The following is a 57,671-nucleotide window of genomic DNA, read 5'->3' on the forward strand; positions in this document are numbered from 1 at the left end:
CTATATTCTAGCAAACTTATTCTGCTTTGTCAACCACTTTTTTTAAGTTGTTAACTACGCGCTACTAGAAACTGCTCTCTCGAGACAACTTATTTAGTTTACTACATCATCTCTTACTTTGTCAACTCTTTTTTCATACTTTTTCTACATTTTTCTGAAAATGTAGATCGGGCGCAAGAAAAAAAGAGGTGAAACCTCTTTTTACTTCTTAGTAACTACTACAAATCTATTAGGATCGTTACCTTCAGAATAACTTTCAACACCCTCTATAGTTGCAATTGTTTTATGAACAGTTTTTCGCTCACTGTTACTCATAGGATCCATATGGTAAGGTTCATTTGTCTCTAAAACACGTCTAGCTATTTTTTTAGAAAAATCAATTAAAGTTTCTGTACGATGCTCAACGTAGTCATGGACATTAATGGATACTGAAAAACTCTTAGAAAAGCGGTCATGAAGATAATTTTGTGCTAACAACTGCAACGATTTTAATACTTTCCCATGATAACCAATGATGCGCCCAGCTTCTGGCGTTTCTATTTGGAGACTTATTTGTCGCTTACTTGTCGTAGTTTCTATTGTTGCATCTAAATCCATCTCATAGATGATATTTTCAACGTATTTAGTCACCTGAGCAGCTGCTACTTCAATATTAGGAAGTAGGTCAATTTTTTCAATAGCTTCACTTGTAGTTACAACGTTTTTATCATCAATTTTTGGAAGTTCTGGTTGTGATACGTCTTCTTTTTCAAGCGTTTCATCAACCTCCTCTATATATTCTTCCACCACATCTACGCTAGACGGTACATTCTTAATATTTTTTAACACTACCGATTCATTAATATCAGTTACTTCGTCGGTGATACCTTCTATTTCAACTTTTGCTGGCTTTTTACCAAAGCCCAAAAAACCTTTTTTCTCACGTGATACAACTTTTATATGTGCCCTCAATCGTGAAATGTTTAACTCTTGTAGTCCTTTTTCAATAGCTTCTTCTACAGTCGCTCCTGTAAATAATACCATGTTTTTCCTACTTTCTTTTCTTACTTGCTTTTCTCTTAGCACGTTTAACTCTTTGTTCTTTTTCGTGTGCCACTCTTACTGCTTCTTCTCGAACCTTTATAATCTTGTATGGGTTGTTCAATAATAGAATTTGAAATACTTGAAAAGCATTAGACACCGTCCAGTATAAAACAACACCACTAGCAAAGTTAAAACTTGTTACCAATATGATAAACGGCATAACATAAGTCATAAGAGTTAAAGCAATATTTTTTTCAACAGCTGCTTTGTTAGTTAACCAAGTTGATAAAAAGGTAAATAAGGCCGCCAGTACAGGTAAAATATAATATGGGTCCGGCTGTGATAATTCTAGGCTCAAAAATGTTCCTACTTTTAAGAAAGAAACCCTAGTCAAAGCTTGGAAAAGAGCCCATAGGACAGGTAACTGAATTAGAAGAGGTAATACACTTGCATATGGGTTAACTCCCTCAGCTTTATACATAGATTGCATTTCATCATTTAGCTTTAAACGGCTATCAGGATCTTTCCCTGGATATTTTTTTTGTAATTCCTTGAGCCTTGGCTGAATTTCCTGCATCTTTTGGCTGGATTTCATTTGCATATTATAAAGCGGCATCATAATCGCTCTGATTATTAGGGTGAATAAGATTATTCCCAAACCAATTGAATGGTTAAAGGAGAGCCATTGTATTGATTTAGCAAATGCATAAACTATTTGCTCCCATAATGTGGCTGAATGACTAGATACTTCTCCTCGTCCGCAAGCAACCAATAAAGAACCTGTCAGCAATATTAAGCTAAATGTTTTAAGTTTTTTCTTCAATTTTATACCTTTCTAGATGAGTCCTGCTATTTTTAAAACGTGTATAAGATTTTTTTCTAATGCTTGATAGTCTAATTCCTCTACACCTTTACGCGCAATCACGACAAAATCATAATCTTGCAGCGCTGTTTTCTGAGAGAGTAAAACATGCCTAATTTTTCTTTTAATAGCGTTACGAACAACAGCATTTCCTAATTTCTTACTAACAGAGATTCCCACACGAAAGTGTTTTTGTTCTTTTTCTAAATAGTAGATAACAAATTTTCGATTAGCAACATTTTTACCTCTGCTGAAAATCATTTGAAAATCCTTATCACTTTTTACCCGATAGGTTTTTTTCAAAATAGTGCTCCATTTATCTAAATTGGTTTTATTATACCATAAATAACCTAAAAGACTCAATTCTTTTCTAATGTTACTATCATCGACAACAGACTAAACAAGACAAAGTGTATTAGAGTATGATATAATGTTAGCGCTATATGCCTTATTATTAGAAAGAAGGAATAAGATGACAAAACAAAAAATTGCCGTTCTTGGACCTGGTTCATGGGGGACTGCTCTTGCACAAGTATTAAATGACAATGGACATGAGGTACGCTTATGGGGGAACGTGGTTGAACAAATAGAAGAGATTAATACTAGCCATACTAATCAACGTTACTTCAAAGATATTACCTTAGATTCCAAAATAAAAGCCTACACTAATCTTGAGGAAGCGATTAATAATGTTGACAGCATTCTATTCGTCGTCCCAACTAAAGTTACAAGACTTGTTGCTAAACAAGTGGCTAATCTTTTAAAGCATAAAGTTGTTATTATGCATGCTTCTAAGGGACTAGAACCTGGCACTCATGAACGACTTTCTACAATTTTAGAAGAAGAAATCTCTGAACAATATCGTAGTGATATCGTTGTTGTTTCAGGTCCCAGTCACGCTGAAGAAGCCATCGTTCGTGATATTACTTTGATTACTGCTGCTTCAAAAGATATTGAAGCAGCTAAGTATGTCCAAAAATTGTTTAGTAATCACTATTTTAGACTTTATACTAACACTGATGTCGTAGGAGTGGAAACAGCTGGTGCTCTAAAAAATATTATTGCTGTTGGTGCTGGAGCACTACACGGTCTTGGTTATGGTGATAATGCTAAAGCAGCTATTATTACGCGTGGTTTAGCTGAGATAACACGCCTTGGTGTACAATTAGGAGCCGACCCTCTCACTTTCAGTGGTTTATCCGGAGTTGGAGATTTAATTGTGACTGGTACATCTGTTCATTCTCGCAACTGGAGAGCGGGAGATGCTTTAGGACGTGGTGAGAAACTTGAAGATATTGAAAAAAATATGGGGATGGTTATTGAAGGTATCTCAACAACTAAGGTTGCTTACGAAATCGCCCAAAACTTAAATGTTTACATGCCCATTACAGAAGCTATTTATAAATCAATATATGAAGGGGCTAATATCAAAGATAGCATTTTAGATATGATGTCCAATGAATTTCGTTCAGAGAATGAATGGCACTAATATCGTTTATATTAATACTATTTAAAGGAGCTATATATGAAAGTCAGAAAAGCAGTTATCCCTGCCGCTGGTTTAGGAACACGTTTTTTACCTGCTACTAAAGCTTTAGCTAAAGAAATGCTTCCAATCGTTGATAAACCAACTATTCAATTTATTGTTGAAGAAGCACTAAAATCTGGAATTGAAGATATTTTAGTTGTAACTGGTAAATCAAAACGTTCTATAGAAGACCACTTTGATTCAAATTTTGAATTAGAATATAACCTAAAAGAGAAAGGGAAAAACGAACTTCTCAAACTTGTTGATGAAACAACTGGCATTCGACTCCATTTTATTCGACAAAGTCATCCTCGTGGGCTTGGAGATGCTGTGCTACAAGCAAAAGCCTTCGTTGGTAATGAACCTTTTGTTGTTATGCTAGGTGATGATCTAATGGATATTACCAATAATAAAGTTATTCCTCTCACCAAACAATTAATTAATGACTTTGAAGCTACTCATGCATCAACAATTGCTGTTATGGAAGTTCCACATGAAGATGTTTCTGCTTATGGTGTTATCGCTCCACAAGGAGAAGGAGTTAATGGTCTATATAGCGTTAACACTTTCGTTGAAAAACCTTCTCCCGAAGAGGCTCCAAGTAATTTGGCAATCATTGGTCGCTACTTGTTAACTCCAGAAATTTTTAATATTTTAGAAACTCAAAAACCTGGTGCAGGAAATGAGATTCAACTAACCGATGCTATCGATACTTTAAATAAAACGCAACGTGTTTTTGCTAGAAAATTTACAGGGGACCGTTATGACGTTGGTGACAAGTTTGGTTTTATGAAAACATCTATTGATTATGCTCTTCAACACCCACAAGTTAAAGATGACTTGAAGAAATATATCATTGATTTAGGAAAATCTCTAGAAAAAACATCTAAGAAGTAAAATATGAGTCAAGTACAATAAAAAAGTTTCCTAAATAGGAAACTTTTTTATTGTACTTGACGAAGAACTTATTGTTCCTCCACACTTCTATCATTTCATAGGAACTTGTATTTTCCCTGAAACAATATCCTCTTTAGCTTTTTTGACAGCAACAGATCCCTCACTAGACAATTGATGCTCTTTAATATCTACACCACTATCCTTTAGACCAAAAACTGTTACTTTCCCTCCTGGATATTGTTTTTTCTCTGTTAATTCTGCTACAGATTGGAGAGATTTCCCCACCTCTTTTATAGTAGATGCCAGAACAAAGTTTGCTTTCTTACCATCTTTTGAAACATAATTGCCTTCTTGACTTTGATCTCTGTCAACACCAATTACCCAGACTTTGTTAGATTCCTTGCGGGTCTCATTTTCAGTTTTAGCCTCACTAAAAATTCCTGCTCCTGTACCACCAGCAGCCTGGTAAATAACATCAACACCTGTTGCATACTGTGTGGCAGCAATCGTTTTACCTTTAGCTGCATCTGTAAATGAGCCTGCATAAGATACCGCAACTTTAATAGCCGGATCAATTGATTTTACTCCAGCCTTAAATCCTGCTTCAAATCGCTTAACAACGACGCCTTCCATCCCTCCGATAAAACCAACTGTTTTTGTCTTAGTTGTCTTAGCTGCAGCAATTCCAGCTAAGTAAGCAGCTTCATTGTCTGCAAAAGTAACACTAGCTACATTTTCTTTACCTTTAATGATATCATCTACAATAACGTATTTAACATCTTTATTATTTTCTGATACTTTTTCAATAGTATCATGAAGACCAAATCCAATACCAAAAATTAAATTATAGCCACTAGAGGCTGCCGTATCAAGGTTATTAGCATGATCTGATTCATTAGATGACTGGAAATAATCAAAGCCATTACCTTTTGTCAACCCCTTCTTTTTTCCCCACTTTTGTAGCCCTTCCCAAGCTGATTGATTAAACGATTTATCGTCTACTCCACCTTGATTAGTTACCATCGCAACTTTGATATCTGATTTATTTGCAGACTTATCTGAACGATTACCACATGCTGTTAATGTTAGTACAGATAAAGATAGTAGAGTTAAGCCAATAATTTTTCTGTTCACCGAGAATGAACCTCCTAATAAGTTATAGTCACATAAAAACAGATTTCTATCATAACATAAAAAAATCATTTAGCAAACTTTATTCTATTTTTCCCAGAGAAAGTTTGGTTTTAGAGACTATAGCCGTAGAATTATACCAACGATAGACCTATTAAGCTGATCGATACAATAATAAATATCATTAAAGCTAAAATACTTTGCCAAGTTTTAAATAATAAAGAACCGTTTTGTTTTGTCAAAAAAATAGCCACCAATACTCCACCAACTAAACCACCAACATGGCCTGCTAAACTCACTCCGGGTGTGAAGATATTAAAAAATAAATTTAACAAGATCATCACTTGATATGATTTTCCAACTTGTTTTAAATAAGGATTTTTTCCAAAATAACCTGCGATTGCTATAGCAGAAAAAACACCAAATAAAGACGTTGAGGCTCCTGCTGCCACCACGTGTGGAGTAAAAAATAGCGTAAAAATATTACCCATTAAGCCAGATAAAATATAGAGAATTAGAAATCTCAAACTTCCCCAAATACTTTCCCCCATTTGTCCTACGAAATATAGAGCTAAACCATTTAATAAAAAATGTTCCCAACCAATATGAACAAAGATAGGACTTATTAGTCTCCATAGATTTGTTGGATATGCTTTTAGATAATCACCTTGTATTCCACCAAATTGAAAAATAACTTGGCTAGACTCTGCTTGACTTCCATAAGTTAGTTGCATCAATAAAAAAACAAGGGTTGTCAGACCGACCAAGAGTACTGTCGTCGGATACTCTTTAGCGAACTTCTTCATAGACATAATACCTCCTTAACCGCTACATCATGCTTCTCTTCTACAAAATCCTGTCTCTGACACCTATAAATAGTACTAATAGTATCACCTTCAAAATCACTCAAATAGCGATCAAAATAACCTGCACCATAACCTATACGAAAACCTTTATTGTTAAAGATAAGTCCGGGCACATGAATTAAGTCTATACTAGCTTTTTCAACAGCTCTATCATTAACAGGTTCTAATAAGCCAAACAGTGTTGCCCTCAAGTTATCTTTTTGATAGTCCACAAAAATCATTTTACCTTTTGGATAAGTTTTGGGAACAAGGACACGTTTGCCATCACATAAAGCTTGTTTAATAAGAAGTTGTGTATTGTATTCGTAGTCAAAAGATAGGTAAGTAGCAATTACACAACTATTTTGATAAGCTTTAGTTTTTATAAAAGCCTCTAAAAGTTTAGAGTCAACTTCTGATTTGTAAGCTTGAGGTTGAGATTTTAAGGTTATCAAAACTTCTTTTCTTAATAATTTCTTTTCCATATATCTATGATACCATTAATATTGACCATTTATACAAAAATAGTATAGGGGAAAATAAAATGATAAAGTATGAATTTTTAAGGTTTATTTAAGGTTTCTACTGTATACTAGCATCATCCTAAAATAAGCGGTTTATCCTAGCCGTTAGGAAAATATTATCCTAAATTATTTTCCTTTTTCATAAATCTCCTGAGAAAAGTTAATAACTTTTCTCAACCCTTTTTCCAACCCACTATCGCTACCAGTGCTAGTGGGTTTTTAGTTATCCTACAACAAAACTAAAAAGTTCCTCTCTTTGAGGAACTTTTTAGTTAGATATTTTTAAAGACGTGCATTCAATTCAGCGCTAAGCTCTTCGAATCCAGGTTTACCTAGAAGAGCAAACATATTACGTTTATATGCTTCTACCCCCGGTTGATCAAATGGATTTACTGAGTTAAGATAACCTGAAAGGCCAATTGCTAACTCAAAGAAGTAAATAGTGTAACCAAGAGTGTAAGCGTCTTGTGTAGGAAGCGTTACAAACATATTTGGAACCCCACCATCTGTATGAGCAAGAAGCACACCATCTGTTGCTTTTTTATTAACAAAATCTACATCTTTTCCTTGAAGATAACCAAGACCATCTAAATCTTCGGTTAATTCAGGAATAGTCACATTTTTACGAGGTTTCTCAACGCGAACAACTGTCTCAAAGAGGTTACGGTAACCTTCTTGAATAAATTGACCAAGTGAGTGAAGATCAGTTGAGAAGTTTGCTGATGTAGGATAGATACCTTTTTGATCTTTACCTTCTGATTCACCTGCTAATTGTTTCCACCATTCACCAAAGTATTGTAATGATGGTTCGTAGTTAGCTAAAATCTCTGTGATATAACCTTTGCGATAAAGAACATTACGAACTGCAGCGTACTGATAAGCAATGTTTTCAGAGATTTTATCTGAAGATAAATCTTTACGAGCAGCATTTGCGCCTTCCATAAGAGCAGTAATATCTGCTCCTGAAGCAGCAATTGGAAGAAGACCTACAGCTGTCAGTACTGAGAAACGACCACCAACATTATCAGGAACTACAAATGTTTCCCAATTGTTAGCATCTGCTTCAACTTTTACGGCACCTTTAACTTTATCAGTTGTAGCGTAGATACGTTTATTAGCTTCTTCTTGACCGTACTTTTTAACTAGAAGTTCTTTAAATACACGGAAAGCAATCGCTGGTTCAGTTGTTGTACCTGATTTTGAAATGACATTTACTGAGAATTCTTTATCTTGGACGTATTCAACTAAATCGGCAAGGTAAGTAGATGAAATAGAATTTCCAGCATAAAGAATCTGAGGCGCTTTACGTTCTTCTGCGGTTTGCAAATTAGCAAAATGATTATTCAAAAAGTCAATTGCTGCTTTTGCACCAAGGTACGAACCACCAATACCAATAACCACGAGTACTTCGCTATCTGATTTAATCTTTTCAGCGGCTTTTTGAATGCGAGAAAATTCTTCTTTGTCATAGTTTTCTGGGAGGTCCATCCATCCGAGAAAATCTGATCCAGGACCAGTCCCTTGACGAAGGAAAGCATCTGCTGCACTTACTTGTGGTTGTAGGTAGTCTAACTCGTGTTCGCCTACAAATTGACCCAAGACTTTTGAATAGTCAAATGTAATATGTGTCATTTTATTTCTCCTAACAATTATGTTTCACTATCATCTTACTCTTTTGTGAGTTTTTTTTCAAGGTTTTTTAACTGTATTTTCATATTTTTTGAAACGCTACCAATTTTTATGAAACTTTCATAATTATTTCCAAAAACACTTTGACTTTTGAAAATAAAAAGAGCACACATTTAGCATCGCTTAGGGCTGCTGGATTCCTCCCCTGACCCACTTCACGAGTAAATGTTGCTCCAAAGATATTATAACAAAACTAATATTTTATTGCAAGCTATCAAATCTTAGTTTTTTCACTTAGTTTAGCTTCTTTCTTGCGTTGTCGTCCTTTTCGAAAGAAATCCTGCATTATTTTAGCGCATTGATCTTCTAAAATGCCGGTTTCAACTTCAACTCTATGATTAAGTCGGCTATCACTTAAAATATCATAGAGACTTCCCGCTGCTCCAAATTTCGTATTCTTAGCGCCATATATAACGTGGGGAATTCTAGCTAAGCCAATAGCTCCACTACACATTACACAAGGTTCTACAGTAACAAATAAAGTAGTATCTAATAAGCGCCAATTCCCTACCTTCTCATTTGCATTGTTAATAGCCATGATTTCAGCATGTAAAATAGCTTTATTAAACTCTTCACGAGCATTATGTCCTCTTCCAATAATATGACCATCTTTTACAATGACACAACCTATAGGAATTTCTTCTTTCTCTAAGGAGGATTTTGCCTCCTTTAGAGCTTCTGTCATAAACCATTCTTTTTCTTCTTGGGTAAATTTCTGCATTATAGTTTTCCTAAGTCCCAAGATTTATGTGGCTGAGCTAAATCAACAGAGATGCCACCTGCATACTTTTCAGACTGTAGTCGAAGTTCTTCCAAATGATTTTCGGGGTTTATTCCTTCTCCCGGAAACTGCGGAACATGTGTTAAAACTAATTTCTTAACTTTAGCGTTATAAGCAATCTCACCTGCTTCTTTACTAGTCAAATGTGCAATATGATTTTCATTTCCCTCGTAAAGATAAACGTCTGCTAAAAATAAATCTGCGCCTTTTGTAAAAGGTACAAGGTCAGCAAAATACCCAGAATCTCCTGTAAAGACTAATACTTGACCAGTTTCTCTTTCTGTAATCCTCATGGCATAGCAGACGACTGGGTGGACTGTTTTGATAAACGTAATATTGAAGGGACCAACTTGCTCAACTCCATTGGTATGATAAGCAATTCCTTGAGCAACGTTAGGTAATGTCAATTTAGAAAACTCATAATCATCCTCATTATGTCCATAAACTGGCAATACTTTGGGTTCCCATTTATCTTTAGGGTATAGCAAACGATAATGATACAACACACCCAAATCTGCTACATGATCTGGATGATAATGACTGATGATAACTGCATCCAAATCCAACGGGCTTATTTCTTTTTCTAACTCATTGATTGAACGACTTCCCGCATCTATTAATAAGTGAAAATTATTTTCTCCAGTTAATAGAAAACTTGTGGTTCCTCCATCTTTATAAGGATAACCACCCCAACAACCTAACGTTGTTAATTTCATGATAATCCCCTCCTTACTGATTTAATGCTATTATACCAAATTTTGTTAAGAATAACTGTTTTAGATTTTATGCACAAAAAAGACTAGTAAATCTAAATTTTTAGATCTACTAGTCCATCTAAAATATAGCAATCTTGATTATTTTTCAGTCAAGAAAAAACTATCTTTATATTTAACAGCAACAACAGCAGCTATAATGGCTTTTATTGTATCTCCTGGGAGAAATACTAAGTTTTGAAGAAGTGATTTATCTAATGGGATGTTCGTATAAGATGCCAGCCAAACTGCTCCTGCTACATCTACAAAAAGGACCCCTGCTAGCCATACAATAAGGAAAATAGCTATAAAATTCTTTTTATTTACTAATTTTACACCATATGAGATAAGCAAAGGAACAAACAACCAAGCAATAACATAACCAGCTGTTGGTCCTGTCAATACAGGTATAGTCGAACGTAAACCTGAGAATACAGGAATAACTAAACCGACAAGAAAGAAGAGCAAAATAGATAAACTCCCTTTTCTTCCGCCCAAAATAACACCAGCCATCATAACCCCTAGGTTTTGTAAGACGATAGGGACCGGAATGAAACCAAGTGGTAGAGCAGGAATGAAACCAAGTACCACCAATAAAGTAGCCATCATAGCCATCTGGATTAGGCTTTTTGTGTGAAACATTAAAAATTACTCCTTCGAAAAATAAATAGAATCATGGCGTTGACAATTTGGATTAAAAAGCATACGACAATAAGGACAAAAACCAGTTTTATACTCTTTTAATGTCAACATCTGACGACAAGAACCGCATAAGACAGGAAACATTTCATCAGATTTTGTTGCTGCAAAACAATGCTCCTCGAGTGCATCATGACATTTATAACAAGCATAATATTTTTGACAAACAGCACATTTTAAAGCGACAATATCCAATTTAGTATGATAGTGGTAACAGCGGCTGCTACTATCAAGACCAATACCAAAGTACTCTTGCATCATGATTCCTCCTATAACATATTATACAAAAGTTTTTCCATTGTCAACTTTTTTTAAAACGAGGTTAACAAACAGATCAAAAAAAGCCCTGTTTTACCAGGAACTTTTTTAAAAATTACGGTTATTCGTGCCATAACCATAGCGCTCCATAAAATCTTGACGGAACTCTAGAAGATTATCATCCATAATAGCTTGTCTGACATCTTTCATAAGATTGACAAGGAAATAAAGATTATGGTAACTAGTCAAACGAATACCAAAAGTTTCATCTGCTTTCAATAAGTGACGGATATAAGCGCGTGTATAATTTTTACAAGTATAGCAATCACAATTTGGATCAAGAGGCGTAAAATCTTCTGCAAATTTAGCATTCTTAACAACTAAACGACCTTGACTTGTCATACATGTCCCATTTCGAGCAATACGAGTAGGTAAGACGCAGTCAAACATATCTACTCCTCGGATAACGGCGTCTATTAAACTATCTGGTGCACCAACTCCCATCAAATAACGAGGCTTATCATTCGGAAGCATTGGAACAGTAAAATCAAGAACTGCATTCATCTCATCATGTGTTTCTCCGACCGCAAGCCCTCCAATTGAATAACCTGGAAAATCCATCGATACTAAATCTCGTGCTGATTGACGACGTAAATCCTCAAACCCTGCCCCTTGAACAATACCAAATAGTCCTTGATCATGAGGACGGCGGTGGGCATTTAATCCACGTTCTGCCCAACGGCTTGTTCGCTCAATTGATTTTTTTACATAATCATAAGGCTGGTAAAATTGTGGACACTCATCAAAACTCATCATAATATCAGAACCAAGGTTATTTTGAATTGAAATAGCTTTTTCTGGTGATAAAAACATTTTCGCACCATTTAAATGGTTTTTAAAGGTTACTCCTTCTTCAGTGATGTTTCGACTATCAGCCAAAGAATAAACCTGAAAGCCTCCACTGTCTGTTAGAATAGCCTGATCCCAGTTCATGAATTTATGTAAACCTCCAGCTTTAGCAATCAATTCATCACCTGGACGTAACCATAAATGGTAGGTATTTGATAGAATAATTCCTGAACCCATTTCTTTTAGTTCTTCAGGAGATTGTGTCTTAACAGTTGCTTGTGTCCCAACAGGCATAAACATTGGTGTCGGAAATGTACCATGTGGTGTGATTATTTCACCAAGTCTGGCTCCTGTGTGTTTTTCCTGTTTAATTAATCGATATTTTATTGGATGATCAGTCATCGTTTTCTCCTTGCTTCCATGAAAAACAGTCATGGGCTTTAGTGCTAATCAATATCTAAATGTAATACTTTGTATTAATTTCTTTTTTAGCCATTAAGATTTTATCAAAAAAATGTACTCTTGTCATGCTCATCTTAAGGAATGTGTTATAATGAAATGAATTGTACTTTTATGTATGGAGGAGATATGACGAATTCAGAAATTAAAAATGAGGCAAAAACTATATTAAGCAATCTTCAAGGTAAGAATCAACTTTTTTTACTCCCGATTCTTCTTAGTATTATTACGTTATATATATCATTTTATTATCAATATAATAATATGACACTACTTGATTTTTTTGTACCTCTTCCAGTTTATTTCTTTTACACACTTTTTATTATTTCAGTCAGTTTTGTAATGTTAGATGTCGTCAAAAATCAGAAACTAAACGTTAGATTCTCGGACAATACTTATGTATTTTCAAGCCATATTTTCTGGAAATTACTCTCAGTACTTGTTCTAAAAGGACTAATTTTATCTTTCTTTTATCTACTAAGTACTTTTGGTCTACTAATCATCATTTCAAGTTTTAGGCTACTTTTGAGTGGTAACCTTATCCTTGCCCCTGTTTTAATAGTTGTTAGTAGCCTAATTACTACTAAGGCAGTTATAAAACTCGTTCAACAATATTACTCCTATAGTATCTCAACTTTAGTATTTTACACTCAATTAGAAAGTGGAAACTATGAGGGACCATCTAAAGTACTAGTTGCTAGTCGAGAACTAATGAATGGTAATAAACTTAGACTCTTCCTTTTAGACTTAAGTTTTATTGGTTGGCATTTCCTTACAATCTTCAGTTTCGGATTAGTCTATATCTATCTCCTTCCTTACCAAACTACTGCGCGCTTAATCTTTTATAGAAACATTACAAAAAATAGCTAGGAATAATTCCTAGCTATTTTTGTAATTTAAGTACTAAAGAGAACTTACTGCCTTTTTGATACTGACTTTCGACCAAAATATCACCATTCAGTTGATGTGCAAGTTGTCGCGCAATATAAAGACCTAGGCCATGTCCTCCTGTCTTCATATTTCGTGAAGATTCTACACGATAAAAACGATTAAAAATAGAAGCAAGATCTTCATCTTTTATCCCATAGCCTTGGTCAATAATATCGATAACGATATCTTGACGATTTGAATAGGCCTTGATAGTCAAGGGACTTCCAGGATCAGAATATTTGACTGCATTGCTAATCAAATTCAATAAAATTCGTGATAATTTATCATATTGACTAGATAATTTCGAAACATCTGGCGCAACATCAATCATTACTTGCCGATTTTCTTTTTCAAACACCAATTGAAATTCAGATAAAATATCAATCAGTAGTTTATCCAGATAAATTGTTTCTTCTTTATGAGGTTCAGCCGTGTCTGACATAGTCTCTAATGTAATAAAACTTAATTCTTCAACTAGATGGTTAAGACGGTTTGTTTGACGAGAAATGGTATTGAGATAATAGTTAACTTCTTCTTCAGATATAATACCATCTAAAATACCTTCTACTGTTGATTGTATAGAGGTAATTGGAGTCTTGATATCATGTGAAAGTTGTGCAATCATCATTGTTTTTTCGCGTTCACTCTCGTTTAGAGATTTAAACGTTGACTCTAACTCTGAAGACATTTGGTTAAAGGCTGTCTCTAAATCCTTGAATTCTTGTGGTGAACAAATTTGTGCTTTTGTATCAAAACGTCTTTGAGAAATATCCTTCATTTTTTGTTTTAACTTTTTCAAAGATGTAAATACACTTGATAATAAGAACAAATTAACTATACCACCTACGATACAGGCAATAATTGTAACTGAAAGGATGTAGTAAACACCTCGAGTCTCAATCAGCATATGATTAAGCCCAAAGAAAACACCTGCTACAGTTATTAACATAGAAATAAGGTAACCAATAACAATATAATATTTTAATTTCATTTTATTCCTCTAATTTATACCCTAATCCCCAAACTGTTTTGATAGTTGGGGTATTGTCTGTACTAAATTTAGCAAGGTCATTGCGTAAGGCATGGATATGAACATTCAAAGTATTAGTGTCATCTAAAAATTCTTCGCCCCAGACACGTTCATAAAGCTCTGTTTTTGAAAAAACACGATTCAAATGATTTGCTAATATCCAAAGCAAGTCAAATGATTTATTGGTTAAGGAAATTGTATTGCAGTCTACCATTACCAAACGTTGTTTTTGGTCGATAACCAAATCACCAATCGTCAATACTTCAGATTGTTGATGATTCCCATAGATACGTCTTAGAATATTTTTAACACGTAAAACTAATTCCCTAGGACTGAAAGGCTTGGAAATAAAGTCATCTGCACCCATACTCAAAGAGTAAATTTTATCTGGTTCAGATACTTTAGCGGTTATAAAGAGAAAAGGTTGGTTGGGTTCTCGAACTAGAACTTCACTAATAAAATCATAGCCATCCATTTTAGGCATCATAATATCACTAATAATTAGGTCAAAACGATTCTCATCTACCTCTTTGAGTGCTTCTATGCCATCCGCAGCTACTGACACTTCATATCCTGCTTGCTCTAGATAACGTCTATTAATATCAATAATTTCAAATTCATCGTCAACTAATAATAATTTTTGTGTCATTCTACTCTCCTAATGAGTCAAAATAGTGCTATACCTCTAGTATAACACTATTTTACCACGATAACCCTCAATAATTTTAAACAAATTTGGTGTTCTGAATTAAATACTATCCCTATCTTTGTTTAGATTTTTTAAGGCCTAGCGCAGTTAGACCTGTCGCAAAGGCTAGACTAAGCATACCTAGCACACCTACATTTTGTTGCTTTGTTTCACCTGTATTAGGTAAATTTTTAGACATCATAGACATTTTTTTACCAGCTTTATCATTTGATTTGGCTTGTGATGACATTTGCATATTAGCTGACATCTTGTTGTTAGACATCATCATACCGGTATTTATTTTAGATGAAGTCATTTCTTTCTTCATAGGCATTGTCATCTTATCTTTTTTCATCATCATTGATGTGCTATTCATATCTTTTTTAGCGACATTAATATGAATCATCACTGTCTTTTGTCCTAAAATAGTATTCATATCAACTTTGCCATCTTTCGTACCATAAATAGTGATAGTTGCTTGATAAGTATGGCTTCCATTTGCCTTAATTTGATCTAAGAGAGCTTGGCCTTTTTTACCGGCTGTATTGCCATTAAGAGAGACTTGGTAGAAGTATTTACCCTTAGTTAAATCTTTTAACGGTAATAATGGACTATTTTTATCAACACCATTGTCTGACCATTTTGCTCCCTCTGAAGCTTTAAGGATTAAACGCGTTAACATGCCGTCTCCACCAAACGCTTCATATGGAATCGTTTGATTTACACCTGCTAGAAATGGGCCATTCCCTTTTGCTGCATTAACATAATGAGCCGGAACGTCTACTGTCTGTTTAAAAGCAGTATCAGTTGATTTCTTTACCTCATCTACACTAGTCGTTTTGGTCATCGCTACAGGTGTCGGCGTTGCCATCATTTTTCTAACAGAGGTAGCCACCATCATAGGTTTGTCACTCGTTTTTTCAACTTTTGCCATATTTTGCATTTTAGGCATTTCTGAACTTGTCTCCATCGTAGTAACTTTTGATAATGCCTTATCAGTACTACTTTCTACATTTGTAGAAGTGTTAGCTGTTGGGGCTGTAATGGTTGTTTTAGGTTGGGACATCTCATCTGCTGAAACAATATGAGATTGCCCTAAAGCAACAATGCTTCCACTAGCAATCATTACAGATGCAGCTCCAACTTTCAATCGGCGAATTGACCATTTATTGTATTGTGATATTTTCATAAGGGATTCCTCTTTCTTTTTGTTAATGAGAGTATACCAACAAAAAATAAATCATTTTTTAAGCAATTATAAATTATTTCTTAATTATTACTTAGTAAAACTTAAACTTTTTCTCTTAGTCTAGAAACAAAAAAAGATTGAACAATTACGTTTCAATCTTTTTTATATTTATCCTTACGCTTCCTCTGACACTCCGGACAGATACCATAAGCTACTAACTGAACTCTAGTCACTTCAAAACCTGTTTGTTGGTGTGCTTCTCTAGAAATATCCAATAAGTCAACATCGACAAAATCAACGATTTTCCCACAATCTTCACAGGCAATGTTTAGGTGCTGATGCCCCATAAAATCATAATAAGTTGTACTATAATTGCAAAGTTTTAGCTCTGTCACAAACCCCTCATCCACAAGGACCTTAAGGTTATTGTAAACTGTTGCCAAGCTCATGTTAGGATATTCTGGTAATAAATCATTGTAAATCTTTTCTGCACTCGGATGCTCACGACTATTAACCATATAGGAAATAATAGCTTTTCGAGTCTCAGTAATTCGAATACGTTTTTCACGGAGATGCTCTAGGACGTTTTCATAAGCATCGAGAGGTCTATGACCATGTGAATGACTGTCCATAGGACTCCTTTCCAGCACGAACTTTAATTTAGCATGGTTATTATAGCATAATTTATATTATTTGCCTATTAAACACGGTAATTAGTTAGTTTCTGAGTGTAATTTTTGGTATTCAACTTTCAGACATTTATTCATGACAATCTGTTTGTGTCCTGCTTGCTTTAGAATTGTCTCTGCTTCTTGACTTTCAAGTCCAAGCTGAGCCCAGAAAATATCAGCGTCTACTTCTAAAAATTCTCTTGCAATATCAGGTAAATACTCGCTACGTCGAAAAATATTAACAATATCAATATGTTCAGTGACATCCTTAAGTGAGGCATATGTCATTTGCCCAAGTATTTTCTGTCCTGCATTTTTAGGATTAACTGGAATAATTTGATAACCTGCTTCTTGCATTATTTTTGATACTTGATAAGCTGCAGTTTCTTGACGGTCTGACAATCCTACAACTGCGATGGTCTTTGCTTTTGTTAAATAATTTTTTAACATAAAATCACTTGGATTTTGAAAATGATAAACCATATTAATGACTCCTTTACGTATGTTGTCCACTACTTCGCTTCATACCAAGTCTCACCTGCGTTCTCATCTGCAATCAAAGGTACCGATAAACTAATTGCTGACTCCATTGTTTTTGTAACCAACTCCTTGATTGCTCCTATCTCCTCGTTAGGGACTTCAAGTACAATTTCATCATGAACTTGCAACAGCATTTTTGATTTATAACCACCTTTATAAAGTACCCTATCTAAATTTATCATTGCAATTTTAAGAATATCAGCTGCACTTCCTTGGATTGGTGAATTGATTGCTGTGCGCTCTGCAAATTGGCGAATGTTAAAATTACGAGAATTAATATCTGGTAGTGAACGACGACGATGGAAAAGTGTTTCAACGTAACCCTTATCTTTTGCTTCACGAACAACTGTTTCCATATAGTTTTTTATTCCAGGATAACGCTCAAAATAGGTGTCAATATATTGCTTCGCTAGTTTACGAGGTATTCCTAAATTATGCGATAGACCAAAATCTGAAATACCATAAACAATTCCAAAGTTAACAGCCTTAGCATTTCGACGATCATTGGGAGTGACATTCTCAGGTTTTTCGATACCAAAAACACGCATAGCTGTTGAAGTATGAATATCTGCTCCCTCTTTAAAGGCAGCGATCAAATGTTCGTCTTTTGAAATATGTGCTAACACGCGCAATTCTATTTGAGAATAATCTGAACTCAATAAAACAGCATTGTCTTCTGATGGAACAAAAGCCTTTCGGATAAGCCGTCCTTGCTCTAGTCTAACTGGTATATTTTGAAGGTTTGGGTCAGAACTTGAAAGACGACCTGTCTGAGTCAAATCTTGAACATAACGTGTATGAATTTTACCATCTTCTAAAATATAATCTTGTAAACCAATAATATAGGTTGATTGCAATTTAGTGATTTGACGGTACTCTAAAATTTTAGTTACAAGAGGAGAAATCGGAGCTAAGCGCTCTAATACATCTACTGCAGTTGAATAACCTGTTTTTGTTTTTTTAGTCATTTCTACAGGAAGACCTAACGTTTCAAACAACAACTTTCCTAACTGTTTTGGAGAATTAATATTAAACTCTTGCCCAGCCAATTCATAGATCTCTTGTGTTAAGGTTTCGATGACTTTTTGATTTTCAATAGCCATTTCATTCAAGGTATTTTTCTTAACCTTAATACCTCGAATTTCCATTTTAGCTAAAACATTCGCTAAAGGTTGCTCCATTTCAAACAGCAATTCTTCTTGCTCATTAGCTTTAAGCTGTTGCATAATATTAGCCTCAGAATCCACTAAAACTTTTACTTTTTTAGCTAGATGCTCAAGAAATCGTGTTTTTTCTGGTATAGCGCGTTTAGCACCTTTCCCATAAACAGCATCATCAGTATCCAGTGGCAGATTTGTATATAACCTAGCAATTGTTGATACTAGATTATCCTCAGTAGTAGACAAAAGGTACTTGGCCAATCTAGTATCAAAGGCTGGCTCTGGTAAATCAATATTAAAACGATTTAAAAGGACCTTACTTCTTTTAAAATCATAAGTTTTGATAGGTTTTGATAAAGCTTTTTTAAATAAAGCTTCTTGCAATAACGATACATCACTAGTAGCGTAGATTGTATCGCTATTTCCCCAAGCTATCCCAATTAAATCTTCTACGTGGTAGTTATCACCTAACATCTCAAAGTAATAAAAATCATTATCGGAGAACATTTCTGGTTTTAATTGCTCCACTTCAGTAAAGTCAACCTCAAAATCTTCCTGACTTGTCTCCTCACCCAGAGCTGCTTTAAACTGTTTAAAATCCATCTCATCATAAAATTGAGACAAGGCTTTTATATCTTGCGGTCCACTATAAAGGATATCTTCTAAGCCGATTGTTATAGGTGATGCTATGTTGATTGTAGCTAGGGTCTTTGATAAGAAAGCTTGCTCCTTATCATTGATAAGGTTTTCTTTCATCTTAGACTGTTTCATAGCCTCAATATTTTCATAGATCCCTTCTAAGGAACCATATTCTGATAGCAACTTCAAGCCAGTTTTTTCACCGATTTTAGTAACCCCAGGAATATTATCTGATTTATCTCCCATCAAAGCTTTTAAATCAATAAATTGACTCGGCGTAATTCCCATTTTTTCCATAAGGTAAGCTGGCGTGAATTCTTCAAACTCAGCAACTCCCTTTTTAGAGATTTCTACTACCGTGTTAGTGTCTGTTAATTGAATTAAATCTTTATCCCCAGAAACCACCGTTATATCAAAATGCTCTTTACTAGCTTCGGCTTGTTTTGCAAGAGTACCAATGATATCATCGGCTTCATAATGTTCCAATTCATAATGTTTGATGCCTAAGACATCTAATTGTTGACGAATATAAGGAAATTGTTCACGAAATTCATCCGGAGTTTTAGCACGCCCACCTTTATAATCTGCATACATTTCCGTACGGAAAGTAGTTTTTCCAGCATCAAAAGCCACTAAAATATGACTAGGCTGGACACGACCTAAAATATGATTCAACATCAAATGGAAACCATATATGGCATTAGTATGAAGTCCAGAATTGTTTTTAAAGCGGTCAATTTGATTATAAAGAGCAAAAAAAGCACGAAAGGCTACAGATGAGCCATCAATTAAAAGTAATTTATTCTTGTTTGTCATAGGTCTATTATAGCATAAGCTATCTGTAAACTTCTGAATTTTGTTAGTTTATTAAACAAAAGAACCCTAAACAAACAGTGTTTAAAGTTCCTTTTATTATTCTATATCTATTTTAACGTAAAGCATAGTCATAAATAGCTTTAGCAACCCCGGCTTGGTTATTATCCACCGTTATATATTTACATCTAGATTTAATCTCATCTGATGCATTCCCCATAGCAACGCTATTGGGAACTAAATCTAATAATTCAATATCGTTAGGAGCATCACCAATAGCCATAACTTGATTAATATCCAGTCCTAATTTTGCTATCAAGGATTTTAAGCCTCTTGCTTTTGTTACTCCTTGAGGCATAATCTCATAAATATAGTCTTGGCTTCGAACTCCACTAAATTTCGAGATTAAGGCTTCTTCAACAGCTTCTTGAAAAGCAGTTACATCTGCATCTAATCCCATGTACATTGCTTGAAAGACAATTTCTTCTTGATTGCGAAGAGCATCTAAACTTATTGACTTTGCTTTTGTAAAAACTAAATCAGCATCATAAGCAACAATTTCAGGAACTTCCTCACCAACAGCGTAAAATGTATTTTCAGCTGTTAACGTTAAACAAACGTTGGGAAATTCTTTAACAACCTCCTCAAGAAAGATGAGTTCATCATGTGTTAAAGTTGCAGAATCAATCAATTGCCAATCTTTCGTGCTATAAGTGCTACAACCATTATTCATGATAATATACTCCTCTTTTGTTAAACCTAGTTCATTAAAATAAGGAAGTATACCTGACATCGGTCGCCCAGTACACAGTACAATTTTAATACCTGCTTGAGTTGCTTCTTTAATAGCTTGGATATTTTCCTTTGGAATTTTCTTTTCATCATTTAAAAGCGTTCCATCCATATCAATAGCAATTAATTTTATCATCTCTTTCTCCTCTATCATTTCTTACGTGGTCTGACAACTGGCAAGTGCCATTGTTTCTTATACCCCAACATCCTTAGGCTAGTTACAACTAACACTAACAAATAATAGTCAGTTGTTGTTTTAGCAATTTTAAAATATAAAATGATCCCCACTAATATTGACCAACCTGCATATATTTCACTTCTTAGTACCCCAGGTTTTCGGCCAGCCAGAACATCTCTGACAATACCACCACCTGCACCAGTTAGTACTGCTGCGACAATGACAGCACTAAGAGGTTGATGAGATTGAGTCGCATATAGTGCTCCTTGAACACTAAACGCTGCTAACCCAATAGCATCTGATACAACTTCGGCATCCCGTCCCTTACCACTCAACAAGTTAGGGAAAATCATAATAAACAAAATAGCTGCTGCTGCTGCATAAAAAGCAATTCCTTGACTCCAAAGTGTTTCAATAGGCAAGCCAATTAGTACATTTCTAATAGCTCCACCACCAAATGCCGTTACAAAACCTAAGATAAAAAGCCCTAGAACATCAAATTCTTCCTCAATCGCCACAATAGCTCCCGAACTTGCAAAAGCTACGGTTCCAACCAAACTTAAAATGTTCCAAATATCGATTGACATCTGCACTTCTCACAACTAATTCTATTCTAGTTTATCATTTTTAGAATAAAAAAGAAGTGAGAAACTGCTCAAATTAAGAAATTAAAAGCTGTAACCACTTCTTTAGTTATTAATTTATGTCCTCTTCTAGTGAATACTTTGTGTCTTTTAAAGAACGTTTTAAAAGACATTTGAATGTTTTTCCACTTACGACAACTTGATTTTTAGTCAAATCAACATTAACCTCGTCAACACCCATCACACTTGATAACTTATCAGAAACTGTTTTGGCACAACCATCACATTTCATGCCACTAACTCGATAGGTATGTTTCATATTCTTCTCCCTTCATAAAAATTCAGTCTTATTATCTTTATTATTTTAAGACTTTTAAGCGAAGTGCGTTTAAAACTACTGAAACTGAACTAAACGCCATAGCTAAGCCTGCCAACATAGGATTGAGTAAGGGACCACCAAAAAGATGTAAAACACCCATTGCCACTGGAATCGCTAAAACGTTATAAAAGAAAGCCCAAAATAAATTTTCCTTAATAATTTGAATCGTTTGTTTACTGATAGTCATTGCTTTTAAGAGATCTGTTAACTCAGGTTTCATCAACACGATATCTGCTGATTCAATAGCAATATCTGTTCCAGAACTCATAGAGATACCTACATCACTGCTAGCTAGCGCAGGAGCATCATTGATGCCATCACCAACCATCGCAATCTGTCCGCCTTTTTCTTTAAGTTCTAAAATAACGTTTGCTTTCTGATCAGGTAAAACTTCTGAAACAACTGTCGTGATACCCAATTTTTGTGCTATGGCATCTGCACTAGCCTTATTATCACCAGTAAGTAAAACTAAATTAAATCCTAATCTTTGTAACTGCTTAACTGTTTCTTGGCTATCTGTCTTTAGCTGGTCCGTTAAAGTTATTAAACCGCTCAACACTCCATTTTCGGAAACGTAAACCACAGTTTGTGCTTCTTCTTGAGCTATTTCTATATCAGCCTTTGCTAAATCTAAATTAACATCGTTCTTAGTCATTAAGTTAGCATTACCTACAAGCATAGTTTTACCATTAATAATTGCACTCAAACCGTAACCCAAAATATTTTTAAAAGCCATGACTTCCCTTAAGGGAAGTTCTTTCTCTTTTGCTTTGTTAACAATTGTTTGGCTAAGTGGATGATTTGAAAGTTTTTCTACTGATGCTACTTGACCTAAAAACTCCTCTTTATCTACCCCATATGTTTTGATAGCAACTACTTCTGGTTTCCCTTTGGTCAAGGTTCCTGTTTTATCAAAAACTATTGTATCAATGTGGTGAGCCTTTTCCAACACTTCACCACCTTTAAATAAAATACCATTCTCAGCTGCTTTACCACTAGCCACCATAATAGCTGTAGGAGTTGCTAACCCTAAAGCACATGGACAAGCAATCACTAAGACTGCAATCATAATCTTCAGAGAGAAGGCAAAACTTTGCCCCAGAATTAAGTACCAACTCAAACCTGATAAAATTGCAATGACAATAACAAAAGGGACAAAGACTCCTGATACTTTGTCTGCTAAGTTAGCAATTGGAGCCTTACTTGCCTGTGCAACTTCTACTAAGTTAATAATTTGTGATAGAAGGGAACCGCCAGCTTCTTTTTCAACGAAAATCGTTAAGCTACCTTGCCCATTAATGCTGGCACCGTAAACCTTACTACCAACCTTTTTTTCAACTGGAATACTTTCACCTGTTAACATGGATTCATCAATACTTGATTCTCCTGCTACAACATGGCCATCAAGAGGAATTTTTTCTCCAGGTTTGACAAGAATTGTTTCACCTATTTTAACTTTATCCAAAGGAACCATATAGTCTTCACCATCTTTGATAACTCTTGCTTCTTTTGCTGATAAAGTTAATAATTTTTCAATTGAGGCCGAAGTACGCCCTTTGGATAATATTTCAAAATATTTTCCTAGAGTAATAAGTGTTAAAATAACTGCAACAGATTCGAAATAAAGCTGGTGAGCGTAGTGTATGTCACCCTGTAATATTTCGTACAATCCATATAAGCTATAAATGAAAGCCGCTGTTGTGGCTATAGCAACTAATGAATCCATATTGGGATGCCTTTTAAAAAGTGCTTTAAAACCATTTTGGTAAAAGATACGCCCAAAATACATCACCGGTAGTGTTAACAATAATTGTATCACACCATAGTTTAGAGGTCCCTTATCTGGCATCAAAAATGATGGTAACCATAAGTTAATCATTGGCCCCATGGAAATATAGAGAAGAGGTATAGTTGCAACTGCTGACATCCAAAAGCGATGCCACATCTTTTCAATTGCTAATTGGTGCCGTTCAGATTGGCTTTTAGAAGTTTCCTCTTTGAAAAGCGATGCTTCGTATCCAGTCTCAGAAACACACTCTTCAATCACGTTTGGCGATAAGGTTGTATCATCAAACGTAACTGTCATTTTCTCTGTTGCTAAATTTACTACTGCACTATCCACATGGTCTAACTTGTTGACAGCTTTTTCTATCGTTAAAGCACAAGATGCACAAGTCATCCCATCAATCAAAAATGTTTCTTTTCTATTAGCCATATTTTCTCCTTTCTAATGGCATTGACACTGACCAGGAATGCAATTACAAGCTACACGTTCAAGTGTTTTGCCTTTCTTAGCTTCTAGTGATGCTTGCAAATTTAATCGATCCTTCTCTGTCATTGGTATACTTTCCAATAAGTGTCTAACAATAGCAACATGTTTGGTCTGGCAAACTTTCTGCAATACACTATCTACCTCTGACATCATAGCTAAATCTTCATCAATTAAAGGAGAATAGCTAAATCCTTTTCCCATTTTTTCTCTGCTCACGTAGCCTTTATCTAAGAGCCTTCTTAATAAGGTTTTGACAGTTGAAGGAGTCCAATCATACTTCTCTAGTAAAACTGCTAGTATCTCATTACTGGTTGTATTCTGCTGTGCCCAAACCACTCTCATAATTTCCCATTCTGCGTTTGAAATAGTCATTTTCTCACCTCTTTCGATTTACGTTTGTAAACCAATTTTAGCAAATAAATCTACATTTGTAAACCGAAAAACATTTCTCATCTTTCTTTATTCTATTGACAAAGATGTTGGTTTTATTATAATAATATTACACAAAAATAACATTATATTAAGGAGAATACCTTGAAACCGTCCTTCAAAAAACTATTGCTACTATTTAGTATTATCACCATTTTATCCATCGCCTGTACACCACATGCAAAAGCAAGTGGGCGTTCATGGAAAAGTTGGTTTATCGAACAATACTTTTGGCTAAAGCGCGATAAAAGTTATTATAAAGTTCAAGATGAAAGCTCATTTCAAAAGTACTTAAATGCTAGCCGTGAACAATCTGATAAGGGTTATTACTTAGACCCAAACTCTGTTAATGGAGGGCTTGTTCAAGAGAGACTTTTTGATATGCAAGTCTATTCTTGGAATGACAACGGTAAAGCTAATCAAAAGACCATTTTCTATTTAGCTGGTGGCTCTTACTTAAATAATCCAACGCCTTACCATATCAGCATGCTTAAGACGCTCTCAACTAGTCTTGATGCAAAAATTATTTTACCAATTTATCCAAAAACTCCTCGTTATACCTATGATTATGCTATCCCTAGATTGGTTAACCCTTATAGACACTTTCATGAAAAAAACGCTAATCTCACTTTGATGGGTGATTCAGCTGGCGGAGGATTAGCACTAGGATTAGCGCATGCATTGTCTCACCAATCAGGGCAAGAGGCTATTCCTCAACCTAAAAATATTATCCTCTTATCTCCATGGCTAGATGTGACAATGAAACATCCAGAAATTCCCAAATACGAAGATACCGATCCTATCCTATCTGCTTGGGGTCTCGCACGTGTAGGTGAAATTTGGGCAAATGGTTCTAATAATACTAACCATACATATGTTAGTCCTAAAAATGCCCCTGCTACTAAACTCGCTCCTATTACGTTATTTACTGGAACACGAGAAATATTCTTCCCAGATATTCGCGATTATGCTGCACAACTCCAAGCAGCTAATCACCCCGTTAACTATATTGCACAAGAGGGAATGAATCATGTTTATCCAATTTACCCTATTGAAGAAGCTAAAACAGCACAGTATCAAATGATTGATATCATCAATAAAACTCCTTAATACTAGCTATCTCAACTTTAAAGCTATAAAAAATAAACCATGATTTTGACATGGTTTATTTTTTATTATTCTTAATCTTGATTCTAATCTTTTTTATCTAGATTGCGCAACATTTCATCAATCTTATTTCCGTATTCAATAGATTCATCTTTAACAAATTGTAAATCTGGTATTTTATACATAGTAAGGTTTTTGCCAAGTTCACGCTTAATAGTACCAGTTGCTTTTTCTAAACCAATTTGTGCTTTTTGATTATCAGAAGCAAGTGTCGAATGAATAGTATAAAATACTTTAGCCATTGAAAGGTCACCCAACATCTGAACATCAGTAATTGTGACATCTTGTACACGTGGATCATTAACTCGGAAACGCAAAATCTCATTGACTTCACGTTTAATTTCCATTCCAACGCGATCAATACGATGATTAGCCATAATTAATCCTTTCTTCATTGTGCTCATAACTTGAAAGCTAGGACGAGCCTAGCCATAATTTTGTATTTCCCTACCAACTAAAGATACAAGTTGGGTTTCTCATAGGGGTTATTTACGTTTAATTTCTTCCATAATGTATGCTTCAATAGTGTCATCTTCTTTGAGATCGTTATAATTCTCAATCATTAGACCACCTTCTTGAGCATTGCCGACTTCTTTAACATCATCTTTATAGTGTTTAAGACTTGCTAATTTACCATCAAAAATGACAACACCATCACGGATAACACGAACACTTGAATCACGAGTAACTTTACCATTGATAACCATAAATCCACCAATAGTTCCCACTTTTGAAACTTTAAAGGTCTCACGAATAATGGCTTCACCAAGGATTTTTTCTTGGTATTCAGGATCAAGTTTACCTTTCATCGCTTCTTCAACTTCTTCGATAACTTTATAGATAATGCTATGTTGACGAATTTCGACATCATCAGCATCGGCTTGTTGACGAGCTTGTGGAGTAGGGCGTACGTTAAATCCTATAATAACAGCATTTGATGCTTCAGCAAGAGTTACATCAGACTCATTAATAGCACCAACTGCTGAGTGAACAACATTAACTTTTACTCCTTCAACATCAATCTTAAGGAGAGAAGCTACAAGTGCTTCTACAGAACCTTGCACATCAGCTTTGATAATAACATTAACTGACTTAACTTCACCAGCTTTAAGGGTATCAAATAAGTTCTCGAGGCTAACACGTTGCGTGTTTTGGCGTTGTTTTAAGAGAGCACGTTTTGCACGTTCTTCACCTGCAGCACGCGCAGCTTTCTCATCTGCATAAACAGCAAAATGATCACCAGCCATTGGAGCTTCGTTCAAACCAGTAATAGAAACTGGTGTAGATGGACCCGCAACTTTGACACGACGCCCAAGATCATTAGTCATCGCACGAACACGTCCAAATGTATTACCAACAACGATTGGATCTTGTACATTTAAAGTACCTTGTTGGACAAGAAGCGTTGCAACGGCTCCCTTACCTTTATCAAGACGGGCTTCAATAACAGTACCAATAGCACGAACATCTGCATCTGCTTTTAATTCTTCCATTTCAGCAACTAAAAGAACTGTCTCAAGTAATTCTTGAATATTTTTACCAAACTTAGCTGAAATTTCAACAAATTCAGACTCACCACCCCATGCAGTAGAGATGACACCATGCTCAGCTAATTCACTGATAACGCGTTCTGGATTTGCACCAGGTTTATCAATTTTGTTGATAGCAACAATAATTGGGACACCCGCAGCTTTAGAGTGATTAATTGCCTCAACTGTCTGCGGCATAACACCATCATCAGCGGCAACGATAAGGATAGTAATATCAGTTACTGATGCACCACGCGCACGCATAGAAGTAAAGGCCGCATGCCCTGGTGTATCCAAGAAAGTAATTTTCTTGCCAGCTTCTTCAATCTGATAAGCACCAATATGTTGAGTAATTCCACCAGCTTCGCCAGTAGCGACACGTGAATTACGTAGAGTATCAAGAAGAGTTGTTTTACCATGATCAACGTGTCCCATGATAGTAACAACAGGCGGACGTTCCGTTAAGTTATCAGGATTAAGGTAATCCTCATCTGCAAAGAAGCGTTCAATATCAGCTTCATCAACTTCAACCTTAGCATGTGCTTCAATCCCGTAGTCAACCATCAATAGCTCAATAGTGTCTCCATCTAATGATTGATTCTGCGTTGCCATAACTCCCATCATAAAGAGTTTTTTAACAATTTCTGCTGGTTCGCGTTTAATACGTTTTGCAATTTCCGCAACGGTCATGCCCTCAGTATATTCAAATTCTTTTGGTAATTCATGGAATTTACGCTCTGTTACTGGTTTTGGAGCTCCATTAGTCTTACCTTTTTTATTTTTCTTATTATGATTCCAGTTACTATTTCTTTGATTTCTCACTTGGTTTTGATTATTCCAGTTTTTCTTATTTTTTGTTTGCTTTTGACCATCTTCATTTTCATTTGAAAATTGACGAGACTTATCAGAACGAGTTTGTTTTTTACGACGACTATCTGCTGTCTGTGATGGCGTAGCGGCTACTTTATTGACAATTTCTTTTACCTTAGCAACAGGTTTAGAAGCAAGTTTTTCCTTAGCTTTTTGAGCTTCTTCTTGCGCTTTTAACGCTGCTGCTTTAGCTAGTTCTTGCTCCTTAGCTGCTTGACGTTTGGCTTCTTGCTCTTCACGGAAACGCTGCTCACTATGACGTGAGTATTCAGCATTTTGCTCAGCTTTCAAAGCTGCTGCTCGAGCTTTAAAGTCAATGCGATTGCCTGCAGGTTGCTGAGGACGCGTTTGGGGTTTCTGTTTATGATCAGCATAACGCCCATCATTTTTATTACGGTTATTTTGCTGACCTTGTCGGTTATCATTACGATTACCATTTGAACGCTTTTGACCTTGATGGCGTCTGTCGTCAGAGCGTGTATCATTATGGCGATTATTCTTACGGTGATCCCCATTATGTTGACGCTTCTCCGCTTCAGCTTTAGCACGAGCCTCGCGCTCCGCCTTAAAGTTACGACTTTGTGGTTTCGGTTTAGCTACAGGTTGAGTTGAAGGTTTATCATCGGACAAGCCTTGTTTGGTTTCAACAGTTTTAGATTCTGTTTTCACACCTTGATTAGTTTGAACAGAATTTGTTGGAGCTTTAGTTTTAGAAGAGCTAAAACTCTCAACAATACGTGTAGCATCATTTTCTTCAACGCTAGAAGCATGACTTTTTACAGGTAAGCCAAGCGATTGAGCTTGCTCAACCACTTCCTTACTCGTTTTTCCAATTTCCTTAGCGATTTCGTGTAATCTTTTCTTTGACAATTGATGTCCTCCTATTCTGTTATGCCATAAGAGTCCTCATTTTCTTTGAAAATCCAGCGTCTGCGACAGCAACCACTTTTCTTGGTTTGCCTAACGCATCACTTAATTCCAGTGTTGAAAACACTGTGGAGACTTCTGTTTTGTAGTAATTACTTTTATCAGTTACTTTTTTCGTCAAATTTGGGCCAGCATCATTTGCTAGAAAGATTAGCGATACTTGTTGATTTTGAATTGCTTTAATAACCAATTCTTCACCTGTAATAAGGCGCCCCGCACGCTGTGCTAACCCAATGAGATTTAATACTTTTTCTGAATTATTCAAGGCCTAACTCTCTTCTTTTGACCTTATGGTCGACATATGCCAATAGTTCATCATAGAATTCATCAGAAACTTCCATTGAAAAACTGCGATCAAACACTCGTTTCTTTTTCGCTAGGATAGCTTCATCATTGTCCAATTTTATGTAGGCACCTCGACCATTTTGCTTTCCGGTAGGATCTATAAAAACCTGTCCTTCTTTATTTTTAACAATTCGTAAAAGATCTCGCTTATCGATCACTTCACCAGAAACAACTGATTTTCTTAAAGGTATTTTTTTTGTTTTAGCCATAAAACACCTCTCTCATTTATATTATTCTGCCTTATCTGAAATAACTTCAGATTCTTGAGCTACTTCCTCAGTTTGAAGTTCTTGCGCTTCCATTTTTTCGTATTCACTTGCAGATTTAATATCAATACGATAGCCAGTCAAATGAGCTGCTAAACGCACATTTTGTCCTCGGCGACCAATAGCTAGCGATAACTTGCTATCTGGAACAACTACAGTAGCACGTTTTGTATCTTCATCATCAAAAAGTACCATATCAACTTCGGCTGGTGCAATAGCATTGTAAATGAATTCCGCTGGATCTTCAACCCATTGAATAACATCAATGTTTTCTTCAACCGGGATCTCCAATCCTGTTTTAGCATCAACGCGTTTAGGATGGAAATTACTGATAACTTTTTTAATGTTACTTCCACCGCGTCCAACAATTGTTCCAATCGCATCAACATTTGAATTATGACTGCGTACAGCAACTTTAGTACGATCTCCAGCCTCACGAGAGACGCTCATAATCTCAACAGTTCCATCAAATACTTCTGGAATTTCTCGCTCCATAATGCGTTTGATAAACTCTGGATGACTACGGCTAACAAAAACGTTGACTCCTTTAGGATTATTCTCCACTTTATAGACATAAACGTCAATCATATCATGAGATTTAAAGCTCTCTCCAGGAATCTGATCTTGATGCGATAATTGCGCCTCAAGTGAACCGAGATTGACATAGATAAAACGTTGGTCAAATCGTTCAACAGTACCAGTCATAATTTCACCTTCGTGTTGTTTGTATTCATTGAAGGTTACTTCACGCATTTGACGACGCATTTTTTCCATAATAGTTTGTTTTGCTGACTGAGCTGCCACGCGTCCAAATTCTGTAACAGATTCCTCAAAGCGAATCTTATCACCAAGTTCATACGCTGAGCTAATAGCAAGTGCGTCTTTTAGGCTAATTTCCAAACGGCTATCAAAAACTTCATCAACAACTTCACGAACAGTATAGACGGTAAAGTCTGCTTTCTTCTCGTTAAATTCAATAACGCATGATTCTGATTGACCATAACGACGCTTATAGGCAGATTTTAGTGACTCAGTAACTGCATCAATAATATCTTCTTTATTAATGTGTTTTTCTTCTTCCAAAATACGGAAGGCTTCTAGCATTTCTTTGCTCATAGTGTCCATTCTTGCTTCGCAAGAATCATCCTTTCTTAAAGTTTAACCGCAAGACGGGCTTTTGCAACCGTCTGATAGGGAATATCTACAGTTTTATGACGTGTTTTGTCCATATAATCAATTGTCAAGGTTTCACCATCAAATGATAATAAGTCACCTTCAAATATTTTAACTTTATCAATGGATTTATACAGACTTACATTGATATAAGACCCAACAGCATTTGATAATGCTTCTGCTGTTTTAAGTGGCCTTTCCAACCCAGGACTTGAGACTTCAAGCATATACTGTTCTGGAAATGGATCTGGTTGAATTGTGTCAAGTAAGGGACTTACAACGTCTGTCAATTGTGCTGTATCTTCAACCGTAATGCCTCCGGGTTTATCAATTAAAATACTGAGCACATAGTCGCCACCCATTTTTTCGTATTCTACATCTACTAATTCAAACGGTGCTTGAATAGCAGGAGTTACGACTTGAGTAACAATATCAACAATGGTTTGATTTGCGATAACAGCTACCTCTTCTTTCTAACTTGCTTTAGAACTTATAATGACTATAAATTCTATGAATCACACACATAAGAGGCGAAGTAAAACTCCGCCCCTCTCTGTATTATTTAATACTATTATAGCACAAAATACGATTATTGCAATCATTTACTTTAAATTAGCATCACCGTACACTAATCTTATATCAAAAAATTAAAATTTTGTCCTCAGTTCTTTGTAAGAGCTTAGAAAACTTTATGCTAATACTTCAAGCTCAAAGAAAAACGATGATAAAATAAAAGAAATTTTTCGAAACTTGGACTTTTGACGAGTGAAAAAGGTGAACACTTAATAAACACTGATACATTAACAAGATTAAAGGAGAGGAGGGGATTCGAACCCCCGAGCCCCATTAAGGACTACACGCTTTCCAAGCGTGCGCACTCAGCCACTATGCGACCTCTCCATAAAGGAGTAGCAAATAACTACCCACTTACTATTTACTTATTCTAAAATCGTGCTTCTACACGATAGATAACCTGTCCTTTATTTGAAAATTTGCGTTCGTACTCAGTCATGATATTTTGCTGGTAATCACTTGCATGTAAATCTAACCAAACTTGTTTTAAAGTCATACCGTATTGAGAAAAGCTAGCAAGACTATATTCAAATAAACCTCTATTATCTGTTTTAAAATGAATTTCCCCCTGCTCAGGAAGTATGTCTTTATAGGTATCCAAGAAAGTCTTATAGGTCAATCGACGTTTCTCATGCTTTTTCTTAGGCCATGGATCACTAAAGTTAAGATACATCAAATCAACTTCGCCAGTATCAAAGTAGTTTGATAGACTAGAACCATCAACTAATAGTAATTTGATATTCTTAGCACCGCTATCTAGAACTTTATCCAGAGCATAGGAAAGCACTGACAATTGAATATCAATTCCAATATAATTGATATCTGGATTTTGCTCTGCCATACCAGTGATAAAAGCCCCTTTTCCGGAACCAACTTCTATGTGAATAGGGTTATTATTTCCAAAAATCTCATGCCAACGCCCTTTGGCTTCTTCTGGATTTGAAATAACATAGTGAGGATTATTTTCTAAGTGTTCCTCTGCACCCTTACGTTTTCTAACTCGCATTATGCTTTTTAATTAACTCTCTAAACTTTCGTAATTCATAAATTTCTTGATTGACATGCTCCATATCTCGTTTATCAAAACATTTGATTATCTGTGATAAATATGAAAATTGCCCATACCAAATAATTTTGCTCCAGACTTTCTCATTATCTTTATAACCGTAGTAAGACAGCCAATCTTTCCAATGTTTTTGTGGAATATAATGACTTAAAATATATGCAACGTCATACATGCGATCTGTTAAACGAACAGAATCCCAATCAACTAAATAAATTAAACCACTTGTTGTAATAACCCAGTTGCTATGTTTGATATCTCCGTGAACGATTGTTGCAACCTCTGTTCGAAACTCAGGTAAACTACGCTTTAACTCAGTCACAATAGATTGCAAATAAGTGTTTTCTCGGATTTGAATAGGAGTTTGTTTTTCCCAATCCATCAACAAATCATAAGGGTTTTCAATTTTATACCCTAACTGTAACAGTTGATTTACTAAGGGACGAGACTTGTGCAGGCGCAATAAAATATGAATAATCTGTTTACTACCCATATCTTCTTTAGTCAATGTTCGACCATCTAACCATTCTTGAGCACTCATCATATCGCCATTACTTGTACGGCGTGCCCACAGTAGTTGTGGCGCAATCTGTTCCTTAGCTAAGGCTGGCAAAATAGGTGTCGTATTATATTTGACAAAGACACGTTCACCATTTGGATAAGTACCAATATAGGCTTTGCCACTTTTTCCTCTTAAGGGAGTAAGCGTCAATTCTTGATTTGATATTGTCACCAGCAGTCCCTCCTTTTCATTTAGTCGTTTCCTCTTATTTTACTTGTTTTATAGGCTTTAGTCAATCATCTTCTTTATTTTGTAAGGGATGTAATATTCCGTCACAATTAACATCAAAACTATCAATAATATAACAGGTTCCAATTCTCTTATAAGTATGATATCAATTACTGTCACAGCATATGATAATACTCTGAGAAAACCTTTTAGCTGACTTGCTTTAGCATTTAATCTAACTGGATAGAGCTGATTCATGTATTGATAATCAAAATGGTGACCTAAAGCTAATAATTGGAACAATAATAAGTAGTTAAATACAAATGCCAGAGCAAGGGCGAGGTAGGTTTCGTTAACAAAGATGACTGATAAGATATTTAAAGTTACCAACCTTATTGTTAAACCAAGATAATCTGAGCTTCTTAGAAATGCCCTCACAAATAAGTTAGTCCATAAACGCGATGGCGTTTTAGAAATAAGTTTTAAAATAACATCTAAAAATGAACGACGTTTTACACTTGTCGAAATTCCCTTAACATTTGTAAACAAAGAGAAAAATTTTAATATACTCTGTTTTCTTTCCTGCTCATGATTTATAGCTGCATCCCAGTTCAAATTTTGATTGTTATAAAAGACCTTTACCTTGTAAGTTATCACCAACCATTTGATTATTCCTAGACCAAAAATTAACAATGTAATCATAAAAACTGACAAGCCTAACTTTATCAAAATTGGTGATATTAATACTAAAAATAAGGTTTGAATAACCAACCAAAAGATATAAGTCCGTTTTTTAGCAGAATTTATAATTTCCTTTATTGCTTCTTCTTTTATAAGTAAAAATTGTTTATCAGCCGGTTCTAAATAGCTGGCTATTCCCCCCATCGCTAGTAACATTAAGATAATGATTGACACAATCACGATAATTGGCCAATGTGTTTTTGGAAAGTCTTTTAGTAATTGGCTATACTGATATAACAAAAAACCTGACAAAAACATTAATACTAATACAAAATGATCATTAAAGACGTATCTCAAATATTTACTATTTTGAGTTAAAAAGAGACTTCGACGTTTATTAAATAACTTTTTCATATCACACCTCTTTTGTCAGAGCTATGTAGATGTCATTTAAATTAGCATTACTGTCTCCAAAAATAGCCCGTAATTCCTCTAGGGTTCCAACTGCCCGTATTTCTCCTTTATGTAAAATAACAAAACGATCACACATTTTTTCGGCAGAATCTAATACGTGTGTTGACATCAAAATAGATTTCCCTTTAGCTTTTTCTTCTGCTAGAAGATTAATCAAATCTGAAATAGCTAGTGGATCCAAACCTAAAAATGGTTCATCAACAATAAATAAACTTGGAGATACAACAAAAGCACAAATAATCATAACCTTTTGTTTCATTCCCTTTGAAAAATGCATTGGAAACCAGTCTAATTTATCTGTTAGACGAAACATCTCTAATAGTTTTTGCGCACGTGCCATAACTTCATCGGTGGCAATATCATACGCCATAGCTACCGTTTCTAAATGTTCCCTGAGAGTTAGTTCCTCATAGAGACTTGGTGTCTCAGGAATAAAGCCTATTTTCTTTCTATAAAGTTCTTGGTTGGCTTCAAGACTAATGCCATCAATGGTAATATCTCCTTGATAGGGTCTCAAAATACCAATAATCTCGTTAATAGTGGTTGATTTTCCTGCACCATTAAGCCCAATTAATCCAACTAACTCTCCATCATTTACTTCAAAAGAAATATTTTTTAAAACTGGGATATTAACATACCCCCCTGTAACATTTTCAATTTTTAACATTGTCATTCTCTCTATCTTTGATATACTTTATTAACTATTATAACAAAATAAGAAAGGGAAGGTCTATTCTTATGGATAATTGTATCTTAGAATTCCCTTATAGTTTTGAAAATAACTTTAAACCTATTTTGTCCGCTTTTACATCTAATTGAAATGCCAAGCTACCCCATGCTCCCATTATGTTTACAAAAAGCACCTCCATCACTCATCGGACAAAAAAAGACACCTCAAAAAGGTGTCTTTTTAGTATCAATATAATAAATGCAAAGTAATCAGAATATTAGGCTATAAAATTACCAAAGTCAATTATCAGAATAAATAACTGTATTTTTTAGTATATTCGTTGAGTTTACCTTCTAATTTTTTTAGAGCAGTTCTCTTAGAAATCCCCTCATCATATTTGACACCATCCAAGTCCCAAATTAGTTCTTTATGTAATTTTTCTGCTAAACTAGATTTCCCTTGCGGAAACTTAGCATTAATAAGAGCCGAAATTCTTTGGTATTCTTGCTCTAGTTCTGAATACTCACTGTTTTTATTTTCAACTTCTTTTCTTAATGTGTCTAATACATAAGAATCTTGTCTTGATTTAACCTTTCTGAGTAAGGCAAGTTTTTCTTTAAAAGGTATATTTAGGTTTTTTATACGCTCCTGAAGTTCTATCTGGTTATTATAGTTATATTCCTCAGTTAAATCCATATTATTTGATCTATGTGGCTGATAGTTATTATATGTATCCGCAGTAACGCTATTATATCCTAAAAAGAGAGCAGTAAGAGCTGCAGTAGATAATATGATTTTATTTAATTTCAAAATAGTTTTCCTTCTATGATAAATCTCAATTATCATTTTTATTTTATTTATATTATTTATTATACATTTAATTAGATAAAAATGTCAATCATTATATTTAAATTTATTTTAGATACTTCCAAAATTCTAGAAATGTACTTACTCAATAATAAACATCATTAAAAATTGCAATACCCTTTAGGTCATGCTAAGATAAGTATGATGGTAAATATAGATATCACAATCAATACAGGCTACTTTTATCCACCTGTACGACTTATGACCTATCAAACGATAAAAATTTACCATTCCTTAATAGCTACCCAATAAATTTTTCAACATGAAAGGAATTAGTTATGGATAATTGTATTTTTTGTAAAATCATCAGTGGAGAAATCTCTTCATCAAAAGTTTATGAAGATGATGAAGTATTAGCTTTTCTCGACATTACACAAACTACGACTGGGCACACCCTTCTTATTCCTAAAAAACATGTTCGAAATGTGTTAGAGATGGATGAAAAAACTGCACAGATAACCTTTGAACGCTTGCCTAAAGTGGCGCGTGCTGTCCAAGCTGCTACAAAAGCCAAAGGAATGAATATTATTAACAACAATGAGGAAATTGCTGGACAAACTGTTTTTCATGCACACGTCCACCTTGTTCCCCGCTTTGATGAATCAGACGGTATCAAAATTCACTACACTACTCATGAACCCGACTTTGAGGCACTTGCAAAATTAGCCAAAGAAATTAGAAAAGAGATTCAATTATGAAAATAGGTCGTTTAATTGCACTAGGTTTAGTTAGTTTAGGAGCGCTTGAACTTTACAAAAATAGAAAAACTATCAAGGATTCCTATCAAAATACAAAAAATGAGACAGATTCAGCTAAATTAAAATTAGAACGTATCAAAAATGATCTTGCTATTATTAGTCAGGAAAAAGAAAAAATCAGATTAATTTCTCAAGAACTCAATCATAAATTCCAAGTGTTTAATAAAGATATTCAACCTCGTTTAGAAGAAATTAATCAACGCATGGCTAAATATCAAGAGAAAGACGAATAAGCCGACGGTATAAAAATATCTACTCTAAATATAAAAAGAGCAAATAATGCTCTTTTTTATATTTTATGGATTAGTTTGACTTGGTACTGGTTGCGTTCCTGTGTTTGGATTAGGCGTTGCAGCCCCGTTATAATTATTAACACTTCCACTTGAATCAGCCTGACCTGTGTTAGTGTTACTGCTATAGTTACTAGCAGGAGTGCTACTATTATAGTAACTTTGATGAGTTGTTTGATTAGTCTCAGAACTATAAGTAGTATTACCACTGTAACTTGGTGGTGCTTCTGAATAAGGTGTTGTATTATAATTATTCTCTTGTGTTGATGAATAAGTAGAAGAATCATTACTAGCAGTAGTACCATAGTAATCTTCATATAGAATCGCGCTTGTCTTCAGAGTTTTACTACGCTTTTTATCCAGCTCTTTCTTAATTCTATTTTGAACTGCAAGTAGATGTTTCTTAGTTAAAATTTGATAAGAGCCACCATCTGATAGAGTAGCGTCTTCACCCTTCAACTGATAAGATTTAATATGTTCCAATGAATCTTTATAAGCTAACAAATTAGGAATCGTTTTTGATGATATCTCAATATTAGTTTGCATGTTATTACTTACTGCGGAAAGAATTTTTTTGTATGAACTAATACTATTTAACGCCAATATTTTTTTAAGGACTTTTTGAATTACTTCACGTTGTCTTTTTTGACGCCCATAATCTCCCTCTGGATCATCATAGCGCATACGAGAATAAACAAGTGCTTGTTCTCCATTTATTTTATGTGTCCCTGGTTCAACAACAGCCTTGTACTCTGGTTCATTGGCAGCAATTGATATTGGAAAGTCAAATTTATTAGTTACTGTTATACCACCAACAGCATTGACCAAATCAACTAATCCTTGCATATTAATTTGCATAAAGTAATCAACATTAATATCTAATAAGTCTTGAACAGTCATCAATGCCATTTCCGCACCACCAGAAGCATAGGCTGCATTTAGCTTTGCTTCTACGCCAGTCTGTCCATTATTTTTGGGACCACTCAATTTAATCAATACGTCACGTTCTAAGCTTGTCATCGTTGTTTTATTAGTTTTAGGATTTATAGTGACTAAGATCATAGAATCGCTATTTCCTGACCACTTAGATTTTCGATGCTCTGAACCTGTGTCCACACCCATTAATAGTATTGAAAACGGCTTTGTTTCTTCAATAGCATGACTTTTTGATTTAGCTAGCTTAAAATCTTTAAAAGTCTTAGACAATTCATTAGTCGAAAAATTATAAGCTGAGGCAACATAGACTCCCAATGCAATTACTGTTGTTAAAATAATTGCAGAAAACATTAAGGTTATTTTTTTCCAAATTTTCATGTATATTCCTAATCTATCAACTTACTCATTCTGTAAATGTCTAGAAATTCTCCATTTTCTCTTTTAATACCTCTTGTTTGAAGCCCATCTATTTCAAAACTGAATTTTTGGTAGAGGTGAATAGCACGTTCATTACGTCCTTGGACTGATAGTTCTAAGCGGCGTGTAATATCGTTATCTGACGCCCATTCTATTGCTTCTTCCATGAGAATATGACCAATACCATACCCCCAATAATCCTTCTGAACAGCAATAAAAAGATCCCCAATGTGTTCAATTTCAATATCAGACTGACTAATGATTGTTATCAAGCCGATCACTTTATTTTTTAATTTAGCAATCAAACAAATGCAATTTTTCGTTATTAAGGTATTTTCAATAAACGTTTCCATTTCTGGCAAAGATAGTTGATTGCTCACCGTATGCAAAATAAAATCTGTTTCCTCAGTAACAGTATTTAAAAATTCAAGAAGCGCAGATGCTTCCTCTCTCGAAGCTTCTATAAAATCAACAGCAAATTGTTTAGACATCTTGAATCGCCTCAATAATTTCTCTTGCGCGATGCCCATAAGCTTCTAACTGAACTTGACGTCCTTGATTGCTCCTCGTAATAACAATTTCTAAGTAGTTATTGATAAGGTTATCACTAAGCAACTCTCCCCATTCAATAACTGTTACTCCTTGACCAAACAAGAAGTCATCTAAGTCAATAGAATCAGGATCATCTCCAATACGATAAACATCCAAATGGTAAAGTGGTACACGCCCTTCATATTCTCTAACAATAGTGTAAGTTGGGCTCTTAATCATTTGTTTTATGTCTAATCCCTTTGCAATACCTTTTGTAAGAGTTGTTTTGCCTGCACCTAAATTACCAGTCAATAATACGATATCTCCTGACTTTAAAACAGTACCCAGTTTTTGCCCTAGGGCAATAAGCTCTTCTTCATTTTGAGTATAAAACATAGAGATATTATACCAGAAATATCTCTGTCTTCCAACAGTTTGCTGATTCTGACAGCCCCATAGCATATATTTCTTCACTTTTCTTAAGAAAAAAGGAAACCAGGCTACAAATCTGATTTCCTTTTATCTTATTTATCAAACTATAATATTACAAAATAGCCAAGCTGATAAAGTTTAGAATAAATAATATATCTAAAATCCACAGTACCACATGAATATCTTTTGCTTGTCCTTTGATGACTTTAGCTAGTGTATAGGTCAAGAAACCAGCTGCAATACCATAAGTAATGCTATAAGTAAACCCCATAAAAAGAGAAGTAAAGAAAGCTGGGATAGCTTCTGACATATCATCCCATTTGATATCTTTTAAATTTGAAAGCATCATAATACCAACAATAACCAATATTGGTGCAGTAGCTTGACTCGGAACGATAGATACTAGTGGACTAAAAAAACTAGATATAGCAAACAAACCAGCAACTACTAAGGCTGTCAATCCTGTACGACCACCAGCTCCGATTCCTGCTGCTGACTCAACATAGGTTGTAACGTTAGATGTTCCACAAATAGCACCAAAAGTTGTCCCAATTAAGTCTGAATAGAGTGCTTTGTCTAAACTCTTAGATTCATGATTATCACCAGTCGTTGCTAAGATACCAACTTTTTCTCCGGTACCAATGAGCGTTCCAATGGTATCAAAAATATCAGTCAGTGAAAAAGCAAGAATGGCCATTAATACACTTGGTAGACGTGAAGGATTAGAAAATAAAGAAATTAATCCTTTCTCTCCTAATGCAACTCCAAATACTTGCTTCAAATCTCTAAAAGAGGCCGAGAGGTTAGTTGCTTCCCAATTAATAGCATCTAACTTAACCACTCCCATTAAAATACCTAAGAGGGTCGTTGTTAATATCGATAGAATAATCCCTCCACGGATACCCTTTACAATAAAGAAGATGGTAATGCTTAAACCAATCAAAGATAATAAAATTGCTGGATTATCAAACGACACTAGCCCTGGCGTTGCTGAAGAATTTGCTGTAATAGTAGCCAATCCTTTCGCAGCACCCTTTCCAACAACATCATACGTCCCAGGATCAATTGAAAATTTCAAAAAACCAGCATTTTTAATCCCAACGTATGCTAAAAAAGTTCCGATTCCTGCTGTAATGGCTGATTTTAAAGTTGTTGGGATAGACTCAATAATCATCTTTCTAACTTTCGTTAAAGTAATAATCAGAGAAATCAAACCACAAATAAATACCATAGCTAAGGCTTCTTGCCATGTATATCCCAATGCAAAGACAACTGTATATGTAAAGAAAGCATTTAATCCCATCCCAGGAGCTTGTGCATAGGGAAGGTTAGCATAGAAAGCCATAACAGATGTAGCTACAACGGCACCAATAATCGTCGCTAAGAAAACTCCTTGTGCTGGCATCCCAGTCTGAGATAAAATAGCTGGATTTACAAACAAAATGTACGACATTGCAAAGAAAGTCGTTAGACCAGCAGTGATTTCAGTCCGAATTGTCGTCCCGTGTTCCTTTAGCTTAAAAAACTTTTCCATTTTAAAATCGGATTCTCCTTTATTTTTTGTTATTTTACACTTTTAAAAAAATTAATCGTTCATATATTTACGAACGATTAATATATATTAACAAAAAATAATTCACTTTTCAAGCTTTTTCCCTGCAGAATAATCCATAAAAATAAGACACAATACCTGTAAAAATGTAAATCCTAAAATAAAGTGGAATGAATCCCTACTCGGAACCGCTAAAAGTTCGTTAATTACCACTTGTGGCTTCGTTAAGATATCCCATGAATTTAGACGGGCATAACGACCAATATGAATACCAAAACTTGAAACAAATGATACAATTCCAATAATTCCCCATCTTAAAAATATATTGCTAATTCTAAATTTACGCATAATCACAGAAAAACTTTCGATACCTGATAAAAAACCAAACAAGATACTAGATACATACAAGATATAAAGTATTAAATTTGTCTTATTATAAAGAACGTCTCCGACAAAATGCATATGAATGATATCCGTCAACATATAAAAGGTATTAGGATAGAAAAAAAACCAAGCAAGTGCAAAAAGACCGATAAGAATTTTTTTCTTAAATAAACTAGTAAGGTATGCAAAATCTAACGCTATTAGGGCTAGAGTCATATTCCAAATCAAATTTGGTCCCTGCAAATGATAATATTTAATCCCAAAAGAAATAACAATAAAAAATAAATGTATCGCAAATAGTTTTACTTTCATTCTAACCTCCAATTAATATCTCATTATACAACATATTATTAAATTAAGGTTAAATAAACTTCAAACCTAAAAGACTAACCCTGTTGTGGTTAGTCTTCCATTAATATTCCCCAAAGTAATAATTGTACTAAAAAAAGGCAAGACAAGGCTTTAAAATCAAGGTTAGCCATATTAGTCTGTATTCCATTAAAAAATGCTGACGGATTTAAAATGATTCCTTCTAAACCTAATGATCCTGATTTTTCTAAGCAAAAGGCAAAACTACTAAAAAGCATTACAGGTATAACAGTTGCTAATTGATACCTTTTACTAATATCATATGCATTTACCAATAGCTTCAAACTTAGTAAAGCTGAAGAGATAATAAAAAGAATTGCAAGAAGGTATGCCATATATTGCATAAAGTGATTAGACTGCCAAATGTCTTTTGTTGACCACTCTAAGCTCACTAAACTAAGAAAAATCCCTAAACTCTGTGGGTAAAAAAATAAAAGGCCTAAACTTGCTAAAAGACGAATAAAAATATTACGACTATAATAAGCAATGAATCCCATCTCTAACGACAAGACTGATGCCAATAGAATTACCATCAAATGATCAATTTTTACATGATAATACCATATCCCTAAAATACTGACTATGGCAAAAAGATGACTCCAAATTAACTTTTTCATAATCCACCAACTTCCATATTTCCACAGTTATTATATCATATTTCTACTGTCTCTTTTTATTGAAATCTATTTTTGATATAATGTCAGCATGACAAAGAAAATTATCGCCGTAGATTTAGACGGTACTCTATTACATAATAATAACACTATTTCTGACTACACCGCTGATACACTTCGAAAAGTTCAAGCTCAAGGACACAAAGTAATTATTACAACCGGACGCCCATACCGTATGGCACTCGCTCATTATTTACGCCTAGATTTAAAAACACCAATGATAAATTTTAACGGTGCTTTAACTCATATCCCCGAAAAAAAGTGGGCGTTTGAGCATAGTGCAACGATTGATAAAAAATTACTCCTTGAAACCTTAAATTTATCAGATGCTATCCAAGCCGATTTTATTGCTAGCGAGTACCGTAAAAATTTTTACATTACTATGGATAATCGTGATAAAATTAACCCACAATTATTCGGTGTCAATGAAATTACTGATAAAATGGCATTAGATGTTACTAAAATCACACGCAATCCAAATGCTCTATTGATGCAAACACGTCATAAAGATAAGTATGAGTTAGCTAAAGAGTTACGACAACATTTTAATCACGAACTAGAAGTAGATTCTTGGGGTGGTCCATTGAATATACTCGAATTTTCACCTAAAGGTGTTAACAAAGCTTATGCTCTCAAACATTTATTAAAATCACTCAATCTTTCACAAGAAAATTTGATTGCCTTTGGAGATGAACACAATGACACCGAGATGCTGGCCTTTGCACATACAGGATATGCTATGAAAAATGCTAGTCCAACTCTACTTCCATATGCCGACCAACAAATCCAATGGACAAACGAAGAAGATGGTGTTGCTAAAACTCTAGAAAAATTATTATTGTAGTATTTTCAAAAACGATCTCTATTGAAACAGAATTCTAATAGAAATCGTTTTTTAGGTTTTCTACTATATTATTAACAAAAAAAGTTACCACTCTCTTCCCCCATTATAAAAGGTATTTGTGAAAAAAATATCTTTTTTTTAATTTTTATTAGAAATAGTATTGATTTTTTTCTGAAAACGTTTTAAAATATATCTGTTCTATAATTTCGTTGAAATGAAAAAGAATGGCCAATTTTACGATTGGAAGGAGATTATTCTTCTTTATGTCAACGAAAAAATTTTTTAAGGAGGAAGAACAAGAATGGGTATCGGTATTATTATTGCCAGCCATGGTAAATTTGCTGAAGGTATTCATCAATCAGGTTCAATGATCTTTGGTGAACAAGAAAAAGTTCAAGTTGTAACTTTCATGCCAAATGAAGGACCAGATGATTTGTATGGACACTTCAACAATGCTATCGCACAATTTGATGCTGATGATGAGGTGCTTGTGTTAGCTGACCTTTGGAGTGGGTCACCATTTAACCAAGCAAGCCGTGTTATGGGAGAAAATCCTGAACGTAAAATGGCTATCATCACTGGTCTCAATTTGCCAATGCTTATCCAAGCCTATACTGAGCGTATGATGGACGCTAATGCAGGTGTTGAACAAGTTGCCGCAAATATTATTAAAGAGTCTAAGGAAGGTATCAAAGCCCTTCCAGAAGAACTTAATCCTGTTGTAGAAGCTACTCCTGTAGCAGGTGTTCCTGCAGATGTTCCTGCGGAAGTTAAACAAAGTGGATCTATCCCTGAAGGAACTGTTATTGGAGATGGCAAGCTTAAAATTAATCTTGCTCGTATTGACACACGTCTTTTACATGGTCAAGTTGCAACTGCATGGACTCCAGCATCAAAAGCAAACCGTATTATCGTTGCTTCTGATGAAGTTTCTAAAGATGAACTTCGTAAACAATTGATTAAGCAAGCTGCTCCTGGAGGAGTCAAAGCAAACGTTGTCCCAATTAGTAAATTAATTGAAGTAGCTAAAGACCCACGTTTCGGAAACACACGTGCCTTGATCTTATTTGAAACTGTACAAGATGCACTCCGTGCAGTTGAAGGTGGTGTGGAAATCCCTGAATTGAACGTTGGTTCAATGGCTCACTCAACTGGTAAAACAATGGTAAACAACGTTCTTTCAATGGATAAAGACGATGTTGCTGCCTTTGAAAAATTACGTGACTTAGGTGTATCATTTGATGTACGTAAAGTACCAAATGACGCTAAAAAGAATTTGTTTGATTTAATCAACAAAGCAAACGTAAAATAACTTATTATCTCTGAAAACGAAAGGATATCAAAATGGCGGATATTTCAATTATCTCAATGATTTTGGTCGTTATCGTTGCCTTCTTTGCTGGTCTTGAAGGTATCCTCGACCAATTCCAAATCCATCAACCTCTTGTTGCTTGTACTTTAATCGGTCTTGTAACTGGTCACCTCGAAGCGGGTATTATTCTTGGTGGTAGTCTCCAAATGGTTGCTCTTGCTTGGGCAAATATCGGAGCTGCCGTAGCACCAGACGCTGCACTTGCCTCTGTTGCTGCTGCTATTATTTTGGTTAAAAGTGGCGACTTCACTCAAAAAGGTATCAACTTTGCCTTCTCTACTGCTGTACCTCTAGCTATTGCTGGACTTTTCCTTACAATGATTGTTCGTACAATCTCAACTGCACTTGTTCACGCTGGTGACAAAGCTGCTTCTGAAGGAAACTTCGCAGCAATTGAACGTTTTCACTTTATTGCCCTCCTTCTCCAAGGATTACGTATTGCATTCCCAGCTGCGCTTCTTTTAGCTATTCCATCTTCTTCAGTACAAAGTATTCTTGAAGCAATGCCTGATTGGTTAAATGGTGGTATGCAAGTTGGTGGTGCCATGGTTGTTGCCGTTGGTTACGCTATGGTTATCAATATGATGGCTACTCGCGAAGTTTGGCCTTTCTTTGCTCTTGGATTTGCTCTAGCAGCTTTGAACCAGTTAACTCTTATTGCAATGGGTACTATTGGTGTTGCTATCGCCCTCATCTACATCAGTTTATCAAAAATGGGTGGAAGCAAAGGTACTTCTAACGCAGGTTCTAACGATCCTATCGGCGATATCTTAGAGGACTACTAGAAAGGAGCTAAACAATGACTGAACAAATTAAATTATCAAAATCAGATCGTCAAAAAGTTTGGTGGCGTTCACAATTCCTTCAAGGTTCTTGGAACTATGAGCGTATGCAAAATATGGGGTGGGCCTATGCTCTTATCCCAGCATTGAAAAAACTTTACACTACTAAAGAAGATCGTGCTGCTGCGCTTGAGCGCCATATGGAATTCTTTAACACACATCCATACGTTGCTGCTCCAATTATTGGTGTAACCCTTGCTCTTGAGGAAGAAAAAGCAAGCGGTACACCTGTCGAAGACAAAGCAATTCAAGGGGTTAAAATCGGTATGATGGGACCTCTTGCTGGTATTGGTGATCCAGTGTTCTGGTTTACTGTACGTCCTATCTTAGGTGCTCTTGGTGCTTCACTTGCCTCTGCTGGTAATATCCTCGGACCAATCATCTTCTTTGTTGGTTGGAACCTCATTCGTATGTCATTCTTATGGTACACACAAGAGTTAGGTTACAAATCAGGTAAAGAAATTACTAAAGATATGTCTGGCGGTATCCTCCAAGATATTACTAAAGGTGCTTCAATCCTTGGTATGTTCATCCTCGCTGTCCTTGTTAAGCGTTGGGTAGCAATTAACTTTACTGTAGACCTTCCTAAAAAGACATTGTCAGAAGGGGCATACATCAATTTCCCTAAAGACCATGTTAGTGGACAACAATTGCATGATATCCTAGGACAAGTTCAGAGTGGCTTAAGCCTTGATAAAATGCAACCACAAACACTTCAAGGACAACTTGACTCACTTATTCCTGGTTTAGCTGGATTACTTCTTACATTCTTCTGTATGTGGTTACTTAAGAAGAAAGTATCACCAATTACAATTATCATCGGTTTGTTTATCGTTGGTATTCTAGCTCGCCTTGCAGGTGTGATGTAATAAAACTAAGAGATGGTTACAATAGTATTCCATCTCTTATATTTTATTACCAAAAATCCACTTAGAGTCCCACTATTATGATATAATCAAACTACTATAAATTAAAAAGGGATTAGTCATGGCACAATCATTAAACAAAACTGTTGAATTTCAAACAACAGGAGTTTCGTATTTAGGTATGGGGAATAAAGTTGGAAAATTTTTAGTTGGTGACCAGGCATTAGAATTCTATAACGATAAAAATGTCAACGACTATATTCAAATTCCATGGACATCAATCAATCAAATTGGAGCTAATGTTAGTCGAAAAAAAATTAGTCGTCACTTTGAGGTCTTTACAGACCAAGGAAAATTTTTATTCGCTTCTAAAGACTCTGGAACGATATTAAAGCATGCGAGACGACATATTGGAGACGATAAAGTTGTTAAGCTTCCTACCCTCATCCAGACCATTTTAAAAATATTCAAGTTTAAAAAATAAGATAGACTATAGTCTATCTTATTTTTTAACTCTAATATTAATATGGGAACTTGTCATCAAACCATCTCAAAAAGTTAGAAAAATGGATTGCTTTAAATATTCGTAATCTAATACGTTCTACAATAAAAGCCAACAAATAAATTAAAATCCCTGCTCCTAAAATTAAAAATGGGTAAAGATAAATGGACTCATAAACAAACGTCTCTGCAAAATCTCTTACAAAATATTTTACTATTAGTGGGTGGAGATGACAGAGATAAACTCCCAAGGTTGAAGGGGCTAATACAACAATTATTTTCTTTAAGAATCCCGAGGGCTTAATGCTTGCTCTAGCAAATAATATAAACAAACTTACCGCCCCTAAAGTTAAAGTAGGCGAAACATACCAATACCAAATATCACCAACACTAAACTTCATGACATAAGTAGCAACCAATGATAATAGATAAACTATAAGTAAGTATGACGTTTTAAATATATTTAAATCAATACGTTTCAAATAGGCACCAATAATATATAAAATCAGTAGCCAAGTCATTTCAAAACCCTTGCTCAATGAAAATTCTGGAACACGATTGTTTAAAACAGCTGGTAAAATTGAAAAAATAATAAACATTAACAAAACCAATTGTTTTAATTGTTTATCAGTCAAGGCATTTAATCCATTATTAATAACAGGCATAAAAACCAATAGACCAAAGTAAGCAGTAATATACCAATACTGCCCACTGACAATAGGGAAAAAAGCATCTCTCCAATTAAGCAAGGTCACTTCATGACCTGTGATTTCAAAAAGTGCCGTTATTGTAAAGGTGTAGAAAAAAACCTGTGCCCAGATAGACAGTAATTTTGAGTAACGATAACGCGAATTAATTCCCACATAACCACTTATTAGTGCGTAACAGTTAACGGCCCCATAAACTAAGACTTGGATAATCCACGTTACTATAAAATAGGAGTCTGCGTGTCCCTCAACCGAAGATCTCAGACCACCTTTTCCAAGAATATGCGTAATAACAATCATGAACATGGAAATAATCCTTAAAAGGTCTAAGCCGTAATGACGACCTGATTGTTTAATACTTGTATACTTTTCCATAATCATATTTTAGCATAGCTATTTCACTAAAACAAAGAGCAGGCTTATAAAGTTAAGGTTTACATTTTACTTATTTTTGGATATAATAACCTTAACGGATAAGTAGTATAATAGTTCTTTTCAGAGAGTCTGCGGTCGTTGCGAGCAGATAAGATTGTTTTATGAAATTCTACCGTGTTCCATTTATGGGAAATAATTTAATCAATCAATCAAGTGCACTTCTGTGAAGCTGGATGGAACCGCGCCTTTGCGCTCCAGCATGACAGGGTGTTTTTTTTAGTATAAAGGAGATTCCTATATGTTAGACTTAAAACGTATTCGTACAGATTTTGATGCTGTCGCTAAAAAATTGGCCATGCGTGGTGTTGACCAAGAAACATTAACAACCCTTAAAGAACTTGATATAAAACGCCGTGAACTACTTATCAAAGCTGAAGAGGCGAAAGCGCAACGTAATGTTGCTTCTGCTGCCATTGCTCAAGCAAAACGAAATAAAGAGAATGCAGACGAGCAAATCGCAGCTATGCAAACACTTTCCGCTGATATCAAAGCAATTGATGCGGAATTGGCAGATGTGGATGCTAATTTACAATCAATGGTGACCGTACTTCCTAATACACCAGCTGATGATGTGCCGCTTGGAGCAGACGAGGATGAAAATGTTGAAGTTCGTCGCTGGGGAACTCCTCGTGAATTTGATTTTGAGACCAAAGCTCACTGGGATTTAGGTGAAAGCCTTGGAATTCTCGATTGGGAACGTGGTGCAAAAGTTACTGGTTCTCGCTTCCTCTTCTACAAAGGTCTAGGTGCTCGTTTAGAGCGTGCTATCTACAGCTTCATGCTGGATGAACACGCTAAGGAAGGGTACACTGAAGTGATCCCTCCTTATATGGTTAACCACGATTCAATGTTCGGTACGGGACAATATCCAAAGTTCAAGGAAGATACTTTCGAATTAGCAGATAGCCCATTCGTACTTATCCCAACTGCTGAAGTTCCTTTAACAAACTATTATCGTGATGAAATTATCGATGGGAAAGAATTACCTATATACTTTACTGCCATGAGTCCATCATTCCGTTCAGAAGCAGGCTCTGCAGGACGTGACACACGTGGATTAATTCGCCTTCATCAATTCCATAAAGTAGAAATGGTGAAATTTGCCAAACCTGAGGAATCGTACCAAGAATTAGAAAAAATGACAGCAAATGCTGAAAATATTCTTCAAAAACTTAATCTCCCATACCGTGTCATTACCTTGTGTACAGGAGATATGGGATTCTCAGCAGCTAAAACGTATGACTTAGAGGTATGGATTCCCGCTCAAAATACTTATCGAGAAATTTCTTCATGTTCTAATACTGAAGATTTCCAAGCACGTCGTGCTCAAATTCGTTACCGTGACGAAGTTGATGGCAAAGTTAGGTTGCTTCATACTTTAAATGGTTCAGGACTTGCAGTTGGACGTACTGTAGCAGCAATCCTCGAAAATTATCAAAATGAAGATGGTTCTGTGACTATCCCAGAAGTTCTTCGTCCATATATGGGTAATATCGATATTATTAAACCAAATTAGGCACTCTAAAATGAGTTGGTATACCAACTCATTTTTTCTATGAACTTAGCTAATAGTTTGACAAACTTGATAGTAAGGTAACACTTTCTCAAAGCCTTCTAACAATCGTTGCAGAATATTTTCTAAGCTCTGGTTTTCAGTCAAAAGAACGTCATATTTTACCAATACTTTCCTTACCTTCCCTGACTTAATTTCTTGCATTAAACGTTGACGATTTTCCTCATTGCCTTCTTCTCGATGAGTTTCACCTTGCCTTTGGACCATAAAATACAATGGAGAGGCAATCGGAATCGATAACACTCTAGCCTGCTTCTCGAGTGTCTTATCAGATTTTTGCCTCTCTACAAAGCTTACCTCAAGACTAACCCCAAAACTATCTTTTACACCATAAACCCTTAGCGCAACAGCCACATCATCTAATTGGTCTGTATCCTTTCGATAATAAACCCAAAAATGTGGACGCCCTACTTGAGCTTGATTAGCCCAATTACTCACTCTTTGCATTTTAAAGCCATCCATACGTTGTTCTAAGGCTCTTGATAACTCTGTAAAACTATTCCTAGCAAGTTGGCCCTTTGCCTTAAAAGTTTGCATATCGTCCTTTAAAGGGCCTGCCTTCTCAGGCATAATATACTTCATTGATTGGAATTCTAAATAATCATTTAATTCTTGATACATTCTTTTTCTCCATGTAAACAATAGTTAAGTTTTCACGATTATATATATCTATACATACTTTCAAGTTCTTTTAAAGTATTTCTAGCGAAGCCTCGTTGCTAGAAACAAGGTCTAATCGCAATTATAACTAACCAAGCTTTACTTTCTTCATCACTTAATGGAACTCTTTAAAAACCAATCTTTTCATAGCCTTCTAAAATCTAATAATAGCTATTTTTTCTAGAAAATTTCTCTTCAATAACAGATAGAGTCTCAAGTTAAGGAGAGCCTAAATAATGGTACTTAGAATAAAGTGTTCGAAATGACTCTTTCTGAAAATTTTGGATTAGACTACAATCTAAAAATTGGCTAATGCTAGTGTCATTGACATATCTCCTTTTTATCAATTATAGCAAAATATGAAACTATAACTATGATAATACCTTGAAAAACTAAATATAGGCTGAGTAAATAACTCAGCCTTTTTCTATTAATATTTTCTAAAACGTTGGTAACGTTGTTCCAATAAATCCTCAAGAGATAATTGTGAGAGCATTTCTAACTCTGAAATTAAACTTGTCTTAATCATATCGACAATCTCACTTGAAAAATAACCATGTTCAGGGATTACTTTGTCTACAACTTCCATATGGTAAAGTTCTCCAGCAGTCATCTTCATTAATTGTGCTGCTTCTGTTGTTCTTGTGCCATCTTTCCATAAAATAGAAGCAAAGCCCTCAGGACTTAAAATAGAATAAACAGTATGTTCCAACATCCAAACCTTATCGGCAACAGCTAAAGCTAATGCTCCTCCAGAACCCCCTTCACCAATAATAATAGCTATAATAGGGACTTTTAAATCACTCATTTCTAAGAGGTTTCTAGCAATTGCTTCACCCTGACCTCGCTCCTCAGCACCTACCCCAGGATATGCTCCAGCAGTATTGATGAAGGTTATAACAGGTCTTCCAAACTTCTCAGCTTGTTTCATTAAACGTAAAGCCTTACGATAACCTTCAGGATGTGGTTGACCAAAATGACGGTCTAAATTATCTTGAAGGTTCTTACCTTTTTGAATACCGACAATCGTCACAGGACGCCCTGCCAAGTACCCCAAACCTCCTATAATTGATTTGTCATCTGCAAACTGGCGATCACCATGAAGTTCCATAAAATTATCAAAAATCAATTCAGCGTAGTCAAGAGCAGTTAGCCTCCCTTGATCACGCGCATCTTTTAAAATTCTTGTCACATCATTATTCATGACCAACCTCATTTCCATGGAAAGCAATTAGTTGAGCAATGCAGTCGCGTAATTCTGTTCGATTTATAATAGCATCGACAAAACCATGTTCTAACAAAAATTCTGCCTTTTGAAAGTCTTCAGGTAAATCTTCTCTCACCGTTGTTTCGATAACACGACGACCAGCAAAACCAACCAACGCTTGCGGCTCAGCCAGAATAATATCACCTTCCATAGCAAAACTCGCAGTAACGCCGCCGGTTGTTGGGTCTGTTAAAATTGTTAAATAAAACAATCCCTGGTTAGAATGGCGTTTAACTGCTGCCGATACTTTTGCCATTTGCATCAAACTCATAATACCTTCTTGCATTCTGGCGCCTCCTGACGCTGTAAAAATAACAATAGGTAATTTCTTTTCAGTTGCTAGCTCAAATAATCTTGTCAACTTTTCGCCTACGACCGTTCCCATAGACGCCATTATAAAATGAGAATCCATAATAGCTAAGGCCGTAGTTTGTCCTTTTATTTTAGCTAAACCTGTCACCACCGCTTCATCTAAGTTAGTCTTTTGACGTGTAGCAGCCAGTTTTTCACGGTAGTTTGGAAAATTCAAAGGATCCTTAGTTTCAATCCCTGTAAATAATTCCTCAAAACTATCTTCGTCAACTGTTAGCAACAGACGTTCTTGCGCTGAAATTCTAAAGTTGTAAGAACAAGCTGGACAAATCTTTGCTAATCCTAAATCTTTCTGATAAATCATATGTTTACAAGAAGGACACTTAGCAAAGAGTTCATCAGGAACCTCAGGAAGACTACGTTTATCAGAAGACCCCAATGCTTTGTTTGGACTAATACGGATATATTTATCCTTTTTACTAAATAAAGCCATCTTCCCTCCTATTGATTGTTACCATAATACCTTGGTAAAAAGTCTTCCATCAGGAATGAAGTATCATAATCCCCAGCCAAGACTTTTTTATCAGAAATGAGATCCATTTGAAATTCTGTATTTGTTACAATACCATCAATTTCAAGCTCATATAAGGCACGTTGCATTTTCATAAGTGCATCAAAACGATTTTCTCCGTGAACAATTACTTTCGCAATCATACTATCATAATAAGGAGGAATAGTGTAGCCTGTGTAAACCGCTGAATCGACACGTAAGCCCATACCGCCAGCAGGTAGATGTAACCCATTAATGGTACCTGGACATGGCGCAAAATTAAATTGTGGATTCTCTGCGTTAATACGACATTCAATCGCATGACCAGTTAACTTAATATCATTTTGAGAAACTGATAAAGGAATTCCAGCAGCGATACGAATCTGCTCTTTAACGATGTCAACACCCGTTACAAATTCTGTAACAGGGTGTTCTACTTGAACACGAGTATTCATTTCCATGAAATAGAACTGTCCGCTATTCTCATCTAACAAAAACTCAATTGTTCCTGCATTTTCATAGGATACAGCCTCAGCTGCACGAACAGCTGCTTCACCAATTTGTTGACGCAGAGTGTTACCTATTGCCACAGACGGACTTTCTTCCAATACCTTCTGATTGTTACGCTGCAGAGAACAATCACGTTCTCCTAGGTGAACTATCTTACCAAAGCTATCTCCAAGTATTTGTACTTCAATATGTCTAGCTGGGTATATAACTTTTTCAATATACATAGCACCATTACCGAACGCAGCCAAAGCCTCCTGTGAAGCAGACTCAAAAGCAGGCTTCAATTCATCTGCTGATTTGACCTTCCTAATTCCTTTTCCACCGCCACCAGCTGAGGCTTTTAACATCAATGGATAGCCGATTTCCTCAGCAATTGATACAGCTTCTTCTACACTTGTAACTTGACCATCTGATCCTGGGATAACCGGAACATCAGCTTTTATCATCTCTGCACGAGCATTGATTTTATCACCCATTTTATCCATAACTTCTCCAGATGGACCAATGAATTTTAAATTCATCTCTTCACACATAGTAGCAAATTTAGAATTTTCACTTAAAAACCCAAAACCTGGATGAACAGCTTCCGCTCCAGTCACAATAGCAGCAGATAATATAGCATTAACGTTTAAATAAGATTCTGCTGATTTGGCTGGTCCAACACAAATAGCTTCATCTGCTAAAATTGTGTGCAATGATTCCTTGTCAGCCTCCGAATAGATAGCAACTGTCGAAATTCCCATTTCACGGGCTGCACGAATGATACGTACTGCAATTTCTCCGCGATTAGCAATCAATATTTTCTTAAACATTTTTGATGCTTCTCTCCCTCTAAATTCAATACTATCTTCAATTGCCTATTGCAAATGTTAACGTTCCACTGGCAGCTAATTTCCCATCAACTTCTGCTACTGCTTCAACAACGGCTATAGTTCCTCTACGTTTGACAAACTTAGCAGTCATAACTAATTGATCTCCTGGAACAACTTGCTTTTTAAATTTCACTTTATCCATACCTGCATAAAAAACAAGCTTTCCTTTGTTTTCTTCTTTAGATAATTCTAAAACACCTGCAGTTTGAGCCAAAGCTTCCATAATTAAAACGCCTGGCATTACAGGATATTCTGGAAAATGACCATTGAAAAAAGGCTCATTGATACTAACATTTTTGATAGCGACTATCTCATCTTCTGATACCTCTAAAACACGATCCACTAATAACATTGGATAGCGGTGAGGTAAAGCCTCACGAATTTCTTTTATATCAATCATTTGATTCGTACCAATCCTTTACCAAATTCAATAACTTCTTCATTGGCTACAAGAATTTCAGTAACTACACCATCATGAGGAGCAGGCACTTCATTCATCACCTTCATCGCCTCAATAATCATCAAAGTTTGTCCCTTCTTCACGCTATCACCTACTGAAACAAAGTTAGGTTTATCTGGTCCAGAAGCTAAATAAGCAACCCCAACTAAAGGACTTTCGACAACGTCACCTTCTGCAACAGTCACAGTCGACTCTGGGATTTCTGAAACTACTTCAGTAGCTTGTTTCGTTTGCTCACCTGCTTCATTAGAGACAGGAGTTGCTATAGTTGGAGTTGCTTCAGGTTGATGACTCATATGAGACATAGTTGGGACAAGTGGAGCTTTTCCCTCATTTTTACTAAAAGACAGCTCACCGTCACTTGTTTTGAATGAAAATTCTCTCAGACTTGACTCATCAAATTGAGTCATTAAATCCTTAATCTCTTGAATATCCAATTTAATCCTCCCAGCGTTTGAAGGCCAGAACTGCATTGTGTCCTCCAAAACCAAATGTATTTGAAATGGCATAACGAATATCAGCGTCTTGCCCTTGACCAAAAATAACATTCGCTGTAATATCTTCTGATAATTCTGTTGTTCCAGCAGTCATTGGAACATAACTATGACGTATCGCTTCAATAGTTGCAATTGCCTCAACAGCTCCTGCGGCACCCAAAAGATGACCAGTAAAAGATTTAGTCGAAGAAACTGGAACGTCTGTCCCAAGTGCAGCAACAACAGCTTGACTCTCTCCTTTTTCGTTAGCAGGTGTTGAAGTTCCATGAGCATTTACATAGTTAACTTCTTCAGGTTTAATATTAGCTTCAGCCAGTGCAAGTTGAATAGCTTTAGTGGCTCCTAAACCTTCTGGATGTGGTGAAGTCATATGATATGCGTCACAAGTGTTACCATAACCAACAACTTCTGCAAGAATAGTAGCTCCTCGTTTTTCAGCGTGTCCTAAACTTTCTAAGACCAACATTCCAGAACCTTCTCCCATGATAAATCCATTGCGATCTTTATCAAATGGAATAGATGCTCTTGATGGATCTTCAGTTGTTGATAATGCTGTAAGACTTTGGAATCCAGCAATGGCAAATTTTGTAATAGCAGCTTCTGCACCACCGACTACCATAATATCTTGAATACCAAATTTTATATTACGGAAAGCATCTCCAATAGCATCATTAGAAGAAGCACAAGCTGTATTAATTGATTTACATACACCATGAGCGCCTAACCTCATCGCAACATTTCCAGCTGCCATATTTGGTAGAGCTTTTGGAAGCGTCATTGGTTTTACGCGTTTTGGCCCTTTTTCATGAAGACGAATCACTTGTTCTTCAATCTCTTGAATCCCTCCAATACCTGATGCAACGATGACACCAAATCGATCTGCATCAATTTCATCTAAATTTAAATTAGCATGTTGAATAGCTTCACTTGAAGCATATAAGGCATAAAGGGAATACATATCAAATCTGTTCAGATCTTTTTTGACAAAATATTTATCAAATGGAAAATCATGAATTTCAGCAGCATTTTTGACCATGAAATCACTTGAATCAAATTTAGTGATAGGTCCAATACCAACATTTCCTTCTTTAAGGCTATTCCAAAATTCTTCTGGTGTGTTTCCAATAGGTGAGGTTACACCGTAACCTGTTACTACTACTCGCTGTAATGTCATATTATTTCCTCTTTATTATTGCATCGTCATACCGCCATCAATGGCAATAACTTGTCCTGTAAGGTATTCTTGTTCTGCTAAGAAAGACGCTACCTGCGCTACTTCTTTACCTTTTCCAATACGTTTCATTGGAATTTGAGCTAAAATAGCTTCTTGCATTTTTTCTGGGATAACATCTGTCATATCAGATTCGATAAAGCCTGGAGCAATGGCATTGACACGAATGCCTCGTGCTGCTACTTCTCTGGCAACTGATTTTGTAAAGCCAATTAAACCTGCTTTAGAGGCTGCGTAATTAGCTTGCCCTACATTTCCAGTTAATCCAACGACGCTAGAGATATTAATAATAGCACCTTGACGCGCTTTTGTCATCGGTTTCAAGACTGATTGTGTCATATTAAATGCACCTGTTAAATTAATTTTAAGAACGCTCTCAAAATCTTCAACAGTCATTTTAAGCATCAATTTATCATTAGTAATACCAGCGTTGTTAACGAGCACATCCACGCTACCTAGACTTGCAATAGCTTCTTTAATCATGCGATTAGCATCTTCAAAAGAAGAAACATCTCCTGAAATAGCAATAACTTTTACACCATAATCAGCAAATTCAGCTATTAAGTCTTCTGATATTTCAGAACGTCCATTTAAAACAATATTAGCACCTAATTGTGCAAATTGATGGGCAATTGCAAGGCCGATTCCTCTACTTGAACCCGTAATAAAAATGTTCTTATCTTTTAATTGCATATTTTCCCCTAGTTTAATTCCTTAAGATTATTAAATCCAATTTTATCTTCAACAGAATATACTGATAATGAGCTATCTATTTTTTTCAAGAAACCTGAGAGTACCTTCCCTGGACCAATTTCAACAACCTGTGTCATTCCCATTTTTTTCATGGTTTCAATAGACTCATCAAAGCGTACAGGTTCCATAACTTGGCGTGCCAATAAAGATTTGATATCGTCTTTTTTCATTATCTGCGCCTCTGTATTTCCAATTACAGGGATTTCAGAAACTGAAAAATGAACTTTATCTAAAACATCGCTCAATTTCTGACTTGCAGGTTTCAATAAAGCAGTGTGAAAAGGACCTGAAACATTCAGAGGAATTAAACGTTTTACTCCTTGTTGTTTTAGTTCTTCTACAGCTGCATTTACAGCGATTGACTCTCCCCCTATAACAATTTGCTTTGGAGTATTATAATTTGCAGGACTAACAATACCAAACTGAGAAGCCTTCTTACAAGCATCTTCAATTATTTGACGATCAGCATTTAAAACCGCTACCATTTTGCCACTACCAGCAGGTGCTGCTGCTTCCATTAGTTGACCTCGTCTAGCAACAAGTACTACAGCATCTTCAAATCTTATAGCACCTGAAGCAACTAAAGCACTGTATTCTCCCAAAGAAAGTCCTGCAACCATATCTGGTCTAAGTCCAATTTCTTTAAGAATTAAACGATAAATAGCAGTCGAAGTCGTTAAAATAGCTGGTTGAGTATATTTCGTCTGATTTAATTTGTCTAAGTCTTTATCAATCAATTCTCTCAAATCGTATCCTAAAACATGACTTGCCTTATCAAAAGTTTCTTTAACAATCGGGAAAGTTTCATATAAATCTCTAGCCATTCCCAACTTTTGAGCACCTTGACCAGCAAATAGAAATGCGACTTTATTCATAGTGTCTCCTTATTTGTATTTATAAATCTGACCAGCGGTTTGCCTCAGAAAGAATAACTTGACGCGCTCCTGAATAAATATCTTCAAGAATCTCTTGACAAGTCTCTTCTGATTTAATTAATCCGGCAATTTGTCCTGCCATAACTGAACCATTAATAACATCCCCATCAACAACTGCATTGCGAAGAGCTCCTGCTCCTAATTCTTCAATCTCATTGATTGAAATACGGCCAGCTAAATAATCTTTTTCTGCTTGGCTATAGGTTGTTACTAGT

62 protein-coding genes, 1 tRNA gene, 1 other RNA gene and 3 pseudogenes (1 of these 67 running past the window's edge) are annotated in these 57,671 nt (G+C 35.5%); 13 read left to right on the top strand and 54 right to left on the bottom strand.

The features are described 5' to 3' along the window. Positions 1-201: 201 nt before the first annotated feature. Genes jag through rnpA form a run of 3 tightly spaced genes read right to left on the bottom strand, consistent with a single transcriptional unit; the run spans position 202 to position 2,188 of the window. Positions 202-1,023: an RNA-binding cell elongation regulator Jag/EloR gene (jag, locus tag HMPREF2818_RS00440; protein WP_000242581.1), complete on the bottom strand. Its 822-nt coding sequence runs from the start codon at positions 1,021-1,023 to the stop codon at positions 202-204. A gap of 7 nt (positions 1,024-1,030) precedes the next feature. Continuing rightward, a complete protein-coding gene (locus HMPREF2818_RS00445; protein WP_000727922.1) occupies positions 1,031-1,846 on the bottom strand; it encodes a membrane protein insertase YidC in 816 nt (271 codons plus the stop codon). Between the two features lie 12 nt (positions 1,847-1,858). Continuing rightward, on the bottom strand, positions 1,859-2,188 hold the full coding sequence (rnpA, locus tag HMPREF2818_RS00450; RefSeq protein WP_000754611.1) for a ribonuclease P protein component: 330 nt from the start codon (positions 2,186-2,188) through the stop codon (positions 1,859-1,861). Between the two features lie 169 nt (positions 2,189-2,357). Between rnpA and HMPREF2818_RS00455 the strand changes: the two genes are divergently transcribed. Then, positions 2,358-3,374, top strand: a complete 1,017-nt coding sequence (locus tag HMPREF2818_RS00455; RefSeq protein ID WP_000166109.1) for an NAD(P)H-dependent glycerol-3-phosphate dehydrogenase — start codon at positions 2,358-2,360, stop codon at positions 3,372-3,374. Between the two features lie 36 nt (positions 3,375-3,410). Continuing rightward, entirely contained in the window at positions 3,411-4,310 is a 900-nt protein-coding gene (gene galU, locus HMPREF2818_RS00460) for a UTP--glucose-1-phosphate uridylyltransferase GalU (protein ID WP_000868271.1), read from the top strand. Positions 4,311-4,400: 90 nt separating this feature from the next. On the opposite strand, the gene HMPREF2818_RS00465 is transcribed toward galU, so the two are convergent. The 10 genes from HMPREF2818_RS00465 to tgt form a co-directional block, all read right to left on the bottom strand. Next, positions 4,401-5,444, bottom strand: coding sequence for a BMP family lipoprotein (locus HMPREF2818_RS00465; protein WP_001080262.1), 1,044 nt, complete (start codon positions 5,442-5,444; stop codon positions 4,401-4,403). 131 nt (positions 5,445-5,575) lie between these two features. Beyond that, positions 5,576-6,253, bottom strand: coding sequence for a rhomboid family intramembrane serine protease (locus HMPREF2818_RS00470; RefSeq protein ID WP_000061937.1), 678 nt, complete (start codon positions 6,251-6,253; stop codon positions 5,576-5,578). Further along, positions 6,244-6,771 carry a 5-formyltetrahydrofolate cyclo-ligase gene (locus tag HMPREF2818_RS00475; protein ID WP_000412417.1) on the bottom strand — a complete coding sequence of 176 codons (528 nt, stop codon included), beginning with the start codon at positions 6,769-6,771 and terminating at the stop codon, positions 6,244-6,246. The genes HMPREF2818_RS00470 and HMPREF2818_RS00475 overlap by 10 nt, the downstream gene beginning before the upstream one ends. 321 nt (positions 6,772-7,092) lie before the next feature. Continuing rightward, positions 7,093-8,442, bottom strand: coding sequence for a glucose-6-phosphate isomerase (locus HMPREF2818_RS00480; protein WP_000148892.1), 1,350 nt, complete (start codon positions 8,440-8,442; stop codon positions 7,093-7,095). 151 nt (positions 8,443-8,593) lie between these two features. Then, an RNA gene (gene ffs, locus HMPREF2818_RS00485) (signal recognition particle sRNA small type) lies at positions 8,594-8,679 on the bottom strand. A 34-nt stretch (positions 8,680-8,713) separates the two neighbouring features. Further along, entirely contained in the window at positions 8,714-9,220 is a 507-nt protein-coding gene (tadA, locus tag HMPREF2818_RS00490) for a tRNA adenosine(34) deaminase TadA (RefSeq protein WP_001169006.1), read from the bottom strand. Further along, positions 9,220-9,996: an MBL fold metallo-hydrolase gene (locus HMPREF2818_RS00495; protein WP_000779461.1), complete on the bottom strand. Its 777-nt coding sequence runs from the start codon at positions 9,994-9,996 to the stop codon at positions 9,220-9,222. Before HMPREF2818_RS00495 ends, tadA begins: the two co-directional genes overlap by 1 nt. A gap of 138 nt (positions 9,997-10,134) precedes the next feature. Continuing rightward, on the bottom strand, positions 10,135-10,674 hold the full coding sequence (locus HMPREF2818_RS00500) for a biotin transporter BioY (protein WP_000469150.1): 540 nt from the start codon (positions 10,672-10,674) through the stop codon (positions 10,135-10,137). A 6-nt stretch (positions 10,675-10,680) separates the two neighbouring features. Continuing rightward, the gene (locus HMPREF2818_RS00505; protein WP_000983189.1) at positions 10,681-10,992 is read right to left on the bottom strand and encodes a CHY zinc finger protein; all 312 of its coding nucleotides are present in this window, start codon (positions 10,990-10,992) and stop codon (positions 10,681-10,683) included. A gap of 105 nt (positions 10,993-11,097) precedes the next feature. Further along, on the bottom strand, positions 11,098-12,240 hold the full coding sequence (gene tgt, locus HMPREF2818_RS00510) for a tRNA guanosine(34) transglycosylase Tgt (RefSeq protein WP_000129511.1): 1,143 nt from the start codon (positions 12,238-12,240) through the stop codon (positions 11,098-11,100). A gap of 186 nt (positions 12,241-12,426) precedes the next feature. On the opposite strand from tgt, the gene HMPREF2818_RS00515 reads away from it, so the two are divergent. Next, positions 12,427-13,167 (top strand): DUF975 family protein, encoded by a 741-nt coding sequence (locus HMPREF2818_RS00515; protein ID WP_000185053.1) that lies wholly within the window; start codon positions 12,427-12,429, stop codon positions 13,165-13,167. A gap of 13 nt (positions 13,168-13,180) precedes the next feature. Here the strand turns inward: HMPREF2818_RS00515 and HMPREF2818_RS00520 are convergent, their stop codons facing one another. From HMPREF2818_RS00520 to HMPREF2818_RS00570, 11 genes are all read right to left on the bottom strand, one after another. After that, positions 13,181-14,218 (bottom strand): HAMP domain-containing sensor histidine kinase, encoded by a 1,038-nt coding sequence (locus HMPREF2818_RS00520; RefSeq protein ID WP_000770243.1) that lies wholly within the window; start codon positions 14,216-14,218, stop codon positions 13,181-13,183. Position 14,219: 1 nt separating this feature from the next. Further along, complete coding sequence (locus HMPREF2818_RS00525; protein WP_000192298.1) at positions 14,220-14,906, bottom strand: response regulator transcription factor; 687 nt, start codon at positions 14,904-14,906, stop codon at positions 14,220-14,222. Between the two features lie 112 nt (positions 14,907-15,018). Beyond that, positions 15,019-16,134 carry an SSURE domain-containing protein gene (locus HMPREF2818_RS00530; protein WP_001878230.1) on the bottom strand — a complete coding sequence of 372 codons (1,116 nt, stop codon included), beginning with the start codon at positions 16,132-16,134 and terminating at the stop codon, positions 15,019-15,021. Between the two features lie 152 nt (positions 16,135-16,286). Then, a complete protein-coding gene (gene perR, locus HMPREF2818_RS00535) occupies positions 16,287-16,766 on the bottom strand; it encodes a peroxide-responsive transcriptional repressor PerR (RefSeq protein ID WP_000377090.1) in 480 nt (159 codons plus the stop codon). Between the two features lie 81 nt (positions 16,767-16,847). Continuing rightward, entirely contained in the window at positions 16,848-17,288 is a 441-nt protein-coding gene (locus HMPREF2818_RS00540) for a CoA-binding protein (protein ID WP_000262488.1), read from the bottom strand. A gap of 29 nt (positions 17,289-17,317) precedes the next feature. Further along, positions 17,318-19,960, bottom strand: coding sequence for a DNA polymerase I (gene polA / locus HMPREF2818_RS00545; protein ID WP_000182599.1), 2,643 nt, complete (start codon positions 19,958-19,960; stop codon positions 17,318-17,320). 112 nt (positions 19,961-20,072) lie between these two features. After that, the gene (locus tag HMPREF2818_RS00550; RefSeq protein WP_000593333.1) at positions 20,073-20,885 is read right to left on the bottom strand and encodes a Cof-type HAD-IIB family hydrolase; all 813 of its coding nucleotides are present in this window, start codon (positions 20,883-20,885) and stop codon (positions 20,073-20,075) included. Between the two features lie 14 nt (positions 20,886-20,899). Then, positions 20,900-21,514 carry a trimeric intracellular cation channel family protein gene (locus tag HMPREF2818_RS00555; RefSeq protein ID WP_000020724.1) on the bottom strand — a complete coding sequence of 205 codons (615 nt, stop codon included), beginning with the start codon at positions 21,512-21,514 and terminating at the stop codon, positions 20,900-20,902. A 109-nt stretch (positions 21,515-21,623) separates the two neighbouring features. Further along, complete coding sequence (locus HMPREF2818_RS00560; protein WP_000683376.1) at positions 21,624-21,830, bottom strand: heavy-metal-associated domain-containing protein; 207 nt, start codon at positions 21,828-21,830, stop codon at positions 21,624-21,626. Positions 21,831-21,870: 40 nt separating this feature from the next. After that, the gene (locus tag HMPREF2818_RS00565; RefSeq protein WP_000013409.1) at positions 21,871-24,105 is read right to left on the bottom strand and encodes a heavy metal translocating P-type ATPase; all 2,235 of its coding nucleotides are present in this window, start codon (positions 24,103-24,105) and stop codon (positions 21,871-21,873) included. Positions 24,106-24,117: 12 nt separating this feature from the next. Further along, a complete protein-coding gene (locus HMPREF2818_RS00570) occupies positions 24,118-24,534 on the bottom strand; it encodes a CopY/TcrY family copper transport repressor (RefSeq protein ID WP_000155910.1) in 417 nt (138 codons plus the stop codon). A gap of 162 nt (positions 24,535-24,696) precedes the next feature. Between HMPREF2818_RS00570 and HMPREF2818_RS00575 the strand changes: the two genes are divergently transcribed. Next, entirely contained in the window at positions 24,697-25,701 is a 1,005-nt protein-coding gene (locus HMPREF2818_RS00575; RefSeq protein WP_000804613.1) for an alpha/beta hydrolase, read from the top strand. An 83-nt stretch (positions 25,702-25,784) separates the two neighbouring features. On the opposite strand, the gene rbfA is transcribed toward HMPREF2818_RS00575, so the two are convergent. The 12 genes and pseudogenes from rbfA to HMPREF2818_RS00630 all read right to left on the bottom strand — a co-directional run bounded on the left by rbfA (position 25,785) and on the right by HMPREF2818_RS00630 (position 35,056). Beyond that, positions 25,785-26,135 carry a 30S ribosome-binding factor RbfA gene (rbfA, locus tag HMPREF2818_RS00580; protein ID WP_001273669.1) on the bottom strand — a complete coding sequence of 117 codons (351 nt, stop codon included), beginning with the start codon at positions 26,133-26,135 and terminating at the stop codon, positions 25,785-25,787. Between the two features lie 108 nt (positions 26,136-26,243). Continuing rightward, positions 26,244-28,745: pseudogene (infB, locus tag HMPREF2818_RS00585) on the bottom strand (translation initiation factor IF-2); the annotation flags it as partial. A 129-nt stretch (positions 28,746-28,874) separates the two neighbouring features. Further along, positions 28,875-29,027 (bottom strand): annotated as a pseudogene (locus HMPREF2818_RS10450) (translation initiation factor IF-2 N-terminal domain-containing protein); the annotation flags it as partial. A gap of 19 nt (positions 29,028-29,046) precedes the next feature. Then, the gene (locus HMPREF2818_RS00590) at positions 29,047-29,349 is read right to left on the bottom strand and encodes a YlxQ-related RNA-binding protein (protein WP_001065560.1); all 303 of its coding nucleotides are present in this window, start codon (positions 29,347-29,349) and stop codon (positions 29,047-29,049) included. After that, positions 29,342-29,638, bottom strand: coding sequence for an RNase P modulator RnpM (rnpM, locus tag HMPREF2818_RS00595; protein ID WP_001140526.1), 297 nt, complete (start codon positions 29,636-29,638; stop codon positions 29,342-29,344). Before rnpM ends, HMPREF2818_RS00590 begins: the two co-directional genes overlap by 8 nt. Before the next feature lie 21 nt (positions 29,639-29,659). Further along, on the bottom strand, positions 29,660-30,811 hold the full coding sequence (nusA, locus tag HMPREF2818_RS00600; protein WP_000032295.1) for a transcription termination factor NusA: 1,152 nt from the start codon (positions 30,809-30,811) through the stop codon (positions 29,660-29,662). 35 nt (positions 30,812-30,846) lie between these two features. Continuing rightward, positions 30,847-31,323, bottom strand: coding sequence for a ribosome maturation factor RimP (gene rimP / locus HMPREF2818_RS00605; RefSeq protein ID WP_041971671.1), 477 nt, complete (start codon positions 31,321-31,323; stop codon positions 30,847-30,849). Between the two features lie 358 nt (positions 31,324-31,681). Then, positions 31,682-31,768, bottom strand: a tRNA-Ser gene (locus HMPREF2818_RS00610). A gap of 43 nt (positions 31,769-31,811) precedes the next feature. Continuing rightward, positions 31,812-32,447 carry a tRNA (guanosine(46)-N7)-methyltransferase TrmB gene (trmB, locus tag HMPREF2818_RS00615; protein ID WP_001266024.1) on the bottom strand — a complete coding sequence of 212 codons (636 nt, stop codon included), beginning with the start codon at positions 32,445-32,447 and terminating at the stop codon, positions 31,812-31,814. Continuing rightward, positions 32,437-33,237 (bottom strand): cell cycle regulator CcrZ, encoded by an 801-nt coding sequence (gene ccrZ, locus HMPREF2818_RS00620; RefSeq protein ID WP_000155919.1) that lies wholly within the window; start codon positions 33,235-33,237, stop codon positions 32,437-32,439. The genes trmB and ccrZ overlap by 11 nt, the downstream gene beginning before the upstream one ends. A 57-nt stretch (positions 33,238-33,294) precedes the next feature. Beyond that, complete coding sequence (locus tag HMPREF2818_RS00625; protein ID WP_000732715.1) at positions 33,295-34,329, bottom strand: ABC transporter permease; 1,035 nt, start codon at positions 34,327-34,329, stop codon at positions 33,295-33,297. A 1-nt stretch (position 34,330) separates the two neighbouring features. Next, the gene (locus HMPREF2818_RS00630; protein ID WP_000912314.1) at positions 34,331-35,056 is read right to left on the bottom strand and encodes an ABC transporter ATP-binding protein; all 726 of its coding nucleotides are present in this window, start codon (positions 35,054-35,056) and stop codon (positions 34,331-34,333) included. A 71-nt stretch (positions 35,057-35,127) separates the two neighbouring features. On the opposite strand from HMPREF2818_RS00630, the pseudogene HMPREF2818_RS09645 reads away from it, so the two are divergent. Beyond that, positions 35,128-35,314 (top strand): annotated as a pseudogene (locus HMPREF2818_RS09645) (hypothetical protein). Positions 35,315-35,365: 51 nt separating this feature from the next. Here the strand turns inward: HMPREF2818_RS09645 and HMPREF2818_RS00635 are convergent. Further along, the gene (locus HMPREF2818_RS00635; RefSeq protein WP_000773458.1) at positions 35,366-35,869 is read right to left on the bottom strand and encodes a hypothetical protein; all 504 of its coding nucleotides are present in this window, start codon (positions 35,867-35,869) and stop codon (positions 35,366-35,368) included. Positions 35,870-36,204: 335 nt separating this feature from the next. Here HMPREF2818_RS00635 and HMPREF2818_RS00640 point away from each other — a divergent pair, with 335 nt between their 5' ends. After that, positions 36,205-36,624: an HIT family protein gene (locus tag HMPREF2818_RS00640; RefSeq protein ID WP_000368099.1), complete on the top strand. Its 420-nt coding sequence runs from the start codon at positions 36,205-36,207 to the stop codon at positions 36,622-36,624. Then, the gene (locus HMPREF2818_RS00645) at positions 36,621-36,917 is read left to right on the top strand and encodes a hypothetical protein (RefSeq protein ID WP_000690175.1); all 297 of its coding nucleotides are present in this window, start codon (positions 36,621-36,623) and stop codon (positions 36,915-36,917) included. The genes HMPREF2818_RS00640 and HMPREF2818_RS00645 overlap by 4 nt, the downstream gene beginning before the upstream one ends. Positions 36,918-36,980: 63 nt before the next feature. On the opposite strand, the gene brpA is transcribed toward HMPREF2818_RS00645, so the two are convergent. From brpA to HMPREF2818_RS00675, 6 genes are all read right to left on the bottom strand, one after another. Further along, the gene (gene brpA, locus HMPREF2818_RS00650) at positions 36,981-38,288 is read right to left on the bottom strand and encodes a glycopolymer--peptidoglycan transferase LytR (protein ID WP_000708161.1); all 1,308 of its coding nucleotides are present in this window, start codon (positions 38,286-38,288) and stop codon (positions 36,981-36,983) included. Positions 38,289-38,296: 8 nt separating this feature from the next. Continuing rightward, the gene (locus HMPREF2818_RS00655; RefSeq protein ID WP_000043149.1) at positions 38,297-38,818 is read right to left on the bottom strand and encodes a GNAT family N-acetyltransferase; all 522 of its coding nucleotides are present in this window, start codon (positions 38,816-38,818) and stop codon (positions 38,297-38,299) included. After that, complete coding sequence (gene tsaE, locus HMPREF2818_RS00660; RefSeq protein ID WP_000500161.1) at positions 38,811-39,254, bottom strand: tRNA (adenosine(37)-N6)-threonylcarbamoyltransferase complex ATPase subunit type 1 TsaE; 444 nt, start codon at positions 39,252-39,254, stop codon at positions 38,811-38,813. The genes HMPREF2818_RS00655 and tsaE overlap by 8 nt, the downstream gene beginning before the upstream one ends. A 148-nt stretch (positions 39,255-39,402) precedes the next feature. Further along, positions 39,403-40,824, bottom strand: coding sequence for an NCS2 family permease (locus HMPREF2818_RS00665; protein ID WP_000410400.1), 1,422 nt, complete (start codon positions 40,822-40,824; stop codon positions 39,403-39,405). 102 nt (positions 40,825-40,926) lie between these two features. Further along, positions 40,927-41,538: a DUF1361 domain-containing protein gene (locus HMPREF2818_RS00670; RefSeq protein ID WP_000865226.1), complete on the bottom strand. Its 612-nt coding sequence runs from the start codon at positions 41,536-41,538 to the stop codon at positions 40,927-40,929. 89 nt (positions 41,539-41,627) lie between these two features. Next, positions 41,628-42,212, bottom strand: coding sequence for a hypothetical protein (locus tag HMPREF2818_RS00675; protein WP_000734042.1), 585 nt, complete (start codon positions 42,210-42,212; stop codon positions 41,628-41,630). An 88-nt stretch (positions 42,213-42,300) separates the two neighbouring features. Between HMPREF2818_RS00675 and HMPREF2818_RS00680 the strand changes: the two genes are divergently transcribed. From HMPREF2818_RS00680 to HMPREF2818_RS00700, 5 genes are all read left to right on the top strand, one after another. Continuing rightward, positions 42,301-43,113 carry a Cof-type HAD-IIB family hydrolase gene (locus HMPREF2818_RS00680; protein ID WP_000162321.1) on the top strand — a complete coding sequence of 271 codons (813 nt, stop codon included), beginning with the start codon at positions 42,301-42,303 and terminating at the stop codon, positions 43,111-43,113. Positions 43,114-43,414: 301 nt separating this feature from the next. Further along, the gene (locus HMPREF2818_RS00685) at positions 43,415-44,425 is read left to right on the top strand and encodes a PTS sugar transporter subunit IIB (protein WP_000511103.1); all 1,011 of its coding nucleotides are present in this window, start codon (positions 43,415-43,417) and stop codon (positions 44,423-44,425) included. A gap of 32 nt (positions 44,426-44,457) precedes the next feature. Continuing rightward, complete coding sequence (locus HMPREF2818_RS00690) at positions 44,458-45,270, top strand: PTS mannose/fructose/sorbose transporter subunit IIC (protein ID WP_000763693.1); 813 nt, start codon at positions 44,458-44,460, stop codon at positions 45,268-45,270. A 14-nt stretch (positions 45,271-45,284) separates the two neighbouring features. Beyond that, on the top strand, positions 45,285-46,196 hold the full coding sequence (locus HMPREF2818_RS00695; RefSeq protein ID WP_000139227.1) for a PTS system mannose/fructose/sorbose family transporter subunit IID: 912 nt from the start codon (positions 45,285-45,287) through the stop codon (positions 46,194-46,196). Positions 46,197-46,314: 118 nt separating this feature from the next. Further along, positions 46,315-46,677 (top strand): DUF956 family protein, encoded by a 363-nt coding sequence (locus HMPREF2818_RS00700; protein WP_000079341.1) that lies wholly within the window; start codon positions 46,315-46,317, stop codon positions 46,675-46,677. Positions 46,678-46,714: 37 nt separating this feature from the next. Here HMPREF2818_RS00700 and HMPREF2818_RS00705 read toward each other — a convergent pair whose 3' ends face one another. After that, positions 46,715-47,776: an acyltransferase gene (locus tag HMPREF2818_RS00705; protein ID WP_000417627.1), complete on the bottom strand. Its 1,062-nt coding sequence runs from the start codon at positions 47,774-47,776 to the stop codon at positions 46,715-46,717. 298 nt (positions 47,777-48,074) lie between these two features. On the opposite strand from HMPREF2818_RS00705, the gene serS reads away from it, so the two are divergent. Next, complete coding sequence (gene serS / locus HMPREF2818_RS00710) at positions 48,075-49,352, top strand: serine--tRNA ligase (RefSeq protein WP_000886186.1); 1,278 nt, start codon at positions 48,075-48,077, stop codon at positions 49,350-49,352. Positions 49,353-49,397: 45 nt separating this feature from the next. On the opposite strand, the gene HMPREF2818_RS00715 is transcribed toward serS, so the two are convergent. The 10 genes from HMPREF2818_RS00715 to fabK all read right to left on the bottom strand — a co-directional run. Continuing rightward, entirely contained in the window at positions 49,398-50,030 is a 633-nt protein-coding gene (locus HMPREF2818_RS00715; protein ID WP_000284171.1) for an HI_0552 family protein, read from the bottom strand. 469 nt (positions 50,031-50,499) lie between these two features. Further along, positions 50,500-51,273 carry an acetyl-CoA carboxylase carboxyl transferase subunit alpha gene (locus HMPREF2818_RS00720; RefSeq protein WP_001058273.1) on the bottom strand — a complete coding sequence of 258 codons (774 nt, stop codon included), beginning with the start codon at positions 51,271-51,273 and terminating at the stop codon, positions 50,500-50,502. Continuing rightward, on the bottom strand, positions 51,266-52,141 hold the full coding sequence (accD, locus tag HMPREF2818_RS00725; protein ID WP_001173382.1) for an acetyl-CoA carboxylase, carboxyltransferase subunit beta: 876 nt from the start codon (positions 52,139-52,141) through the stop codon (positions 51,266-51,268). Before accD ends, HMPREF2818_RS00720 begins: the two co-directional genes overlap by 8 nt. Before the next feature lie 8 nt (positions 52,142-52,149). Beyond that, a complete protein-coding gene (gene accC, locus HMPREF2818_RS00730) occupies positions 52,150-53,520 on the bottom strand; it encodes an acetyl-CoA carboxylase biotin carboxylase subunit (RefSeq protein WP_000473508.1) in 1,371 nt (456 codons plus the stop codon). Positions 53,521-53,557: 37 nt separating this feature from the next. Then, positions 53,558-53,980, bottom strand: a complete 423-nt coding sequence (gene fabZ, locus HMPREF2818_RS00735) for a 3-hydroxyacyl-ACP dehydratase FabZ (protein ID WP_000565431.1) — start codon at positions 53,978-53,980, stop codon at positions 53,558-53,560. Further along, on the bottom strand, positions 53,977-54,477 hold the full coding sequence (accB, locus tag HMPREF2818_RS00740; protein WP_000354296.1) for an acetyl-CoA carboxylase biotin carboxyl carrier protein: 501 nt from the start codon (positions 54,475-54,477) through the stop codon (positions 53,977-53,979). The genes fabZ and accB overlap by 4 nt, the downstream gene beginning before the upstream one ends. 1 nt (position 54,478) lies before the next feature. After that, entirely contained in the window at positions 54,479-55,711 is a 1,233-nt protein-coding gene (gene fabF, locus HMPREF2818_RS00745; protein WP_000175072.1) for a beta-ketoacyl-ACP synthase II, read from the bottom strand. A gap of 15 nt (positions 55,712-55,726) precedes the next feature. Continuing rightward, positions 55,727-56,461, bottom strand: a complete 735-nt coding sequence (fabG, locus tag HMPREF2818_RS00750; RefSeq protein ID WP_001176108.1) for a 3-oxoacyl-[acyl-carrier-protein] reductase — start codon at positions 56,459-56,461, stop codon at positions 55,727-55,729. An 8-nt stretch (positions 56,462-56,469) separates the two neighbouring features. Continuing rightward, positions 56,470-57,396: an ACP S-malonyltransferase gene (gene fabD, locus HMPREF2818_RS00755; RefSeq protein ID WP_001044784.1), complete on the bottom strand. Its 927-nt coding sequence runs from the start codon at positions 57,394-57,396 to the stop codon at positions 56,470-56,472. 19 nt (positions 57,397-57,415) lie between these two features. Continuing rightward, a protein-coding gene (fabK, locus tag HMPREF2818_RS00760) for an enoyl-[acyl-carrier-protein] reductase FabK (RefSeq protein ID WP_000857463.1) crosses the window boundary here: on the bottom strand, positions 57,416-57,671 show its end. It continues 704 nt past the right edge of the window; only the last 256 of its 960 coding nucleotides appear in the window; its start codon lies off the right edge, out of view — the gene reads right to left on this strand; it ends in the stop codon at positions 57,416-57,418.

It is taken from the genome of Streptococcus sp. HMSC076H09, assembly GCF_001811765.1.
Taxonomy (GTDB): Bacteria; Bacillota; Bacilli; order Lactobacillales; family Streptococcaceae; genus Streptococcus; species Streptococcus agalactiae.

Bases quoted from the DNA above. Each gene is read 5' to 3' on its own strand.
- HMPREF2818_RS00540 (WP_000262488.1), bottom strand. From the start codon at position 17,288: ATGGTTTATCATTTTCAAAATCCAAGTGATTTTATGTTAAAAAATTAT.
- HMPREF2818_RS00625 (WP_000732715.1), bottom strand. From the start codon at position 34,329: ATGAAAAAGTTATTTAATAAACGTCGAAGTCTCTTTTTAACTCAAAAT.
- rbfA (WP_001273669.1), bottom strand. From the start codon at position 26,135: ATGGCTAATCATCGTATTGATCGCGTTGGAATGGAAATTAAACGTGAA.
- HMPREF2818_RS00675 (WP_000734042.1), bottom strand. From the start codon at position 42,212: ATGAAAAAGTTAATTTGGAGTCATCTTTTTGCCATAGTCAGTATTTTA.
- HMPREF2818_RS00505 (WP_000983189.1), bottom strand. From the start codon at position 10,992: ATGATGCAAGAGTACTTTGGTATTGGTCTTGATAGTAGCAGCCGCTGT.
- HMPREF2818_RS00680 (WP_000162321.1), top strand. From the start codon at position 42,301: ATGACAAAGAAAATTATCGCCGTAGATTTAGACGGTACTCTATTACAT.
- nusA (WP_000032295.1), bottom strand. From the start codon at position 30,811: ATGAGCAAAGAAATGCTAGAAGCCTTCCGTATTTTGGAAGAAGAAAAA.
- HMPREF2818_RS00720 (WP_001058273.1), bottom strand. From the start codon at position 51,273: ATGAATAATGATGTGACAAGAATTTTAAAAGATGCGCGTGATCAAGGG.
- fabG (WP_001176108.1), bottom strand. From the start codon at position 56,461: ATGCAATTAAAAGATAAGAACATTTTTATTACGGGTTCAAGTAGAGGA.
- HMPREF2818_RS00515 (WP_000185053.1), top strand. From the start codon at position 12,427: ATGACGAATTCAGAAATTAAAAATGAGGCAAAAACTATATTAAGCAAT.
- brpA (WP_000708161.1), bottom strand. From the start codon at position 38,288: ATGAAAATTTGGAAAAAAATAACCTTAATGTTTTCTGCAATTATTTTA.
- serS (WP_000886186.1), top strand. From the start codon at position 48,075: ATGTTAGACTTAAAACGTATTCGTACAGATTTTGATGCTGTCGCTAAA.
- HMPREF2818_RS00500 (WP_000469150.1), bottom strand. From the start codon at position 10,674: ATGTTTCACACAAAAAGCCTAATCCAGATGGCTATGATGGCTACTTTA.
- HMPREF2818_RS00475 (WP_000412417.1), bottom strand. From the start codon at position 6,771: ATGGAAAAGAAATTATTAAGAAAAGAAGTTTTGATAACCTTAAAATCT.
- jag (WP_000242581.1), bottom strand. From the start codon at position 1,023: ATGGTATTATTTACAGGAGCGACTGTAGAAGAAGCTATTGAAAAAGGA.
- HMPREF2818_RS00455 (WP_000166109.1), top strand. From the start codon at position 2,358: ATGACAAAACAAAAAATTGCCGTTCTTGGACCTGGTTCATGGGGGACT.
- tsaE (WP_000500161.1), bottom strand. From the start codon at position 39,254: ATGTTTTATACTCAAAATGAAGAAGAGCTTATTGCCCTAGGGCAAAAA.
- perR (WP_000377090.1), bottom strand. From the start codon at position 16,766: ATGGACAGTCATTCACATGGTCATAGACCTCTCGATGCTTATGAAAAC.
- accD (WP_001173382.1), bottom strand. From the start codon at position 52,141: ATGGCTTTATTTAGTAAAAAGGATAAATATATCCGTATTAGTCCAAAC.
- HMPREF2818_RS00470 (WP_000061937.1), bottom strand. From the start codon at position 6,253: ATGTCTATGAAGAAGTTCGCTAAAGAGTATCCGACGACAGTACTCTTG.
- HMPREF2818_RS00695 (WP_000139227.1), top strand. From the start codon at position 45,285: ATGACTGAACAAATTAAATTATCAAAATCAGATCGTCAAAAAGTTTGG.
- accC (WP_000473508.1), bottom strand. From the start codon at position 53,520: ATGTTTAAGAAAATATTGATTGCTAATCGCGGAGAAATTGCAGTACGT.
- HMPREF2818_RS00670 (WP_000865226.1), bottom strand. From the start codon at position 41,538: ATGAAAGTAAAACTATTTGCGATACATTTATTTTTTATTGTTATTTCT.
- tgt (WP_000129511.1), bottom strand. From the start codon at position 12,240: ATGACTGATCATCCAATAAAATATCGATTAATTAAACAGGAAAAACAC.
- HMPREF2818_RS00565 (WP_000013409.1), bottom strand. From the start codon at position 24,105: ATGGCTAATAGAAAAGAAACATTTTTGATTGATGGGATGACTTGTGCA.
- fabF (WP_000175072.1), bottom strand. From the start codon at position 55,711: ATGACATTACAGCGAGTAGTAGTAACAGGTTACGGTGTAACCTCACCT.
- HMPREF2818_RS00700 (WP_000079341.1), top strand. From the start codon at position 46,315: ATGGCACAATCATTAAACAAAACTGTTGAATTTCAAACAACAGGAGTT.
- HMPREF2818_RS00685 (WP_000511103.1), top strand. From the start codon at position 43,415: ATGGGTATCGGTATTATTATTGCCAGCCATGGTAAATTTGCTGAAGGT.
- HMPREF2818_RS00640 (WP_000368099.1), top strand. From the start codon at position 36,205: ATGGATAATTGTATTTTTTGTAAAATCATCAGTGGAGAAATCTCTTCA.
- HMPREF2818_RS00550 (WP_000593333.1), bottom strand. From the start codon at position 20,885: ATGATAAAATTAATTGCTATTGATATGGATGGAACGCTTTTAAATGAT.
- HMPREF2818_RS00560 (WP_000683376.1), bottom strand. From the start codon at position 21,830: ATGAAACATACCTATCGAGTTAGTGGCATGAAATGTGATGGTTGTGCC.
- galU (WP_000868271.1), top strand. From the start codon at position 3,411: ATGAAAGTCAGAAAAGCAGTTATCCCTGCCGCTGGTTTAGGAACACGT.
- fabD (WP_001044784.1), bottom strand. From the start codon at position 57,396: ATGAATAAAGTCGCATTTCTATTTGCTGGTCAAGGTGCTCAAAAGTTG.
- rnpM (WP_001140526.1), bottom strand. From the start codon at position 29,638: ATGGCTAAAACAAAAAAAATACCTTTAAGAAAATCAGTTGTTTCTGGT.
- tadA (WP_001169006.1), bottom strand. From the start codon at position 9,220: ATGCAGAAATTTACCCAAGAAGAAAAAGAATGGTTTATGACAGAAGCT.
- trmB (WP_001266024.1), bottom strand. From the start codon at position 32,447: ATGCGAGTTAGAAAACGTAAGGGTGCAGAGGAACACTTAGAAAATAAT.
- fabZ (WP_000565431.1), bottom strand. From the start codon at position 53,980: ATGATTGATATAAAAGAAATTCGTGAGGCTTTACCTCACCGCTATCCA.
- polA (WP_000182599.1), bottom strand. From the start codon at position 19,960: ATGACAAACAAGAATAAATTACTTTTAATTGATGGCTCATCTGTAGCC.
- HMPREF2818_RS00690 (WP_000763693.1), top strand. From the start codon at position 44,458: ATGGCGGATATTTCAATTATCTCAATGATTTTGGTCGTTATCGTTGCC.
- HMPREF2818_RS00665 (WP_000410400.1), bottom strand. From the start codon at position 40,824: ATGGAAAAGTTTTTTAAGCTAAAGGAACACGGGACGACAATTCGGACT.
- HMPREF2818_RS00520 (WP_000770243.1), bottom strand. From the start codon at position 14,218: ATGAAATTAAAATATTATATTGTTATTGGTTACCTTATTTCTATGTTA.
- HMPREF2818_RS00715 (WP_000284171.1), bottom strand. From the start codon at position 50,030: ATGTATCAAGAATTAAATGATTATTTAGAATTCCAATCAATGAAGTAT.
- HMPREF2818_RS00705 (WP_000417627.1), bottom strand. From the start codon at position 47,776: ATGGAAAAGTATACAAGTATTAAACAATCAGGTCGTCATTACGGCTTA.
- HMPREF2818_RS00480 (WP_000148892.1), bottom strand. From the start codon at position 8,442: ATGACACATATTACATTTGACTATTCAAAAGTCTTGGGTCAATTTGTA.
- HMPREF2818_RS00655 (WP_000043149.1), bottom strand. From the start codon at position 38,818: ATGTCTAAACAATTTGCTGTTGATTTTATAGAAGCTTCGAGAGAGGAA.
- HMPREF2818_RS00630 (WP_000912314.1), bottom strand. From the start codon at position 35,056: ATGTTAAAAATTGAAAATGTTACAGGGGGGTATGTTAATATCCCAGTT.
- HMPREF2818_RS00570 (WP_000155910.1), bottom strand. From the start codon at position 24,534: ATGACTATTTCAAACGCAGAATGGGAAATTATGAGAGTGGTTTGGGCA.
- HMPREF2818_RS00525 (WP_000192298.1), bottom strand. From the start codon at position 14,906: ATGACACAAAAATTATTATTAGTTGACGATGAATTTGAAATTATTGAT.
- HMPREF2818_RS00645 (WP_000690175.1), top strand. From the start codon at position 36,621: ATGAAAATAGGTCGTTTAATTGCACTAGGTTTAGTTAGTTTAGGAGCG.
- HMPREF2818_RS00495 (WP_000779461.1), bottom strand. From the start codon at position 9,996: ATGAAATTAACAACGTTAGGTTGTTGGGGTGGTTATCCTTATAAAGAT.
- HMPREF2818_RS00530 (WP_001878230.1), bottom strand. From the start codon at position 16,134: ATGAAAATATCACAATACAATAAATGGTCAATTCGCCGATTGAAAGTT.
- HMPREF2818_RS00555 (WP_000020724.1), bottom strand. From the start codon at position 21,514: ATGTCAATCGATATTTGGAACATTTTAAGTTTGGTTGGAACCGTAGCT.